A 57032-nucleotide genomic window follows, 5' to 3' on the forward strand; every position below is an offset into this window, starting at 1 on the left:
ACGGGTTTGCCGGTCGGCTCGGTCCTGTAGGAGCCAGCTTGCTGGCGAACCAGGCACCGCGGAGGTTGGCACCGGCGATGCCGGTGTTCGCCGGCAAGCCGGCTCCTACGGGTTTGCCGGTCGGCTCGGTCCTGTAGGAGCCAGCTTGCTGGCGAACCAGGCACCGCGATATCACCATCGACGGCACCGCCTATCGGCTCGATTTGCTGTCCAGATGCCCTAGCGGCACCCGCCGCTGCACCGCGCTCGACAGGATGATCGAGGTCTTGCTGAAGCCCAGTTGCGACACGCGGTTGATCAAGGCTTCCAGCTCGCCCATCGACGCCACCGCCGCCTGCATGATCACACAGGGGTCGCCGGTGACCCGGTGGCACTCGGTGAGCTCGGGGATCTTCTCCAATGCCTCGTAGGCCTGCTGGTTGCCATGGCTGGTCAGGCGCAGTTCGATCACGCACTGGATCGGCAGGCCGATCTTCTCCAGGTCGACCTTGGCCGTGTAGCCGCTGATCACCCCGCTGGCCTCAAGCTTGGCCACCCGCTCGGCCACCGCCGGGGCAGACAGGTTGACCTGGCGCGCCAGCTGCGCGTAGGTGGCCCGGCCGTTTTCCAACAGGGCGGCGAGGAGCATGCGGTCGTATTTGTCCATGGCGATTCCTGGTGACTTTGCAATCGATGGGAAAGCGTGCGCACAACCATCCATTACAAAGTGTTTCGGTGTTTTAAAGCTGTTTTGTAACTTAAGTTTGGCGGCGACCCTTTCTAAACTAAGTCACCCGTAAACGGATTTCGAGCCCTTCGTCATGCCAGCCTCTCGTCGCTTCCCGCTGTTGCTCATCGGTGCCTTCCTAGCCCTGTACCTGGTCTGGGGCTCGACCTACCTGTTCATTCGCATCGGCGTGGAGTCCTGGCCGCCGATGCTGATGGCCGGGGTGCGTTTCGTCATTGCCGGCAGCCTGCTCTATGGCTTTTTGCGCTGGCGCGGGGCGCCGGCACCGACCTGGCCGCAATGGCGTGCGGCCGGGGCCATTGGCTTCTTGCTGCTCAGTTGCGGCAACGGTGGCGTGACCCTGGCCGAGCACGCCGGGGTGGCCTCGGGCGTGGCCGCCCTGGCGGTGGCCACCGTGCCGCTGTTCACCCTGGTGTTCGGGCTGTTCTTCGGCCATCGCAACTCACGCCTGGAGTGGGCGGGGATCGTCCTCGGCCTGGTCGGCATCGGCATGCTCAACATGGGCTCCAACCTGCAGGCCAGCCCCATGGGCGCGGCGCTGATCCTGTTCGCCGCGGCGGCCTGGGCCTTTGGTTCGGTGTGGAGCAAGAGCCTGCCACTGCCCCAGGGCGCCATGGCCAGCGCCGCAGAAATGCTGGTGGGTGGCGCCACATTGCTGATCGGCAGCGCGGTGAGCGGCGAGCGCCTGACCCAGATGCCCACCGCCGCCGGTTGGGGCGCGCTGGCCTACCTGGTGTTGTTCGGCTCGATCCTGGCGTTCAGCTCGTACATGTACCTGCTCAAGCACGTACGCCCGGCGGCGGCCACCAGCTACGCCTACGTCAACCCGGCGGTGGCGGTGCTGCTGGGGATTCTGTTCGCCGGCGAGCAGATCGGCGCCGAAGAGTGCGTGGCCATGGCGGTGATCATCGGCGCGGTGGTGCTGATCGGCCTGCCGCAATGGCGCAAGGCGCCGCAGCCGCCGGCAGCGTTGAAAGGCGAAATGTGCAAGTAGGCAGGGACGTTGCGGTAAACTTGCCGCCTTCGCTGAACCCCTGACGGTATTGCCATGAACTTCGCCCAACTCGGCCTGATCGAACCGCTGCTGCGCACCCTGCAGACGCTGGACTACACCACCCCCACCCCGGTCCAGGCCAAGGCCATTCCCGCCGTGCTCGCCGGCCGCGACCTGATGGCCGCGGCCCAGACCGGTACCGGCAAGACCGCCGGCTTCGCCCTGCCGGTGTTGCAGCGCCTGGCCCTGGAAGGGGAGAAGGTGGCCAGCAATTCGATCCGCGCGCTGGTGCTGGTGCCGACCCGCGAGCTGGCCGAACAGGTGCACGCCAATGTGCGCGAGTATGCCGAGAACCTGCCGCTGTCCACCTATGCGGTGTACGGCGGGGTCAGCATCAACCCGCAGATGATGCGCCTGCGCCGTGGTGTCGACCTGCTGGTGGCCACCCCAGGGCGGTTGCTCGACCTGTTCCGGCAGAACGCCATCAAGTTCGGCCAGGTGCAGACCCTGGTGCTCGACGAAGCCGACCGCATGCTCGACCTGGGCTTCGCCGAAGAGTTGCAGGCGGTGTACGCCGCGCTGCCGCGCAAGCGCCAGACGCTGCTGTTTTCCGCCACCTTCTCCGAGCAGATCCGCCTGCTCGCCGGCCTGGCCCTGAACGACCCGCTGAGCATCGAGGTCAGCCCGCGCAACACCACCGCCAGCACGGTCAAGCAGTGGCTGGTGCCTGTGGATAAAAAACGCAAGGCCGACCTGTTCTGCCACCTGCTGCGCAAGCAGCGCTGGAAGCAGGTGCTGGTGTTCGCCAAGACCCGCAATGGCGTGGACCAACTGGTCGAGCGCCTGCTGGCCGAGGGCGTGAATGCCGACGGCATCCACGGCGATCGCCCGCAAGCGACCCGCCAGCGTGCGCTGGACAGCTTCAAGGCCCGTGAAGTCCAGGTACTGGTGGCCACCGATGTCGCTGCCCGCGGCCTGGACATCGACGACCTGCCTCTGGTGGTCAACCTCGACCTGCCGATTGTCGCCGAGGACTATGTGCACCGTATCGGCCGCACTGGCCGTGCCGGCAACAAGGGCGAGGCGATCTCGCTGGTGTGCGCCGATGAGGTGAACCTGCTGGCCTCGATCGAGACGCTGATTCGCCAGCAGTTGCCACGCCATGAAGAGCCGGACTTCATCCCCGACCACCGGGTGCCGCAGATCGACGCCAGCGGCCAGGTGGTGAAGAAACCGAAGAAGCCGAAAAAGCCCAAGGAGAACAGCGCCAAGCGCGGCCTGGGGCGTTGGATGGACAGCGCCGAGGCTGGCGCCGCGCAGCCGCCGGTGAAGGCCGTGCGCAAGGTCCCGAGCTTCGGCGCGAAGCCGGGCAAGCGCAAGCCCTGAAGCGCTTCGCCGGCAAGGCCGGCTCCTGCAGGTGACTGCGTAGGAGCCAGCCTTGCTGGCGAACAGGGACTTACGCCGGGCGCATCAGCCAATCCGCCGCGGCATTTCCCGCGCGCAAACCACTGGCGAAACACGCCGTCAGCAGGTACCCGCCGGTTGGCGCCTCCCAGTCCAGCATCTCGCCGGCGCAGAACACCCCGGGCAAGCCCGTCAGCATCAAGCCCGGGTCCAACTCTTCGAAACGCACGCCCCCGGCGCTGCTGATCGCTTCGTCCAGCGGCCGCGCGCGCACCAGGGTGATCGGCAATGCCTTGAGCGCCGCCGCCAGCCGCTGCGGCTCGGCAAAGGTCGCGGGGTCGGTGAGTTCGCGCAACAGCGCAGCCTTCACCCCGTCGATACCCAGCTGACCGTGCAGGTGCTTGGCCATCGATCGCGAACCCCGGGGCTTGGCCAGGGCCTGGGCGATCTTGTCCACAGGCCGGTCCGGTAGCAGGTCGAGTAGCAGGGTGGCCTGTCCGTCACGATTGATCGCCTCGCGCAGGGGCGCGGACCATGCATACACCAGGCTGCCTTCCACGCCCTGGGCGGTGAGGATGAATTCACCCTTGCGCGGCGCGACGCCTGGCATGGCCAGGGCAATGTTCTTCAGCGGCGCGCCGGCGAACTTACTCTTGAGCAGGTCGCTCCAGCCCGCCACCTCGAAGCCGCAGTTGCTCGCCTGCAACGGCGAGATATCCACACCGCGCTCGGCCAGCAGCGCCACCCAGGCGCCGTCCGAACCCAGGCGCGCCCAGCTGCCACCGCCCATGGCCAACACCACGGCGTCGGCGCGCAGTTGCAACTCACCCTGTGGATAAGCGATCCGCAAGGTGCCATCGGCGTTCCAGCCCAACCAGCGGTGACGGGTGTGGATAACCACCCCGGCCTCGCGCAGGCGCTTGAGCCAGGCGCGCAGCAGCGGCGCGGCCTTCATGTCGCGGGGGAACACCCGGCCCGAGGTACCGACGAAGGTTTCGATGCCCAGGCCGTGAATCCACTGGCGCAGGGCCTCGGCGTCGAAGCCGCGCAGCAGCGCGTCGATGTCGCCCTGGCGTTCGGCGTAGCGGCCGACGAAGGCGGGGTAGGGCTCGGAATGGGTGATGTTCATGCCGCCGACCCCGGCCAGCAGGAACTTGCGACCCACCGAGGGCATGGCGTCGAACACCTCGACCGCCACCCCGCGTCGGGCCAGGGCCTCGGCGGCCATCAGGCCGGCAGGGCCGCCACCGATCACGGCGACAAGGGGACGGGAACTGGGGCGGGGATCGTTCATGGTGGGCGACAGGCTGTGGAAAAGAGCGCGCATTCTACCCCAGCGCGCCCTGCCCAGGTACTGCTCAAAAAATGAGCAACCCTTTGCAGCTCACGCAGTTAAAGGGCTGGCGCGGCTTTCCCGCAGGTTATCCACAGGCGGTTCCACAGTCATTGTGAACAACCGATGACCCGCGCGGCGCTGTGATGGAGGATGCCGTGGCGCCGGGCCAGGGCGAGGCGGTCCTTGCTGTAGCCACCGCCGATCACCCCCACCACCGGGATGTCGCGGCCCAGGCACTGGCGCAGCACGTGCTCGTCGCGGGCGGCCAGGCCCGCGTCGGTCAGCTGCAGGTAACCCAGGGCGTCGTCCTGGTGCACGTCGACCCCGGCGTCGTACAGCACCAGGTCGGGCTGGTACAGCGGCAGCAGGTAGTTCAGCGCGTCTTCCACCACCTTGAGGTAGGCCTGGTCGTTCATGCCGCGCGGCAGGGGGATGTCCCAGTCGCTCTGGGCCTTGCGCGCCGGGAAGTTTTGCTCGCAGTGCAGCGACACGGTGATCGCCTCGGGGGTGTCATGGAGGATGCGCGCGGTGCCGTCGCCCTGGTGCACGTCGCAGTCGAAGATCAGCACCCGCTGCACCCGCCCGGCCTGCAGCAGGTACTGGCTGATCACCGCCAGGTCGTTGAAGATGCAAAAACCGGCGGGGTGATCGTAATGGGCATGGTGGGTGCCGCCGGCCAGGTGGCAGGCGATGCCGTGCTGCAACGCCTGCTCGGCGGCCAGCAGCGAGCCGCCGACCGCGCGCACGGTGCGTCGGGCCAGGGCTTCGCTCCAGGGCAGGCCCAGGCGGCGCTGGTCCTCGCGGGACAGCTCGCCATTCATGTAGCGCTCGATGTAGTCGCGGTCATGGGCCAGGGCGAGGATGTCATTGGGGCAGATTTCAGGACGCAGCAGGGCCTCGTCGCTGGTCAGGCCACTATCCACCAGGTGATCGCGCAGCAGGCGGAACTTGTCCATCGGGAAGCGATGGTCAGGGGGGAATTCAGGGCTGTAGTCGTCGTGGTAGATCAGCGGCAGGGGCATGGTGTCGGCGCGGTGGGGGCGAGTGCCGATCTTGCCAGTATTGCTGGCGCCGATGCCAATGCAATCGAGCGTCGCAGGCGTCGGCTTGCCGGCGAACAGTGGCATAGCCGGTGCCACCCGACGCGTCGACGGGTTCGCCAGCAAGCTGGCTCCTACAGGGGGTGTGGGCTCAGCGGCCGCTGGAGGCCAGCACCCGTTGCCAGTCTGGTTCGTTCAGGCGCCCGAGGATGCGCGCCTTGCCGCTACCATCCACCGAGACGAACAGCGCGCTGGCATAGCCGCTGGCACGCTCGCCACCAGGAACATGCTGCACGCGGGCGAAATGGTCGATGCAGCCGTTGTGGGTCACCAGCAGCAAATTGTGCCCAGGCCGCTTGCGGGCCATGGCTTCGGCGGGGAACTGCGGGCCGCAGGTACCCAGCCAGTCTTCGCTGGCCACCGCCTGGCCGAGAATGAAATGCGCGGTCTGACGGGTGCGCAGCTTGGGGCTGCTGAGCAGGTCGGCGCCGTTGAGCCCCAGTTCCTGCAGCCCCTGGCCAACCCGCCGCGCCGCCTGGCTGCCGGCCACGGTGATCCCGCCATGCGCGTCCAGGCACGGCCCGGGAGCCGCATCGCAGCGTTCGGCGTGACGGATCATCACGATCACCGCGCCGTCCTTCCAGTCTTGCAGCAGGCCGCTGTCGCTCAATTGTTGCTCATTGCCAAGGTTCACGATGGATGTCCTCGTCGCTAGCCACGCCCCGCCGCCGACCAGGGCCAGAAGCAGGCCGCAGGCGGCGCCGAGGGCCATGGGCGAACAGCGGCGCCGGGGGCGGGCCAGGATGGCCGGGTTGGGCAAGGTGTTGCTGGGCAGCATGCGTCACTCCGATGGCAGTGCGGCGTCGACGGTGGCCGCTGTGTCTGCCAGCATTCTGCGCAGCCGGCTGTCGGAGGGCGGTGAAGCCGATGTGAAAAAAGCATCGCACTGGGTACGGGCGCGCGGATCGGCCTACGCTGTACACTGGCGCACTGCGATTCTGGAGCCCCGCGATGCCCCCCATCCTCGAACTGGAAAGCCCGCGCCTGGTGTTGCGCCAATGGCAGGACGACGACCTGCGCGAATTCGCCGCGCTGTGCGCCGACCCACAGGTGATGCGCTACTTCCCGGCACCGATGAGCCGGGTAGAGGCCGCCGCGCTGATCGGCCGCATCCGCGGCCACTTCAACGAATACGGCTTCGGCCTGTGGGCCCTGGAGCGCAAGGACAGCGGCGCCTTCATCGGCATGACCGGGCTGCTCAACGTCAACTTCGACGCCGCCTTCGCCCCAGCGGTGGAGATCGGCTGGCGCCTGGCCCGTCGCCATTGGGGCCTGGGCTTTGCCAGCGAGGCGGCGTGGGCCTGCCTGCGCTGCGCCTTCGCCCAGTTGCAGTTGGACGAGGTGGTGTCCTTCACCACCGCCAGCAACGTGCCCTCGCAGAAAGTCATGCAAGCCATCGGCATGCGCCAGGACCCGGCCGGCAGCTTCGAACACCCACGCCTGCCAGTGGGGGACCCGTTGCGCCCGCATGTGCTGTACCGCATTGACCGCGCCCGCTGGCAAGAGAACCAGCGCGGTTGAGGGCAGGGCCATCCAATCGACGGGTTGTATGACAAACCTTGTATCATTTGCCGACATAACAGCACCGTGACGCCTTGCCAGGAGATGCCCATGAGCCATGTACTCGACGATCTGGTCGATTTGCTGAGCCTCGAGTCCATCGAGGAGAACCTGTTCCGCGGACGCAGCCAGGACCTGGGCTTTCGCCAGCTGTACGGTGGCCAGGTGCTCGGCCAGTCGTTGTCGGCGGCCAGCCAGACGGTCGAGGACGCGCGCCATGTACATTCGCTGCATGGCTATTTCCTGCGCCCAGGCGATGCCAGCATGCCGGTGGTCTACTCGGTGGACCGCGTGCGCGATGGCGGCAGTTTCAGCACCCGGCGGGTGACGGCGATCCAGAAGGGCCAGCCGATCTTCACCTGCAGCGCGTCGTTCCAGTACGACGAGGAGGGTTTCGAGCACCAGGCGCAAATGCCCGACGTGGTCGGCCCGGAGAACCTGCCCAGCGAGGTCGAGCTGGCCCACAAGCTGGCCGACAAGCTGCCCGAACGCATCCGCGAGAAAGTGCTGTGCGCCAAGCCCATCGAGATCCGCCCGGTGACCGAGCGCGACCCGTTCGACCCCAAGCCGGGCGACCCGGTCAAGTACGCCTGGTTCCGTGCCGACGGCACGCTTCCGGACATCCCCGCGCTGCACAAGTACCTGCTGGCCTACGCCTCGGACTTCGGCTTGCTGACCACCTCGCTGCTGCCCCATGGTCGCTCGGTGTGGCAGAAGGACATGCAGATCGCCAGCCTCGACCACTCGCTGTGGTTCCACCGCGACCTGCGCGCCGACGAATGGTTGCTGTACGCCACCGACAGCCCCTGGGCAGGCAATGCCCGTGGCTTCTGCCGTGGCAGCATCTTCAACCGCGCCGGCCAGTTGGTGGCCTCGTCGACCCAGGAAGGCTTGATCCGCCATCGCCAGGACTGGGCATGAGCCTGGGCGAGATCCGCCACTGGGTGTTCGACATGGACGGCACCCTGACCGTGGCCGTGCATGATTTCGCGGCCATTCGCGAGGCGCTGGGCATCCCGGCCACGCACGATATCCTCACCCATCTGGCCGCGTTGCCGGCAGATGAAGCGGCGGCCAAGCACGCTTGGCTGTTGGAGCACGAGCGCGACCTGGCGCTGGCCTCGCAGGCCGCGGTCGGGGCGGTGGAGCTGGTGCGTGAGTTGGCCGCGCGCGATTGCCGGCTGGCGATCCTCACCCGTAACGCCCGCGAGTTGGCCCATGTGACCCTGCAAGCCATCGGCCTGGCCGACTGCTTCCCGGTCGAGCAGATTCTTGGGCGTGACGAGGCCGCGCCCAAGCCCAGCCCGGATGGGCTGCTGCAGATCGCCCGGGCCTGGGGCGTGGCGCCTGGCGAGATGGTGATGGTCGGCGACTACCGCTTCGACCTCGATTGCGGCCGCGCCGCTGGCACCCGCACCGTGCTGGTGAACCTGCCGGACAACCCCTGGCCGCAGTTGGTCGATTGGCATGCGCCGGATTGCCGGGCGTTGCAGGCGTTGCTGCGGGAAGCTCAGTGACGCTGGATTTTTCCTGGCGCCGGTGTTCGCGGCTAAAGCCGCTCCTACAGGGACCGTGCCGGTTCGCCATTGGCGATGGGCGCACACCAGGCTGGAGACCTGTCTAAGCTGCACTGCACCTTTCCCCCGATGGAGACGCCTCTCATGAGCAGCAAAGCCATCTACATCCAACCCGGCGGCGGCTACGACAAGGTCCAGGTTGGCAACTGCGAGGCCGCAGCGCCCAAGGCCGGCGAAATCACCGTGCGCCTGCACGCCAGTTCCCTCAATTACCATGACTTTGCCGTGGTCAGCGGCATGTGGGGGCCGAGCGAGCGCCGTATCCCCATGGCCGATGGTGCCGGCGAGGTCATCGCGGTGGGCGCCGGTGTCAGCGAGTTCCAGGTCGGCGATGCGGTGGTCAGCACCTTTTTCCCCGACTGGCTCGACGGCCAGGCCCAGGTCGAAGGCTTCGCCAGCGTGCCGGGCGATGGCATCGACGGCTACGCCCGCGAGCAGGTGACCGCCCGCGCCACCTCGTTCACCCATGCGCCCAAGGGCTACAGCCATGCCGAGTCGGCGACCCTGACCACCGCCGGGCTCACGGCCTGGCGCGCGCTGATGAGCGATGATCACCTCAAGCCGGGTGACAGCGTGCTGGTGCAGGGCACTGGTGGCGTGTCTATCTTCGCCTTGCAGTTCGCCAAGCTGGCCGGCGCCACGGTGATCGCCACTTCGTCCAGCGATGCCAAGCTCGAGCGCCTCAAGGCTCTTGGCGCGGACCACCTGATCAACTACAAGACCACGCCGGCATGGGGCGAGAAAGTACGTGAGCTCACTGCTGGACGTGGCGTGGACCATGTGATCGAAGTCGGCGGCCCGGCCACTCTGGAGCAATCGATGATCGCCGCGCGCATCGGTGGGCATGTGTCGTTGATCGGCATCCTTACCGGTGTCGCCGGACAGTTGCCGTTGGTCCAGGCGCTGGTGCGGCAGATCCGCCTGCAAGGGGTACTGGTGGGCAGCCGCGCGCAACAGCAGGCGATGGTCCGCGCCATCGACGCCAATGGCCTGCGGCCGGTGGTGGACAAGCACTTTGAACTGGAGCAGATCGTCGAGGCGTTCCGCTACCAGGAGAGCAACCGGCATTTCGGCAAGATCTGCCTGACCTGGTGATGCAGCAGATGGCTTGCGGGTGATCTCATGGACCTCGCTGGCGCAATCCCTGCAGGAGCGGGCCGCGAACACCGGCGCGGCGGGTGGCAGACACCGCGGCGCCTGGTTCGCCAGCAAGGCTGGCTCCTACAAGAGGAGCGCGTCAGGTATGTGAGAGCAGTGGGAACATCAGCGGCTGCGCTTCCAGGGCGGTGGCGGTCGAACCCCAGACGAACAACGCATCGTCGTTATCCACAAGCCGAGTGGCGAACCCGTCGCCCTGCAACGGCGTGAAGCCCAGCACCACCTCGCGGGTCTCGCCGCGGACCAACTCCCCGACAATCTCCAGCAACGCGACCGGCCGTGCGCAGTACACCTCGGCCAGCAGCATCCGGCCTTGCTCGTGCTCCACCACCACATAGGCGTCATGCGCCGTCGAATAGTGCAGCGCCTCGCGGTACGGGCCCTGGCAATAGAACATGGTCTGCGACACATGCGGCTGCAGGCTCAAACGTGCCTGTGGACAACTGCTGGCGACCGTTGCCATGAAATGGCGGCGTTGATCGCTGGCATCGAGGTCAACCGGTTTGAAGCTGCTGGCACGCGGGGAGGCCGACCACGGCAGGTAATGCTCGTGTTCGAGCACCCGACGAAAGCCGAACTTGGGGTACAGGTCCAGCACCGTGCTGTTGGCAAACAGGTACAGCAGGTCGCAGCGCTTGGCCCAGCGCGACACCAGGCGCTCCATCAGGTAGCGGCTGTAGCCATTGCCTTGGGCCTCGGGCGCGGTCATCACCGTGCCGATCTGCACGGTGCGCAGGTGCTGGCCGTCGAGGCTGAAGTCGAGTCGGTTGCTCGAGGCGTTGGCCAGCATCTGGCCCTGGCGCACCAGCGAGCAAGGCTGGTGGTCGTCCGGCCAGAAGCCGGCCTGGTACCAGGCTTCGAAATCGAAGCCGTAGGTCTGTTGGGTCAGGGCATTGAGTGCGCCGCGCAGGTGCGGGTCGTCGCGGTAGTGCTCGACCAGGCGCAGGCTGGGGTCATCGAGAATGACAGTCATGGCATCCCTTGCTGTTGGTGAAGTGGGATGAACGTTACCTGCCGCGCGTTTGCAAAACTGTAAGGCTTTGTGCGGCGGGCTTGCTCCGAGACAGTGCCGGCAGCGTGCTCATCGCCAGCCATTCTTGACGGGGGAATCCCTGGCGCGACGCGGATTGACGCAAATGGACAAGCCGAACGCGACATCTGCCGCGATCGGGCATGGGGTGTCGTGATCGCGCACCTACGGGACGTTCTCGAACAATTTTCCCACCGCCCAGGGGGCTTAAATGAACCCCGAAATCGCCGGTGCGTTGCTCTGTGAAAGCGTGAACAAGGTCAACAACAGAGCGTGAGCGACGTGTCATTCTTATTGCTTTTCAAGGAGATACTGTTTCGCCTACGCCTGCCCATCCCGTCCTTGTGTCCGCAAAAAGAGAACAATATCAATGAACACCGTGGGAACTGATGGCAACCTTGCACAAGGTTTCAAGCCACGTCATGTAACGATGCTGTCGATCGCCGGCATCATCGGTGCCGGACTTTTCGTCGGCTCCGGCCACGCTATCGCGGCCGCCGGGCCCGCCACCATTCTTTCCTATTTCGTGGCCGGCACCCTGGTGGTGCTGGTGATGCGCATGCTCGGCGAAATGGCCGTGGCCCACCCCGATACCGGTTCGTTTTCCACCTATGCCGACCAGGCCATCGGCCGCTGGGCCGGCTACACCATCGGCTGGTTGTACTGGTGGTTCTGGGTGCTGGTGATCCCCATCGAGGCTCTGGCCGCCGGGCATGTGCTCAATGCCTGGTTCCCCCAGGTGGACAGCTGGATCTTCGCCCTGGGCTCGGTGTTGCTGCTGGCCTGCACCAACCTGTTCAGCGTGGCCAAGTACGGCGAGTTCGAGTTCTGGTTCGCCATCCTCAAGGTCACCGCGATCCTCGGCTTCATCGGCCTGGGCTTCGCCGCCTTGATGGGCTGGTTGCCCGCGCGCGAGGTCAGCGGCCTGAGCAGCCTGATGGAGGAGCACGGCGGCTTCGCGCCCAAGGGCTGGTCGGCGGTGGTGGGGGCGTTCATCACCGTGATGTTCAGCTTCATCGGCACCGAGGCGGTGACCATCGCGGCGTCCGAGTCCAGCGACCCGGCGCGCAACATCGCCAAGGCCACCCGCTCGGTGATCTGGCGCATCAGCACCTTCTACATCCTGTCGATCTTCGTGATCATTTCGGTGGTGCCGTGGAACGATCCGCAGTTGGCCATGGTGGGGTCGTACCAGCGGGCGCTGGAAATCATGAACATTCCCAACGCCGCGTTGATGGTCGACTTCGTGGTGCTGATCGCGGTGACCAGCTGCATGAACTCATCGATCTACATCGCCTCGCGGATGATGTATTCGCTGGCCAAGCGCGGTGACGCCCCGGCCATGCTCAAGCACACCTCAAAGGTCGGCGTACCGCGCGCGGCGGTGTTCGGCAGCACGCTGATCGGCGCGGCCATCGCCATCCTCAACTACTTCGCGCCCAAGGGCGTGTTCGAGTTTTTGCTGGCCAGTTCCGGCGCCATCGCCTTGCTGGTGTACCTGGTGATCGCCATTTCGCAGTTGCGCATGCGTGGGCGCCTGGAGCGCGAGAACGCCAACCTGAAGTTTCGCATGTGGCTGTTCCCCTACCTGACCTGGGCGGTGATCCTGTTCATCAGCGGCGCCTTGGCGGTGATGATGTTCACCGAGGAGCACCGCGCCGAGGTGACCGCCACCTTGAGCCTGGCGATTTTGATTTCGTTCCTCGGCATCGTCACCAGCCGCGGCCACGGCCGTAGCGTGGCAGCCCAAGCATGACCCCGTAGGCGCCGGTGCCATCCACCGCGTTGCCTGCTACAGGGCAAAGTAGGCTGCACTCTGCGTAGGAGCCGGCTTGCCGGCGAACACCGGCACAGCCGGTGCTATCCACCGTGTTGCATGGTTCGCCAGCAAGCTGGCTCCTACAGGGCACGGGCAGTTGCTCTGCGTAGGAGCCGGCTTTGCCGGCGAACACCGGCGTAGCCGGTGCCAGGCACTGCGTCGCCAGCAAGCTGGCTCCTGCGGACCGGGGCCGCAGGTGGGGCCTGCTATCTGGCCCCTAACGCTCGCTGGGAAACAGCCAGCGAGCCACCTGCGGGCTGGCCAGCAGCTGCGCGGCATTGTGCCCGACCCCGGGCACCACGAACTGCCGATGAGCGATGTCGACAGCCCAGGCGCGCGACACAAACCTCTCGTAACGCAGATAGCCGAGCTGGCGCTCGACGCGGTCGCGCCCCTGCGCCTCGGCGCCACAGCTGTGGTCCATGATGCGGCTGGTGGCATGGGTATCGCGTTCGCCCACCAGGTAGGTCACGTTGCGCGCCGCATAGCGGCGAAACAACTGTTTGGCGTCCAGGCCTTGGCTGACCAGGTAGGCGGGAGGCTGCTCGAGGCCATAGCGATACTGGTTGTAGCCCGGGCAATGCTTGCCCGGCAGCGGCGCGAAGCCCGTGGGCGTTGGCCGATTGGCGTCCAGGTACAGGTACGAGGATGGGCTGGAAATCACGTAGCGCACCGGCAGGCCCGCGACCGCCTTGCCCAGCACGGCGTAGCGCTGCATGAGCTGGGCACCGGCCGAGTGGCCGATCAGCACGACTTCCTTGAGACGCGGGAAGCGCCTGCTGTCGGCCAGGTAGGCCAGCAGGTCGTCGAGCACGCTGAAGGTGGCGATGCCGCGGCGACCGGCGCTCGATTCGCTGCCTTGCATCCACCGGTCCTTGGGCCATAGCGGCATGGCGTCGGTGGCAGGCGAATCGTCGGCGCTGAGGAAGTTGGGCGCGATCAGCAAGACGGCGGGGCCGCCAAGCCCGGCGTTGGCCAACAGCTGCTGCGCGCCAGCGTAGTAGTCCTGGGCATTACGGCGCACGCCGTGGACGATCACCACGGCACGTTCGGCCAGCTCGGGCCGGAGCTGGTCGGCATTGCTGTAGGCAAGCAAATCGTAGGGCTGGGCCCGGCCAAGCTGCAGCACTTGCACCGCCGCCAGGGTGACGTTGCTGAACAAGGTCAGTAGCAGAGCCATGCTCCAGGTTTTTACGGTGCAACTGACGCGCATCCTGGCGGACTCCTTTGCAAGGGCCAAGCATCACGGCCAGGCCATAGTGGCGAACTGATGCTTTTGCCGCTGGCGTGATGTCATCTGAATGTTACATGAGCGCTTTAGCTAATCAATGGTGTGCTTCGCAAGCGCAATGTTATTCATTCGGGTGGTTACGCCTGTGCACTGAACGTGAACTTTTCATTTAATCGATGAAATGCGACTTTGCACGTATTGACAGCTGCCGCGGGCTCCTCAAAAATCGGTGGCCTGAGCGTCGCTTCGGTTGGAACCGAAGAAAATATAACAAGGGATAATGATAATGCTTGGATGTCTTTGGCAGCACCTGAAAATAAAAACAACTGCTTCCAGTATGGATTTCCTTGCACGGATAGCCGCTCACCACGCCTCCTTTTCGCCACACCCTGCCTTTTAGTTAATCCTGCCCCTTTATCGCGCGACCACTGACTTTTCACAAAAAGACGTGGGGCCGCATTGCGCCTGAAACTTAGTATGCCGTGCCCGTTGGGGTAGGGTTGCCAAGTGCTGGGTGCTCGAAAAAAGTAGATTGATACTTTGACGGCTATTGTTTGCCCGCAATAAATGCAACGCCGTTAATGGAATGAATTGTAATCCAATGGAGTGGCTTGACCATGTTCAAGAGTCGCAAACCCGTTGCGCTTGATGATCCTTCGCTCGAGCGCGTAAAACTCACGCCGCAGATGCTCGATTACGACCGCTTCGCCAATCGCGGCCGTTCGCAATACCTGCCCTATGTCATGAGCTTCAATGCCGCAGGCTATCAATCGGCGTCGATCAACACCGACCGCCTGGGCTTTCGCTTCGCCCACGACAAGCAAGGCCGGGCGATCAGCGCCGGCCAGCTCCAAGACTGTGCCGACGGCCCGGTAAACATTCTTGTCGGCGCGTCGCCGGCCTTGGGCTACGGGGCTTCCAGCGATGCTGCCTCGGTGGTCAGCCGGCTGGCGGCGCATGACCCGCAAGGCACCCCCTGGCTGAATTTTGCCGGCCACTGCTTCAACGCCACCCAAGAGCTGACGCTGTTCATGCTGCATATGCACCGGCTGCCGAAAATCCGCCGGATCGTGGTCATGGGGGGCTTCAACACCCTGGTGATGGCGCGGCTGCCAGAGTTCGTTCGCGGTGAACTGCCAGCGTTTTATTTCTGCGGCGAATATTACGAGAAGTTCGACGAGATCGCCGAGGAGCACGGGGCGAAACTGCCACCGGCAAAACTTCCCAAGTGGCCCAATGAAACCACCGCGGTGCCGCCTGTGGCGCAGACCCTGGCGCGGGCCACGGCCGATACGCTGAACTGCCTGAAAACCTGGAAGTGCCTGGCGCAGTCGCTGGGTGCGGAACTTTCCTTCGTCATGCAACCCTTGGCGACTTGGGTGCGTTCGCCTTGCGCCGAAGAACAGAAGTTGTTTGACGAACTGGACCGTATTTCCCGGCTGGGGACCTGGCAACACTTGTACGGTGATATTTCCGATCCGGCGGTGGCTGCCCAGTACGCGGACAAACTCGCCAGCGGCTGCCATGCCCTGGGCATCCCGTTTAGCAACTTGGTCGACGCGCTGCAAGCGCGCCCGGCGAATGAATGGTTCTTTGTCGATCGCGCGCACTTTACCGACCTTGGAAACGATGTAGTGGCGCAGGCCATTCATCACCATCTGCAATGACATGTGAGGAAAAGACCATGTTCAAACGTATTCGCCAGGCCCTCGGATCGCTCTTCAAACGCAAGAAGAAGTCCAAGAAAAAGAACAATTCCTCTATTTATCCAATGCACTGATGAACAACCATCGGCAGTTATTTTCCAGCCTGCTCGGCGCCGAGTCGGGGGACCAGGCCCGGCGGATGTTTTCATCCGCCAGCCTGCGCGCCTGCCTTGCCGCCGCGCCCGGCGCCGTGCAGGTCGAGGCCGACTTCGCCTGCCCGCAGCAGCTGGCCGGCCTGGCCGCCGACGCCGCGCAGCGCTTGCAGGCCATCGGCCAGGGCTGGCGGCAGCTGCAGCAGCGTCTCGGCGAGCACGAGGGCCAGGCGCTGCGCGCCAAGGCCGTGCGTGAGGCCGCGCCGCTGTTGCTTGGCAGCCAGCACCTGATCCACGCCGTCTGCGCCAGTTGGAACAACGAAGCGCGCTATGCCATGGCCATGTTGCAGGTCCATGCGCTGGATGTTGGCGGTGGCCGGCCCGGCGCCAGCCGTATCCAGCGTTATCGCGAGCTGATGCGTGAGCTGGCGCCGTCGGATGCCGGCGAGGATCCCCAGTCCATCGGTGACGATTCCAGTGTCTGCGACGGTGCGTTCAACCTGGCGGCGATGCTGGTGCTGCTCGGGCATTTTCCCGAGTCGCTGTTGCCGCAGATCCTCGGGGCCAACCTCTACCTGCGCCATTGTGGCGTGTTGCCGATGTTCGCCTTCATCGCCGATGGGCAGCCTGGGCGCGAGCGCCTGCTCGACCTGCGCCGCGACCCGTGCGGTTCGGCGCAAGACCTGGCAACGCTGGCCGAGGCCGCGGTACGCGAGTACCTCGCCCAGGCCGCGCCCGAGGCCCAGCAAGGCATGCGCCAGGGGTATGGCTGGGCGCGCGGGCAGGTCGAGTTGGCGAACACCGCGCTGCTCGCCGTGCTGGAACGCTGGCTCGACCCGCGCGAGGCCGCCCGTGACCTGATCAGCCGGCGACGCCCGGATGCCTGCCAGTACCACGAGAAAACCCGCTTGAACAAAGTGCCGATGCGCTCGCTGCTGGAGGAGGATGACTCGCTGCGGTTTCTCGAGCATCTGGCCGCCAGTGCCTATGTCCGCGCCGGCAACCCGCAAGGCAGCCCGTTGCTGACCACCCTGGTATCGCCGCGGGGCAAGATGTTCCGCATCTTCAGCCGCGACGACCTGGCCATCCTCGAGCGCTGGATCGCCGGGCTGCCTTACGCCGAACAGCCTCAGCCACAGCCGGCTCGCGCGTTGTGGAAAGACGACGGCCTGCTGGCCGGGCTGCTGGGCGAGGAGGTCGAGGCGCCGATCCTGGCGACTCGCCTGGCACCGCGCCAGGCCTACCCGCGCTTGCTGCACGTCGAGCTGACCCCAGCCGAGCAGAACCATGCCCGGCACTACGTCAACCGCTGGCTGGTCAAGGCCGCCCGCGGGGTGGCCAAGGGCCGCTGCCCGCTACCCGAACGCTGGGCCCCAGGCGTGCTGCGCGAGTGGCTGCAACAGCAGCACGCGCTGTCCAACCAGGCGCTGGAGCAGCCGCAGGACCTGCCCAGCCGCGAAGAGGTGATTGCCGACATCGTCGCCTTGGCGCCGCTGACCATGATCGACGGCGCCTGGCTGGCCGGTTTCGCCCATCCGTCCCTGGCGGCCTCGACCTTTGGCAGCCGCCTGTTCGAGACCCTGTACGACGAGCTGGGCAACGGCCTCGAGGCACAGAACCACCCGGTGATCTACCGCCAGTTGCTGCGGGCGGTGCATGGCGAACTACCGGCCACCGCCGCGCCAGGCTATGCCGGCGCGGAGTGTTTCACCGACGAGGACTTCGAGCTGCCAGTGTTCTGGCTGGCCATCGGCCGCTATCCACAGAGCTACTGCCCGGAAATCCTCGGGCTCAACCTGGCGATGGAGTTGTCCGGCGTGGGCGGTGGCTACCGGCGCACCCACAAGGCCTTGGTCGCCTATGGCTACCCGACCCTGTTCGTCGACCTGCACAACGCCATCGACAACATTTCCACCGGCCACAGCGCCTGGGCTGCCGCCAGCCTGGACGCTTACCTCAGCGCATTTTCCACACGCGACCGCGACGAACTATGGGCGCGTATCCGTACCGGATACGTCGCGCTCAATCCACCCAGGGAGGACACCATGCTGGACAAGTTCAAGGAAACCATGAGGTCGCTGCTATGACCTGCACTCTCGGCATCTCCGCCTTCTACCACGACAGCGCGGCCACGCTGGTGATCGATGGGCGCATCGTCGCCGCGGCCCAGGAAGAACGCTTCAGCCGCATCCGCCACGACCCAGGGTTCCCGCGCCAGGCCATTGCCTACGTGCTGGCCGAGGCGGGCTTGCGCCTGGACCAGGTCGACCACGTGGCCTACTACGAGGACCCGGCCCTGAAGTTTCGCCGGGTGCTGTCCACCGCGGCGGTCGCTGGCCTGTCGGCGGTGCGCACCTACGCCCCGGTATTGGCCGACTGGCTCAGCACCAAGCGGCGCATGGACCGAGAAGTGCTGCGCCACCTCAAGGAGATGGGCGACCGCGCCGACCGACGCATCGAGGTGCATGGCCACCATGCCTCCCATGCCGCCTCGGCCTTCTTCCCCAGCCCCTTTGAACGGGCAGCGATCCTGTGCATCGACAGCGTCGGCGAATGGGCCACCACCACGCTCTGGCACGGCAAGCCCGAAGGCCTGGAGAAAGTCGCGGAGCTATCGTTCCCGCATTCGCTTGGCCTGCTCTATTCGGCGTTCACCTACTTCTGCGGCTTCAAGGTCGACTCCGGCGAGTACAAGCTCATGGGCCTGGCGCCCTATGGCAAGCCGGTATACGCCGAGCGCATCCTCGCCGAGCTGATCGATGTGAAGCCCGACGGCAGCTTCCGCCTGGACTGGACCAAGTTCGAGTTCATCCGCGGTGAAGTGATGACCGGCGAAGCCTTCGTGCGCTTGTTCGGCGGCCCGCGGCGTTTGCCCGAGGCGCCGCTGACCGAGCGTGAGTTCGACCTCGCGGCCTCGGTGCAGAAAGTCACCGAGTTGATCGTTTCGCGCCTGGCCAAGACCGCCCGCGAGCTTACCGGCGAGCGCAACCTGTGCATGGCCGGTGGCGTGGCCCTGAACTGCGTGGCCAACGGCGTGGTGTCCCGCGAGCGGACCTTCGAGCGCCTGTGGATTCAACCAGCCGCCGGTGATGCCGGAGGCTCGCTGGGAGCGGCGTTGCTCACCGATCGCCGGCAGCGCCAGGTCAGCCAGCGCGAGCTGCCCGAGGCGGTCGATGGCATGAGCGGCTCGCTGCTCGGGCCACAGTACAGCGCCGAGCAGATCCGCGCCGAGCTGGATGAATGCGGCGCCGTGTACCAGCAGCTGAGCCAGGAGGAATTCGACCACCGGGTGATCCTGAGCATGGAGGAAGGCGGCGTGGTGGGCTGGTTCCAGGGGCGCATGGAGTTTGGCCCGCGCTCGCTGGGCAACCGCTCGATCCTCGGTGACCCACGACGCTCCGACACCCAGTCGACGATGAACCTGCGCATCAAGTTCCGCGAGTCGTTCCGCCCGTTCGCCCCGGTGGTGCTGGCCGAGCGCGCGGCCGACTGCTTCGACATCGTCGAGGAGAGCCCCTACATGCTGGTGGTGTCGCCGGTGGCCCAGGCGATTCGCAAGAGCGTGCCGGGGCACCAGGCGCAGTTGACCGGCATCGACCTGCTCAAGGTGGTGCGCAGCGACCTGCCGGCGATCACCCATGTCGACTTCTCGGCGCGGGTGCAAACCGTCGACAGCGAGCGCAACCCGCGTTTTCGCGCCTTGCTCGAACGCTTCCACCAGCGCACCGGCTGCCCGGCGCTGGTCAACACCTCGTTCAACGTGCGTGGCGAGCCCATCGTCAACACGCCGTTCGAGGCCTACCGCTGCTTCATGCGCACCAACATGGACGTATTGGCCATCGGCGATTTCTACCTCGAGAAAGCCCAGCAGCCACAGTTCGAGGAAGCGGTCGACTGGCGCGAGACCGTGCCGCTGGACTGAACATTTCATCTACTAGGGAAGGTGCAACATGGAATACGTTCTGCTCTACCTGATCTTGCCTCTCGGTGTGTTGCTGCGGCGCGGCGCGCGGTTTGCCCATCGTCCGGATCCCAAGGTCACGTCCTACCTGAAGCGCCAATCATGAGCCTCATGGCGCTGGATGTGCACCAGGCCTCGGTGGTCCAGGTGCTGACCGTGAGCGATGCCGACCTGTCCGGGCTGGCAGCCTGCCGCGAACGCCTGGCCAGCATGCCGCACCGCGCCGACAACGTCGGCGCGGTGGGCGCCGACTGGCTGCGCTCGCTGCTTGGCCCAGCCCTGGTCGAGAGCATCCGCGGGTTTGCCGGGTGCAGCCACAAGGCCCTGCTGTTGCGCGGCATCGGCCTGTCCACCGCGGTGCCGTCGCCAAGCAACGGGTTTTTGCCCGATGCCCAGTGCGTGCTGGATTTCGACCTGCTGCATTTCGGCATGCTCAACCTGCTGGGGGTGCGCTCCCACGCCGTGGAGTACGAGAACCACGGCAAGCTGGTGCGCAATGTGGTGCCGGTGGCGCAAGCGGCGGGCACCACCAGTTCCTGGGGCGCGGATGTGGATTTCTCGTGGCATACCGACAACCCCAACTGGCCATTCGATGACCAGGCCAGCGATGTCGCCCGCAGCGTGCCCAACTACCTGGCGTTCATCGCCGTGCGTAACCACGAGCAGGCCTCCACCGACATCGTCTGTGTCGACCATGTGCTGTCACGCCTGCCGGCCTGGGCCATCGAGCACCTCAGCCAGCCGGCCTTCGCCTTCGGCGCGCCGGCCTCCAACGAAGGCCATGACGGCGAGCAACGGGTGATGCCGATTCTCGAGCGTGGCGCCAACGGCTATCGGCTGCGCTTCGACGACGGCATCGTCAGCGCCAGCGCCGAGCCCGCCCGGGCCGCGCTCAGCCTGCTGCGCCAGGTGCTCAAGGACATCCAGGGCATAGAGCTGGTGCTGCAGCCCGGTGACTTCTTCATTTTCAAGAACGCCCGCGTGCTGCATCGGCGCAAGGCGTTCAAACCCCTGCCCGATGGCCAGGCGCGCTGGTTGCGCCGGGTCTACGGCAGCTGATGCTTTGCTGACAAATCTCACGACGAACAAGGAGTTTCCATGAACAAGCGTATTGCAGTTATCGGTGGTCGTCCGGCGCCTATCCACGGTGCCAAGGAAATGGGCATCGATGTCGTGCTGGTGCACCAGGAAGGTGACTACGAGCAGGAGATCGTCAGCCATTGCGAGCGCGTGGTGCATGCCCGCATCGACGATGCCGAGGCGATCATCAAGGTGCTCGAGCCGCTGCACCGCGAGCGCCCGTTCGAGCGCATCATCACCACCACCGAGGTGGCGGGCGAGTCCACCGGCAAGGTGGTCGACCACTTCAAGCTGACCGGTGTCTCCTACAAGACCGCGCACCTGCTCAAGGACAAGGTGGCCATGCGCGAGCTGCTGGCCAAGCACGACCTGAGCCCGGTGGCCTTCCGTCACGTCACCTGCGCCGAGGACGCCATCGCGTTCGTCGCCGAGCATGGCCGCTCGGTGCTCAAGCCGGCCGAAGGCGTCGCCAGCCTGCACATCCACCCCTGCGAGGATGCCGCCAGCGCCACCCGTGCCTGGCAAGCGCTCAAGGACGCCGAGGTGCGCCACATCATCATCGAAGAGTACCTGGACGGCCCGGTGGTCAGCGTCGACTCGTTCTCCTTCAAGCGCCGCCACCTGCCGATCGGCTACTCGCAGTACCGCATGAACGACAAGTACGTCGAGTGGGAAGTCAGCACCCCCAGCACCGACGCCAAGCAGTGGCTCACCGAGCTCAAGGACATGACCTGCCGCCTGCTCGACGCGGTGGAGCTGGAAGAGGGCCCGTCGCACAGCGAGTTCGTCCTCACCGCCAAGGGCCCGCGCGTGCTCGAGTCCCATGCCCGCCTGGCCGGCTCCGGCGCCCCGGAACTGGTGCGCCGCGCCTTCGGCCTGGACCTGAACCGCATGTTCCTCACCGTGCCGCTGGGCATCGACGAACTGCCGCTGGAGTCGCCAGAGCCCAAGGCCGGTGCCGCGATCCAGTTCTTCGTGCCGACCCCGGGCAAGGTGCGCAAGGTCGAGCTCGACCTCAAGCCTGACGTCGACGTGCGCCACACCCGCCCAGGCGAGACGCCGCTGGTGTTCCTGCCGTTCCTGTTCGAGCTGGGCGAGGCCGAGCGCGCGGTGGTCATCCAGAAACACGAAGGCGATGTGATCCCGCCGCTGGACACCGTGGCCGACTGCGTTTCCGGTTATGTACTGGCCACCGGCACCTCGCGCGAGGACGCGGTGCGCATCGGCGATGAACTGGTCGCCGCCGTGCACTTCATCCAGGAGCCCCAGGCATGAGCTACGTGCTCTGCCTGCATCGCTGGGTAGGGCGCCAGGCACTCTACGACGAGTATGAGCTGCCCGCTGGCAGGGTGATTCGGGCGATCTGCACGCCCGAGTCACTCGGCTCGCTGCCGGCAGCGCGGCTGGCGTCGAGCTCGACACTGGCCTCGCTGGACGATGCCGACGCGGTCATGGCCGAGGCTGGGCGGGTGATCGCCCAGTACGGCGTGCCCGAGCGCGTGGTGGCGTTGAACGAAGGCGACCTGCTCAATGCCGCCGCGATCCGCGAGCGCTGGGCCATCCACGGCGACGCGCCGGCCTGGGTCGAGCGCTTTCGCGACAAGCTCAGCATGCTCGCGGTGGCCAACCGGCAGACGGCCATCGCCGTGCTGCCGGCGGTGGCCGCCGACGACGCGCAGGGGCTGCGCCAGTTGCTGCAAAGCCACGGCTACCCGCTGGTGCTCAAGCCGCGTTTCGGCACCGCCAGCCGCGGCGTCAGGATCCTGCGCCAGGCGCAGGACCTGGCGCTGCTGCAGGACGAGCAGCCAGAACCGATGATGGTCCAGGTGTTCTGCGCCGCGCCGATTTTGCATGTGGATGGTTGGTGGGATGGCGAGCAGGTGGTGGTGCTGACCGCATCGCGCTATGTGAACAGCTGCGCCGACTTCGGCCCGGACAGCCCGCTGGGCAGCATCGAGCTTGCCGAAGGCGATGACGAGCGCCGCATCGCCAGCCGCGTCGCCGAGCTGTTGGCGGCCTTCGCGCCAGGGCGCGAGATTGTCTTCCACCTGGAACTGTTCGATGACGGCGACACCTTGCGCTTTCTCGAGATCGGCGCCCGCGTCGGCGGCGCGGAAATCCCGTTCCTTTGGCGCGAGGTGCGCGACATCGACCTGGTGGGCATCGCCTGGGAGTTGCAGACCGAAGCCTCCAGCCGCTACCGCGAGCAGGCGCGCAGCCGCAGCCGCGACGGCCGCCCGCTGCATGGCGAGCGTGGCGCCTGGGTGATTGGCCGGCGTGCCAGCACGCCCGACGCAGGCCTGGGCACGTTGTACTGGTCGCAGCCCCAGGAGCTACAGCGCACTGCCAGCGGTGTTTATGAAGGGGCGAAGACCCGCCTGCGCCTGCGCAGCTTCGACCGCCAGGCGCTGGAGCGCGATGTCGAGTCGATCTTCGCGCAGTTGTCCCACGCCTGGAGCGTGCAAGCATGAGGGCCGCGCCGCGCGCCCCGGTTACATTGAACGATGCCGGCCGCGGCGCTGCCTTGCAGCGCCGTTGGGCCACCCAGCCATGCGAAGGAGCATGTTGAGATGCCGTTGGAGAATTTGATAGGTGTGGCGATCATCGCCCTGGGCATGGTCTTGACCCCCGGCCCGAACATGGTCTACCTGACATCCCGGGCGATTTCCCAGGGCCGCCTGGCCGGGATGATCTCCCTGGCCGGCGTTGCGCTGGGGTTCATCTGCTACCTGGTGGCCTCCGGGCTTGGCCTGTCGGCGCTGTTCAAGGCCGTGCCGGTGGCATATGACGTGGTGCGCATCGCCGGCGCCTTCTACCTGGGTTACCTGGCCTGGAACATGGTACGCGGCGCCTCGCCTTTCGAGGCGCGGGAACTGCCGCCGCATTCGCCGCGCAAATTGTTCACCATGGGGCTGGTGACCAACCTGCTGAACCCAAAGATCGCGTTGATGTACTCGGCGTTGATTCCGCAGTTCATCGACCCGACGGTGGGGTCGACCTTGCAGCAGTACATGCAACTGGGGTTGGTGCAGATTGTCATTGCGGTGACGGTGAATGGGTTGATCGTGCTGGCGGCGGCGCGGGTGAGCCGCTTCCTGACTGCCAGGCCCGCGGCGATGCGGACCCAGCGGTGGGTGTCCGGGGCGGTGTTGGGGGTGTTTGCGGTGGATATTTTGTTGAGGAAGCCGTTGGATTGAGGGGGAGTTGGGAAGACGCCGTTTGGCGTCTTTTTATTGGGTCGGGGTGATCAGAATTGATTTGCTAAGCCCCTATTTTGGTTGAGAAACCGCTGTTCAAAAAGTGGTTATGCAATACTGAGAGCCCGATTTCACGATGCGCGGGCTCATCTAGGACTGTGACGGTGACAGTTTACTCTGAGGCTTTAATTCTCAGGTACTGCACCACCAGAAGCTGACGGTCAGGATCAAAGCAGAAGACACCTGATGCTAAGTACTGGTGAAGGTGGAGGCACACACTGCGAAATTCGTATGAGCTGCCTCAACCTAAGCGGACCTCTTCCTGCCGCGCAACGTAACCCACCTACAATAGACACGCTCGGTTCGAATCGAGTAATGTCGCAGGTGAATTTGCTCCCACGTTTGGTCGAGCAAGCATGGCTGCTCATGCGTGGTGTATAGCTCCCTTATACGCTCATCTGCACGCTGAAAGCCTCAGCCTAGACACGGATAGCTAAAGGAACAAGGAATGTTATACATCAGGCCCGTCCTGTGAGTTATCCGAAATTTTGTGTCTATTTATAGTTATACGCAACCCATTAGGAGTGCGGTGCCATGGAAGCTGTTTCTTTCTATCTGACAGTAACTTCAATTTTTCTTGGGTTGATTTCCGCAGCAGGCTGGCTGCGCGCCAGTGTTATAAAAGTCAGCCATGAAAAAGCGATGAGCATTCGTGCGCGTGAGGCTAAGAAACGGGGAGAAAAACCAAACTATGCATCGGTAACTTTGGATGGGTGGGATATGTCAGCCACTTTCTCGGCACAATCAAAATGGAATGCCATCGGTGCTTTCTTTGCCGCAGTTTCAATTTTGCTCCAAGCTACAGTGCAAGTTCTCGGCAGTGTATAGCAAGTCGCTCAAAGCGCTCACTTCGTTCGCTGGGGTGGCGTTCCGCCACCTGAGGCTTAATCGTTAGGTTACTTATGCCTCTTGCACGCTTTATTTCGACTGATGGCCCTTATCTCGAAGTAAAAATTAAGATTGATAGCACATGTTTTTGTGTAGAGGATGAGTTCAGGGTCGACGAGAGAAACATACCAAGTCCCGATGCTGATTTCGAGCGTGCATTTAGCCCGTTCCTTGATGATGAGGAGTCTTGTGACGAAATCTTTTCGGGTAATCCAAGCCAGAAAATTGGAGTCGAGCAGTTGGGTGGATGGCGATATCGGATATTTGGAAGAATTGCTTCCATAAATCCCGTCATCGTCGATTGTGGCCTCTTAACGGTCGAGGGCGTAATTTCTACAGACGATCCGAGAACTGTTGGAGATTTCGTAGCTTTCACAATTACCCGGCTCGGTGGTTATGCCTATGCAACCTAACCCTTCGATCGAGCGGACGCCCAGCCGGCTGTGCCGATTGGGTATCCTTCGCGCTGGCTACCTCCAACGTTAGACTACAACAGGGAAAGTCCATGGCATTCGATGCAGAAATTCAGAAAACCATTAATGCATATGTTTCAGCGCACGTTGCCGACGAGGCTTGGCATACCGCGTACTTCGACTTCATTGGTGACGCGACTCTTGCACAACGCCTTGGTGAGGAGTTTATCTCTACGCGCTATATCTACAAAATCCTGGAAGGGCTTGAAGCCGATGACTGGATGCTGCGATCACAGATACGACTGCAAGTAATGTCATATGCTTCCATTTACGAAGCAGTACTTCATTACTTGCTCTTTGATTGTCTTGGTACAGAACCACGAGTTGTCGCTCTTACGGAATTCCGCACGAAGAAGAAGATTTCAATTCCGCCGGCTAGCCTCGCGTTGCTTGAGAAGCATCTTGAGCACGATGGAAAGAAGATCATCCCCACGTATGAGGCCATTGGGAGGACTGATGACACCAAGGTCCGATTCGACAAGAAAGCCGAATGTGCTGCCGCGCTTGGAATGATTGAGCCTTGGCTCAAGGATGAGCTGATCGAGTTCTATGAAGCGCGCAATGCGATACACATTCACGCAGAGATTAGAAAGAGCTTGAAGTACCAATTGGACTTGTCAAAGCGGGCATACCTCCGGATGCAGCCATTCAAGGAACAACTCTCGGCTTGGTGGTCCGCGTATGTGGTCTAACCGGTTCTGTATGAAAACCTTTGAAACCTCACCGGAGCCTCTGGAAACCCGTTTTTCTGTAGAATTCTCGCTTTTTAGGCGAAGGGTTCTGCCATGTCCAAGCGATACGGACTTTCCGATGCAGAATAGGAAATAGTCGCAGACCTCTTCACCGCACATCGTCGTACAGGACGCCCAAGAGTCGACGATCGCTTGATGCTCAATGGCGTGTTGTGGGTGCTGCGCTTAGGCGCAACCTGACGGGACTGTAGTGGTCTACTAACCCCGGACACCCATTTAGGCGAGAATGCTCGCCACAGAGAGGTGTCCGATGACCAAGCAACGCCGTACCTTTACCCCTGAGTTCAAGCGCGAAGCTGCCTGCCTGATGGCCATGGTGCTCTTCGCTTGTCGATACGATTGGCCAGACAAAAATGCGCGGCCTGCAAGCATGCGGCCTTAAATGCCAGGCACAAAAAAGACGCCCAAGGGCGTCTTCTTTTTAGGATTTGGTGGGCCGGGGTGATCTGAATTGGTTACTTCTATCGCTGAAATATATAAGAAAAACCCGGTTTGATATTTGATTGGAATACCATTTGGAATGCTGAGTCGCTGGATTTGGATTCAGGAGCCTGTGGCGCTCGTTTGGCTGGCCTTGTGATCTTCGCAGGTTCAAAAAATCGTGAGGTATACGCCAGCCTCAGCCTGCATCCCCACCAGGTTCTCGATCATTTGAGCGCACTTCAGATCGTGCGTCTCCGATAGCGCATAAGACTGGGCGATCACCGTTTTTGAGAGGATGAAGTTGACCTGTTTCTTATCGCGGTGTGTTTGTCAATTGCTTACGGCTTCACCGTCTCTTGATCTGTCGAAGCATGGCCGTCCGTTCGTGACGGCGCACACTTCCAATCGGAGTACATCAGCAACTCATGGTAGTTGCTGATCGGCGTTTGCCTAGATAGCGGTGACAGATGATTTTTTAAGCGTAAGCGTCCGGTGAACTAAACTTCCGAACTTCAGTTTTAAGGGCGATGGTGTCCGCGTATTTTTTAAATGGACGCGATCGTCCTTATCGCCAGGATTCCCATGCTCCAACGAAGCTCTTATCCGACGCCTTTCAAAGCCCAGGTTGTGCAGGAATGCCTGCAGCCCGAAGCCTCAGTTTCCAGTGTCGCCATCAGCCATGGCATCAGCGACAACGTCATCCGCAAGTGGCTGCCGATTTACTGAGGCAGGCCCTTTTTGTCGCTGCCAATGTTAGTGCGGCTCCAAACAACGCTCAGGCGGCAGACTGAGGAAACGCTGGTTATCACAATGCCGCTGGCAGGTGTTTGGACGTTTCTATTGAAAGGCTGTGAATATGCTTTGATGGCCCACCTCAGTCCTCCCGCAGAGTCACTCAGCGCGTTTGCCGACGGGCGAACGAGCATGCCAGTCGGATGCATGAGTGTGCGCGAATGGGTAGTTTCTTGACGGGTGAAAACATATCAATTTTTCGTCGTGAAAATAGCTTTAAGGCGTTAATATACCCGTCAAGTTTTCAATGTCCTGGTTACGTCCATGAATCAACGTATAGGGTACGCTCGCGTATCAACTGACGATCAGCACCTAGACCTGCAGCGCGACGCGCTTCAGCAGGCTGGATGCCGCGTTATCTACGAAGAAGCGGCCAGCGGCAAGAACACGGCTCGACCAGAGCTTGAACAGTGTCGCAAGGCACTTCGGGCAGGGGATACCCTGGTGGTTTGGCGGCTAGATCGTCTCGGACGCAGCCTACCCGACCTGGTGCAGGTCGTGACCGAGCTTGAGCAGTATGGCGTCGGGTTTGAAAGTTTGACGGAAAGGATCGAAACCAGCAGCGCGGCGGGCAAGCTGATCTTCCATGTGTTTTCAGCGCTGGCTGACTTCGAGCGTGGCTTGATCCGTGAACGGACTCAGGCCGGTTTGGCTGCAGCGCGTGCCCGAGGTCGAACGGGAGGTCGCAAGCCCAAGTTGACTGATAAAGATCTACGCGAGATCAAAGCGCTTTTACGTGATCCAGATATTCAAGTGGCAGAGGTCGCTCGGCGTTATGGAGTATCGCGGACTACCTTGTATAAGCATGTTGGCGTTATTTCTCCAAATGCGTAAGCGCCATTAAGATATCTAATGCGATCAATAAATGAATATTCTCCATATTCAATTGGGCGCTGATTGTTATCAGGCGGAAATTGCGTCATCGCAATTTTAGTCATGCAACAGTAAACGAATATTAATAGAGAATCCCTGAATGTCTAAGTTAGCAGACCTCATCTGGAAAAACGCCGAGCTGCTGCGCGGCGCGTACAAGGAAAACGAATACCGCAAGGTCATCCTGCCCTTCACCATCCTGCGCCGCCTCGATTGCGTGCTGCAACCCACCCGCGAAGTGGTACGGGCACGGCATGCCGCGGTCCACGGCAAGGGCTACGACCTGGACAAGATGCTGACCCCCTTCAGCGGCTACCCGTTTTTCAACACGTCCAAATTCACGCTTCCTAACATCGCGGAGACTCCCGACGATGTGCGCGACAACCTGGAAGCCATGATTAACGGCTTCTCGCAGAACGTGCGCGACATCTTCGACAAGTTCGGTTTTACCGCAACTCTGGACAAGCTGGCCGAGAAAAACCGCCTGTACCTGGTGGTACAACGCTTTGCGGAAACCGACCTCGACCCCCAGAAGGTAACCAACCACGACATGGGGCAGGCGTTTGAAGAGCTTCTTCGGAAGTTCAACGACGTATCCCCAGCGGGTGAGCAGTACACCCCGCGCGACGTGATTGAACTCATGGTCACGCTGCTGTTCAACGGCGACGATGACATCCTGTCCGTGCCCGGCGTGGTGCGCACCATGTATGACCCCACCGCAGGCACCGGGGGCATTTTGAGCGTGGCCGAAGAGCACCTGCGCAAGTTCAACGACCGCGCTACCTTGAAGCTATTCGGGCAGGAGCTGGAAGACGAAACCTACGCCATTTGCAAGGCCGACATGCTCATTCGTGGGCAGGACCCGGCCAACATCGAGAACGGCGACACCCTCGAACTCGACCGTCACCCCGGCAAAACCTTCGAGTACCAAGCCGCCAACCCCCCCTACGGCGTGGAGTGGAAACCCGCCGAAGCCGCCGTCAAGAAAGAGCACGGCAAGGGGGCAGTGGGGCGCTTCGGGCCGGGCCTGCCCGCTATTCGCGATGGGCAGATGCTGTTTTCCTTGCACCTGTTGTCCAAGATGCAACCGGTGGTCGCGGGCAAAGGCGGCGGGCGCATCGGCGTGGTGCACAACGGTTCCCCGCTCTTCACCGGCGACGCGGGCAGCGGCGAGAGTGAAATCCGCCGCCACATCTTGGAGCACGACTACCTCGATTGCATCGTGGCGCTGCCCACGGACATGTTCTACAACACCAACATCACCACCTACCTGTGGTTCATGACGAACCGCAAGCCCGTCGAACGCAAGGGCAAGGTGCTCCTGATCGACGCCAGCGCCATGAGCACGCTGATAAAAAAGAACCTGGGCAAGAAGCGCCGCGAATTCACGCCCGATTGCGTGGAGCGCATCGCCAAGGCGTATGCCGACTTCCAGTCCATGGAGTGGGAGGAGAACCCCGACGCCAAGGATCGTAAGACCGGGCGCGTGCTCAAAGCTAAGGTGTTTGACCGCGACCATTTCTTCTACCGCCGCATCACCATTGAGCGCCCCTTGCGCATGCGCTTCCAGGCCAGCGAACAGGGATTGAAGGTGCTTGGCTGCGACACCGCCTTTGGCAAACTGCGGCAGGAGCAAAAAGACCTGCTGATCCAAAGCATTCAAGGCATGGACGCTCAGGCCACGTACATGGATGCCGACTCGTTCCGGGCAGCACTGCACGCATCCGCCACATTGGTGGCCGATGCCAGCGGCCTGAGCGGCAAGGCCGCCAAACTGGCTGCCAAATCGTTGGAGCTGGCTCGCAAGTACCTGGGCACCAAGGACAAAAATGCCGAGCCCACCACCAACGAAAAGGGAGACATCCTGAGCGATTCCGAATTGCGCGATGCCGAGTACGTGCCGTTCAATGACGACATTGAGGCGTACTTCGAAAGCGAGGTGTGCCCGCACTGGCCGGATGCGTGGGTTAACTACGAAGTGAAGGACGCCAAGGACGGAAAGATCGGTGTGGTGGGCACCGAAATTAACTTCAACCGCGAGTTCTATGTGTATACGCCCCCGCGCAGCCGCGAGGCCATTGCGGCGGACATCGAGGCCAAGGAGCACAAGTTCATGGAGCTGCTGCGCGGCATCAAGGACGAGGTACGCCCATGAAGCCGTATGCGAGTTACAAGCCTTCGGGCGTGCCGTGGTTGGGGGCGGTTCCGGCGCATTGGGCTGGAAAACGGCTGCGTGATTGTGTGGAGGGTTGTTCCAACGGCGTCTGGGGCGATGACCCCGATGGGGGCGATGACGACATTCCAGTCATTCGCGTGGCTGACTTTGACCGGACCGGTAGGCAAGTCGTTGAGTATGAAACTCTCCGCAAAGTAGATAGCGGTCAGCGGGGAAGTCGGGCATTGGTCCCTGGTGACATGCTGATGGAAAAGTCGGGTGGCGGGGAGCAGCAGCCCGTTGGTATGGTCGTTTCTTACTTTGGCCCAGAGGGCGCGGTTTGCTCCAATTTTGTCGCCCGCATGCGTAGTCGTGAGGGAATCGTATCCAGGTTCATGGTGTACCTCCATGCTTATCTGTATGCATCGCGGGTTACCAATATTAGTGTCAAGCAGACCACCGGAATCCAAAATCTGGATTCAACGGCTTACCTGTCCGAAGCCTGTTTTGTGCCCCCACCCGACGAACAGCAAGTCATTGCGGAATACCTCGATGGCGAAACTGCCCGCATCGACGCCCTGATTCATGAAAAGGATGAGCTGATCGGGTTGTTGCGGGAGGCTCAGGCATCAGCCTTTGCAGCCACCGTCCTGCGATTTGCTAACGCTACCGTTGGCGTGAACTGCAATCGGTTTACATGGCTGCAATCCTTGCCTGCCAACTGGCGCGTTGCCAAGGTCAAGCACATAACACTATCGGTTGACCAGGGAATTAGCCCTCAATGTGAATCCCGTCCTCCCGATGATGGTGAGTGGGGGGTTCTGAAAGTTGGGTGCGTGAACACGGGCGACTTCAACCCAATGGAGTCCAAGGCGCTTCCCTGTGACATTGAGCCGATTGAGAGCATCACGCTCTTGAAAGGTGACGTGCTGATTTCACGCGCAAATACCAAAAATCTTGTTGGGCGCGCCTCTATGGCAGACAAGGACTATCCAAGATTGATGCTGTCGGACAAACACTACCGCCTTCGGCTCGACCAGAACGAGTGCTTGTCCCAATATCTAGTGTTTGTTCTGACACATGGCGCTGTACGTGTCCACATTGAGGAACGGGCTACGGGCGCGAGTGCGTCCATGTTGAACATTGACCGTCGAACCATCATGGATTTGGATGTGCCACTTCCCCCGCCAGATGTTCAGGATGAAATTGTTCGAGAGGTTCAGCGCGACCGTGCAGCTTTGGAGCACCTCATCGTCCACACCCACGACGAAATCACGCTGCTGAAAGAACTGCGCGCCGCCACCATCGCGGATGCGGTGCTGGGGCGCATCGACGTTCGAGTTAGTTCGAAATCGATAGCTACTTGCGCTTGATGGATAACCGCCAACGGCCAATTTGATTCACAAAAATAGGAGAGGGACACCCATGGCAGCCATCCACACCGAAGAGCAGTTTGAAGACGAGATTTGCGAAGTCCTGAAAGCCCAGGGGTGGCTGCTCGATGGACCTTTGCCGTTCCAAAAAGGCTTTGCGTACGACAAAGGTTACGACCGCCGCACGGCGCTGTACCCCGAGGATGCGATTGCCTGGGTGAAAGACACCCAGCCCGATGCCTGGGAGAAGTTTGCCAAGAACCACGCGAAGAACCCCGAGGCGGTGTTCATCCAGCGGCTGGCGGAAGAGCTGGACAAAGACCGCCCGACCATCAAGAAGGAAACCCCGCAGCTCTGGGGTACGCTCTATGTGCTGCGCAAGGGCTTCAAGGACATCAACGCCACGTTCAAGATGGCGCAGTTCGCGCCCAGCAACCAGCAGAACCCCACGACCTGGGAGCACTACAAGAAGAACCGCCTGCGCGTGGTGCGTCAACTGCATTACTCGCTGCACAACCAGTTGTGCATCGACTTCGTGCTCTTCATCAATGGCCTGCCTTTGGCAACCATCGAGTTGAAAACCGACACCACCCAGAACATCGAAGACGCGGTGCGACAGTACAAGTACGACCGCAACCCGGTGGACGTGGCAACTAAGCAGCCCGAGCCTTTGCTATCGTTTGGCAAGCGGGCGTTGGTGCACTTCGCCGTGAGCACCGACGAGGTGCAGATGGCGACCAAGCTCGCGGGCGCGGCCACGCGTTTTTTGCCCTTCAACCGTGGCAACCCCGATGGCATGGGCGGCGCTGGGGCGGGTAACCCTCCCGATGATGCTTTGGGCTATTCCACCGGCTACCTGTGGCACGAGGTGTTCCAGCGCGATGCGTGGCTGGCGGTAGTCGGCAAGTTCTTGTCGGTGGAGGTGTCCGAGTCCAAGGACGCCAAGGGCAAGAAGGTATTCAACACGTCGCTATTGTTCCCGCGCTATCACCAGTGGGATGCGGTCAACAAGCTGCTGAATGCCACCCTGGCCGAAGGTGTGGGGCATACCTATCTGGTGCAGCATTCGGCGGGGTCGGGCAAGTCCAACACCATCGGATGGCTGGCGCACCGCCTTGCGTCTTTGCATGACGCTAAGGACCAGAAGGTGTACAGCAGCGTGATCGTGATTACCGACCGCCGGGTTTTGGACACGCAGTTGCAGGACACCATCTACCAGTTCGACCACCAGCAAGGCGTGGTTGAAAAAATTGACGAGAACAGCACGCAGTTGGCGGGCGCCTTGGACAAGGGCAAGCTCATCATCATCACGACGTTGCAGAAGTTTCCTTGGGTGCTGGACAAGGTGGGCGGTCTAGGCGACAAGCGCTTTGCGCTCATCCTGGACGAAGCCCACTCCAGCCAGGCGGGCAAGGGCGCGGTAAAGCTGCGCGAGGTGCTGACCAAGGGCAAGACGGGTGCTGCAGGCGCGGACGCGAAGGCCGATGGCGCGGTGGCGGTGGTGTCCGATGGCGATGACGACATCACCGATGAAGACGTGCTCAATACCATCATGGCATCGCGCCAGCGACCGCCCAATGTGTCGTACTACGCTTTTACGGCGACTCCCAAGCCCAAGACCATGGAACTGTTTGGGCGCACGGGCGGGGATGGAGCGCCCGAGCCCTTCCATGTGTATTCCATGCGCCAAGCCATCGAAGAGAAGTTCATCTTGGACGTGCTGCGTGGCTACACCACCTATGGCTTTGCCTTCAAGTTGGAGCAGGCGGGCGACGACAAGGATGTGAAGGCGGGCAAGGCCAAGGCCAAGCTGTTCCGCTACGCGCAGTTGCACCCGACCAGCATCGCTCAGAAGGTAACGGTCATCGTGGAGCACTTCCGCGAGCACGTCATGCACCAGTTGGGCGGGCAGGCCAAGGCCATGATGGTGTCGGACAGTCGCGTGGCGGCGGTTCGCTACAAAAAGGCGTTCGACGACTACATCAAAAAGATGAAGTACACCGACTGCAAGGCGTTGGTGGCGTATTCGGGGGAGGTAACGGACGAGGAATCCAAAGTACTTAAAGCCAAGGAAGGCGACCTCAACGACCACAAGGAACACGACGACGGCATCAAGGAGGCGTTCAAGACCGAGACCTATCAGGTGCTGATCGTCGCATCGAAGTTTCAGACGGGCTTTGACCAGCCTAAGCTGTGCGCCATGTATGTGGACAAGCGCCTCGACGGCGTGTTGGCGGTGCAAACCCTGTCGCGTCTAAACCGCATGTACGCCGGTAAGGAAACCACTTTCGTGCTGGACTTCCGCAACGACGCGGATGGCATCCTCAATGCCTTCCTTCCGTTCTACCGTACCGCCAAGATGTCGGCTGTTACCGACCCGAACTTGGTCCACACCCTGCGCCAGAAGCTGGACGACGCGGGCATCTACCTGTGGGAAGAGGTGTTGGCCTTTGCCAAAGGCTACTTCGACCCCAAGGGTAAGCAGGCCACGATTCAAGCGCCGCTGAAGAAGGCGCACGAGCGGTTTAAAGCTCAGACCAAGGAGGTGCAAGACCTGTTTCGTGGCGATGTCTCCTCGTACATCAGCGCCTACGACTTCCTGTCGCAACTGCGCTCCTACGACGATGCCGACCTGGAACGCCTGCATGCGTTTTGCCGAATGCTGTTGCCCCGCTTGCAGGGGAAGGCCGGAGGCGATGAGGCGCTGGATGAATCTGTGCGGCTGGCGGGCTACAAGGTGGTCAACGAGCAAAAGCACAAGCTGGACATGGAGGCGGGCACCGCCGAACCGATGAAGCCCATGGGTACAGGCGGCGGGCAAGCCTGGGACGACCCGGAAGACCGGCTGTCGGCCATCATCAAGAAGATGAACGAGGTGTTCTCAGGCAATCTGTCGGATGCCGATTTCAAGGGCTACGCCACTACGTTGATTGGCAAGATGGTGAGCGACCCCACCTTGCAGGAGCAGGCGCAGGCCAACGACACGGTGGATGCCTTTGCCAACGGCGCCTACGAAACGAAGCTCAACAATGCCGTGGTGGACGCCTTGGAGAACCATAGCGCCATGGCCGACCAGGCGCTACGGCATGAGAAAGTATTCAAAGGGCTGGCGAGTCTGCTGGTGGAGGAGGTGTATAAGCAGATAAGGGAATCAAGTCAGCCTGCTGCCTAAGTACTGAATTACATCGGATATCTCGGGTTACTAGCATCAAACCGAGCAGGCTCCTGAGAGTCCAAGAAAGTTGGATAGCTGTGTCTTAGTGTGGTGTTTCAGAAATGCCGCTGAAACACCACACTAGCATTGCCTGTGCTGACTTTTTCGACGTTGGTGATGTAGCGGTTTGCCGCTGCACCGTTTTGAAAGTGTCCTGAGCCGGCACGGTATTCCACGACAGACACTGGCACGCTGGATTATCCAATGCAGCGAACATGTGTAACTGAGACTTCTTCTTCGCGGTAGGTGGGGTTCATGGATTGCTTACATTTTTACGGGATTCCATGAAGAACCTAATAAAATCCGTCTCCATTCCCGTCAAGGCGCTCGCTGTAAAACGTAAACAAAACCAACTCTTCCTCTGGCTCGTAAAACATCATGATCAGATCTGCGCCCCAGCTTTGGTAATGATGCGCAGGCACACTGGCTACATGATAAAACGGACGGCCAGCGGGACTGATGGGGTATCCAGCAGTGATATTGCCGTTTTCAACCGGCGCATAGCCTAGCTTAAGGCTGGAAATGGGGAGTTTCGAGAAATCAGCCACGCCACCGATTTGCTCAACAAACGCCATTCGCTTGAGGTTGTACAGAGGGTAATTCTCTGCCAGTTCTGATGGTGAGAAAAGCCACCCCGACTCTTCATACATTTTTTTGGCCGCCGTGTAAGCAGCTTTTTGATCCGCATACAGCGACTCCAGACGCTCGCGAGCCTCTACATAAGGATCCTCCAGATGCTCGTTGTCCCTATGAAGGAAAAAATAGCGTGGGTCACCCATCAGGCGGTATCGCCCTTCCTCTACCTTGAAGCCAATCCAATTGGTGTGCAAAAGAATGGAGTGGTAATCAGTATCTTCGGTCGCTTCGCCAACTTTCTCATGCTCTGTCGGCTCCAGCGGACCCAGCATGGTCAAATATCCATGCCAATCTGGGTTTGCCGCGTTGAGATCGATACCAAAAAAGGGTTGGAAATGCTCGCTCAGCTCGGCCTGATCTGGCACGAAGATGGTGTCAGGATCCGGAAACGGGTATATACCGTAAGGAGCATTCATATAGTCCGGCCAGTGCTTTTTGATTTCGGTAATCACCCCCTTAGTGTCCCAGTTCCTTTCAAAGTCGGCTTTGAATACGGCTATTAAGGCTTGTGCTGCTTCAAAGTGTTCTTGGCTGAGCTCGCTGAGGTCGGCTGCCGTCACCGCATACCTATCAGGGCTGACCATCGACAAAACGATTGACCGCAGGCATTTGGCGGAGGCACTGTGGTCGTTGACGAGCATGTCTTTATATCTGAGGAAGGGGGATTCGCTCATATCTGATCTTCCGTGGGCTTGATTCAGGAAGCACTGCGTATTGTAAGTAGTGCTTATGGAGGGGCTTTACGTCTTTTGAGATTGCAGCGGCAATCACGAGCATCTTGGCGGGTCATTCTTGCTGTGTCCAGATGGCACTGGGGTACGGTCCTGGATGCCCTGCTCCTCCGGAATGAGGCCACAGGCTATAGGGGGAGCGCTTTAATACGGCTGCGTTCAACAGAGTAGTGAGTCAAGTTGCTGATCACAACGCTCTTGCTTCCCATATTCATACCCATGACTTTTCTAAGCGACGAACGAGCAGTCGCAAGGTTAGGAGGTAGTAATACCGCGTTGCATTGCTGCGTCGGGCTAGGCGATTCTCGAGAAACCAAATCACATGCTTCCGCTGCCAAGTCCAAGGCGTTTCTCGCTGCCACCGCTCTGCAATCTCAGCCTGGATGATTTTCGCCTGCCGTACATGGCGTCGCCGGGTTGCGTGTGAGCCGGTCAGCACTCCAGCCAAGAACAGCTCCATGTCGAATGGCTTACTCATGCCCGCCCACCAATGTAGGCCGCGACCACGTCGATCCGACCGTGTCCCAGCTCATAGCTGATTTGCCTTCTGGCCTCACGATCTAGGTGTCTATCTACCTGGCAACATTGGCCGCCACTGATTGGCGCGGGGTGTTGGGTGATCTGCTCATAGCGCTCACATGCGTACGCCGCTCGTAGCTCATGGAAGCCTTTGAGGTTCTGTGCATGCAGGATGTCCCGTGCCGGGCGGATGATGTCCTGTAGAACGTCAAAGTAGCTTTCATCTGGCGCAATCAGGTTGTGGCTGCCTGCAGGCGACACCCGCTCTGCAAATCTAAGCGCGCCAAGAGCATGCTCATCCATCGAAATCCAACGTGGTGCCGAGGCGCCGGCGCGGCCGCCCTTGGTGCCATCCTGTATGTTAATCCTGCCTAGGTGGTTAGCCTCACGGCTTAGCCGTGGCAGGTCAGCCAAGATGGCTTCACGTAAACGCATGCCAGTGGCTCGTGCCAACAAAACGATCGCAGCTGCTCGTAGCTGATGATGGCGGCAAAGCGCATTGACGATCTCTTTAACCTGATCGCGGTGTTGGCCTTGTGGCACCGAGTGTCGAACCCCTGTGCGCTGCATACCCAGCGCCTTGCTCGGGCTGGGCAACTTCACGTACTGATCACCGCGAAGCGCCGCCATAGTCCTGTTAACGCTGGATAGGCGGTTTTGTGCGGTGCTGACAGCAAGGTCACCGCACCTAACCACGTCGCGCAAATACGCCGCATAGTCGGCCAATATCTTCCGATCAATCTGGCGAGCATCATTGATACCGGGCCCCAGTTCGGAGCGGCACCATTTGACGAATGCCTGCCACCGATCACAGTGTGCTTTGACCGTGCCGTAGTAGCCGTCGCCGAACATGTCTTTCAGCGCCTGCGGCCCTGCATAGCTCAACTGCCTGCCGTAACCGAAATTACGGCCATCGCTTCTACCCACCAATGCCATGTCGAATCACCTCATCGCCTGGTCTCCGATCCTCGCCCCACGTCATCCCGCCAAGAATGTTGAGTGTTATCAGGGATCAAGGCCCCTGCGACCTGTGGGGATGTCCTCTAGCGCGGGACTGGCGGCTCCTTACGTCCGGGAGCAAGGGCATCTCATGATCTGGCCTCCTGAGCACCGTTACCGGTGGGCGGGTGGAGGCAGCGCTGGCTGACGAGACCTGCGCCTGAAGATCCTGAGCCATGTGCAAGCAGCAATGCGATGACCGGGGCATGCCTGACTGTCAGTCAGGTGCAGTCCATTCCTTGGTCTGCGGCACCATCATCTACATGGCTGTTGCTGGTGAAATCGGCGTTTGTCACGCCGATTGTCACGAGGGGGATTGCCGCAAAGCCATGTGCAATCAGGGCTGCAGCAGTGTTAGAAGTGCCCGTCTCTTTCCAGAAGAAAGAGACGGGCACAGGTTGGCGCAAGTTTTGGCCAAGCGGATAGGTTGCTGCTGGGCAGCGAGGTACGGTGTATCTGGCGCACGAGCGCAATACGTGTAAGAGCATCCATCACATGGGTAGTGACCGGGCGAGCTGCCGAATGCTAATCGCCCTTGGGGAGAACCACCGCGGGGGCGGCGTGACCTTTAAGGTTCGGGTCACCTAGGGTGCTGTCAACGACAGCCTTCGCACTGTCTTTTCTACGCCCGCAATCAGAGGGGTCAAGCGACTCGCCCGCTGGATTTTGTGGTTGAAAATGGCATTGGGCGTGTACGGGACACCGTAGCACTCAGCGGCAGATGTGGTGCTTTTGATCTTTTTAGGTGAGGTCCATCCAAACAGGGCGGCTTTGCAGCCCTGTTTGGATGGACCCGCGGGTGAGCATGAGGCTACGAAAATTCAAATTAGGCCATTCGTAGGGTTTGTGATGCTCTGATTAAATAAAAAATATTGAAGCCGAAATGCCCTGCAGAATCTCGTTGTTGGCCACTGATTCGAAGTTTAAATTGATTGAACTATACATCCCAGTCTTTGGCTCTTTTGCTTCGTTGATTTTCCAGGGCGTCCATAAATGAAAGATTTATACGTATTGTGCTTATCAACGCGCAGATTTGCAGTCCGGAAATAAATACAAGCCCAAACTGGCAGGACTTTAGTATTGCTAATTGGGTTGTGAAACCAAACTTTTGATGTATTGACATTACTACCATAATGATAATCGATAATATCATCGTGGTTGCTGATTGCACGATAACACTTATTATTTCTTTCAGTCGTAACGTCTCCTCCCCGCCAGCAGAGAAGTCTATATTGACTAAATTTTCACCTTTGAGCGTTTTCAAGACATTGGGGTATAAAAAGGCCACCCAGATACTCATGATTGTGAAAATTGCGCCTGCAATTCCCACAAGTAGGCTAAGTATGGTGGGGCTAAGTTCTTTGTTAATGTCAATCCCGAAGATAAGCAAAATTATCGGAATTATGAAGCAAGCGACAATGGCTTTCATCCGTTAGTACCGAAAGCTAGCTCTTGAGGTTCAACTGCAGTTGCGGGTATGTCTGCTAAAGGTAAATAGGAGGCCCGCGCCTCGGAGACTACTTTGTAGAGCTGGTCGCAGCTGTAAGCATCAATGGTCGGTGGTAGGATAACGCGTTCCACGATACGGTGATGTTTAATAGAGGTGCTATTTTCATTTTCGTCAATAAAAATTATGTCAGCCCAGCTTCCTTCGCTGAAGCTTGAAGAATATGTCATCAGCTCTTTAATTTGAGATAACGATGGTGTGGCCTCAAGCTTAATTTCCACTTTCCTGACGTTGTCGTCTGATCCCTTTTGGCTAGGGAAGAACTTTTCCATAAATGTCTGGAAAAAGCCAAACATTTCAATGTTGGCTTTGTCAAGTCCGTCGCGTGTGGAAATTGCAGTATTCATTTCTAGATTTTTCGCTCCGTCGCTAACTACTACTTCGTTACGCAACAGCATGTATCTAGTGGATTCGCATATTTGTTCGAGGTATTCTTCGCTGGTTTTAAATATTTTGATGTTGGTGTTGAATCGGTATAGAAGGTTGTATGTTTCCGGGTTCTGAGGAGTGCTAAAAGTAATTCGGGTTTCTGATTCGCCCGGTTGGCGTGAATTGTACCCAGGGAATTTTAGGCGGTACCTGACGCAGTAATTAACCCATTTTTGCATTAGCTCGGAATCGCATTTAGAGTCGTCGAACTTTATGGAGACTACTGAGTTCTTACTTGGTACGATCCAGTAATAGCATGGGTGGCCCCATACATAGTTCTCGCCGGTGCTTGAGGCGCCATTGGTAATGTAGTTCCCTGTCGGATTACCATCGCTGCCTAATTCTAATCCTCTGAACCCTTTAGTGTCGGTAGGGTCGTGCTTCCACAGTACTACCATGAAGTCGCCGTTCGGAAACTCTTTGATTTCTCGGCAGTAACACATCACTGGATCGTTTCCAGAGTCACCTTGACTTGGCCAGGGCGCTGTTTCCTTAAATCCTCTTCCTTTGACCCAGGCTGCAAGGGCGCGAAACACCTCGGTGGTCCCTAGTCCAAAATTCTTGGAGATTATCTCCTCACCTGTTGACTTTCTCTGGACTCGATAAAGCCCACTCTTCTCAATCTCGAAAAAATTCAGATAGCCATAGTTATGTTCGCGTTTGAATTTTGACATCGACAGCCTACTTCCTTGAGCCAGAGTGAGAAATGCGACAGGTGATCAGGCGTTCCGGATATGGCTGATTGCCATCCTGCCTGGGAGACGGATTGTAGGCTGAGTCGGCGCAGCTATAAAGCCTAGTTACTAACCGCCCAGCAGATTCTCCTGATTGCGTTTCAGTGCATTTTCAGGGAGGGCATTACCGCAATTGCATCTCCCTGGTCCTAGCGGACTCGGCCGTAAGCAGACGCGAGAAGGCTACCGGTCGCGGCTTTCTGGATGAACTCACTCCACCAAGCCATCATGGGTCGCCGGCGCTCGATGTAGTCGGCTCGGTTGTAGGCGCTCCGCACCTCATCCTTATCGACGTGCGCCAGTGCCACCTCGATGAGCTCCGGGTCCCACCCATGTTCATTCAAGATGGTGCTGGCCATCGAGCGCATGCCGTGGCTGACCAACCGATCTTGGAAGCCCATGCGTTTCAACGCCATGTTGGCGGTTTGGCTATTGGCGTGGGTGCGCGGATTTCTATCGGCCGGGAAGACGTATTCGCGATGGCCGCTGTGTGTCGTCAATGACTCCAACAACGCGACAGCGTGATCACTCAAAGGAATGCTGTGTGGGCGGCGCTTCTTCATCCGCTCTGCTGGGATGGTCCAAACGCGCCTTTCAAAGTCAATGTCTGCCCAGCGAGTAGTCGCCGCCTCGGCGGGGCGAGTCATCGTGTGCAACTGCCATTCGATCAGGCAACGGGTCGTGCGTTTGATGCTGGCGTTCGCGATCTCCAGCATGAGCTCGGGGAGTTCTTCGGGCGGAAGCGCAGCCATGTTCTCTTTTTTGGGCTTCTTGAAGACTGCCCTGATGCCGCTGAGCGGGTTGGCGAAGATCAGGCCGGAGTTTACGCCGTAGGTCATGATCTCGTTTAGCCGCTGGCTGAGACGCTTGACCGTCTCCAGGCTGCCTTTCGCTTCTATTGGGCGAAGCAATGCGATCACCATCGGCGCGGTGATTTTGGTCAGCGGTGTTGTTCTCAAGTCGGGGAATACATGCAGCGTGAGCGACCGCCAAATGTCCTCGGCATAGGCCGGGGTCATCGAGTCTTTCTTGAGCTCGAACCAGGCGGTGGCCACGTTCTCGAAGGTGTGTTCCGTTTCTGCGCGCTTGGCTTCATTCAGCGTATTGCGCTGCACCTTCGGGTCGATGCCTTGGGCGAGCAACTCGCGTGCTTCTACTGCCTTCTTTCGTGCATTCGCCAGTGACAGTTCGGGATAGGTCTCGAAGCCGATGTTGATGCGCTTCTTGGTCACCGGTTCGCGGTAGTTGAAATTCCACAGCAACGAGCCGTTGCTGCGTACGCGGAGCTGCAAACCGTCACCGTCGGTAAGGACGTAATCCTTGGACGCCGGTTTGACTCCCTTGAGCTGTCGATCGGAGAGGCGGAGGTTTTGAGCAGGCATGAGATTGTCCTCAAGCACTGATTCGGTATTCCAAAGATTAGCACCGGATGGGCTGGAATACCGTCTGGAATACCCGAATGGCTGGAACTCAAAAACTCTCCAAAGACCAGCAAAAGCGCTGGAAGCCGCGTTTTTACTGGCTCGCAGGCACAAAAAAAGACGTCCGTGGACGTCTTTGTTTGATCATTTGGTGGAGCCGGGGGGATTTGAACCCCCGTCCGCCAGTACTCCGCTGTCGGTACTACATGCTTAGCCGTGTCTACTGAGTTAATCCGCAGCCGCCCGACGGGCAGGGTGCTTTGGACGAGTTGGGTAAGTTTTAGTCGCTTCGCCCCCAACGTGCTGCACGACGATCCTGTTCTGTATGACAATCATTTCGGGTTTACAGGCATCCCCTGATGATTGCTGGAGCCGAAGCTACCAGGAGAGCGGGCTCAGCTGCTTACGCAGCGAGAGCGTAGCCCTCGTAGTTTTCGTCATTGGCAACTATAGAAAGTTGCAACAGTGGATTTACGAGTTCTGTTACCAACTCGGCATGCACCTAGAGTTTCGCTACCGGCGTCGAATCCTAATCGGCCCCACACTCAGCTCTAGCTGGCGTCCCTTTTACAGGATGCGAGGTGGAGTATACGCCTTTGCGCGGGCGGCGTCGACAGGCGGGCCGCCCGGCGCTGCATCAGCTGCCGCTGCCACCGGCCGAGCCGCTGCCTTTCTCGGTTTTTTCCAGGCGTTCGAGCACCTTGCTGGTGATGGCGATGCACTCCTTGTTGTCACCGGCGGCCTGGGCGGCCTTGGCTTTGTCGACGTGCTCGGTGATGGCCTTGTCCAGGCCTTCGGAGGTGGCGCCGACGGTGGCCATGCTGTCGTCGATCTTCTGCAGGTTGATGGCGCACAGGTCATCGGCGGCGAACACAGGCGAGGCCAGCAGGGTCGCGGCCGCGAACAGGGCGGATAGCGCAGTGCCTTTCATGGGAATCTCCTTGTGCAGGCCTCTGGAGGTGGGCCTGAACGGTGGACGGTCGACAGTGGGTGAGGGTTCAATCGGCGTGAGGGGGCGCTGGTGCGGGACGGCGATGCAAGGGCTGTATCGCGGGGCAAGCCCGCTCCTACGTTTGCGCCTTGGACGTCGTTACTCGTCATCTTCACGAAAATAGCGCGATCGTTTGAAAAGCAGCCGTTGACCTACGAGCAAGCACAGGCTTGCCCACTGCCCGCCATGCAGATGCAGCACTTCCTGTTGGCCAAGCTGCGTACAGGCGGTGATACCTGTGGCCGTGAGCGCGAAGCAGAGTACGCATCTGATGGTGCTTGATTTGACGGCCCAGTCGAGAAAGACGCCCACGATCATCAAGCAAGCGAGGAAATAGAGGTCGTTCATGGTGTCGTCAGAGTATGAGGAGTACGGAGGATGTTTGTGGGCCTATGCCACCGTTCACCCGGGCAAAGAGTAAAACCAGTACATCACTGGCATGAAACGTTGGTAGCCGGCTTCTGGCCAATTGGTTTGCCGCGGTTTTTGTTACGCCGCCGGCAATTAAACCGGCGGTGAGCCCCATAGGTCCCCCCACTAGTGTGCTCACCGCTTGTCCCATTGCTGTGCTGAACAGGTCCGAGATGTCGTGGCGCTGCTCATTCAACCGATCCCCCTGCAAACGACTAAGTGGCCGCGACACGGCGACCCGCATATGGCACGGCAACTTGCCGGGCAGCATCCTGTCGTACAGCTGCGCCACTTTTTCGACGACCTGGTAATGCCCCTTGTGCACGAACGGCAAGCTCAAGGTACGCAGGTGACAGCATTGCTCCGGCGCAATCGCCAACTCGCTCACGTCGAAGACAACGCCGTGCGGGGTAATGACTCGATAGGTCTTGTCGACTTGCATGCGTGCTTCCCTTGCCGGGCCCCGTGGAGCCAGGAGCCGAGGCATCGAACGATGCCACTGGGAGGAACGCGCGGCTATTCAGCCGGGGCTGAATGACCGGTACGAAAGGTCTGCAGGCGGTTCGCCGGCAAGCCGGCTCCTACAGTCTGCCGTGAGCAGGTAGGAGCCAGCTTTGCTGGCGAAGCGGTTGGCGCGATGTCAGGCCTTGCGCGCTCGGGTCACCCGGTCCACCAGGTACACCAGCCCGTGGTAGTCGATGCCGCTATGGCTCGACAAGCCGATCTCGCAGGTGCGGCTGGTGGAGATCCCTTCCTCGCAATACTGCACCGCGTCCTTGAGCGTGCGCAGCGAGTGGGCGTTGAGCTCGGGTGTGGTGAAGCCCTTGTCGCCGGCGAAGCCGCAGCAGTGGATGCCTTCGGGGATCACCACCTGCTTGCTGCAGCGCCGCGCCAGGTCGATCAGCGCCTGGCTTTCGCCCAGGTGCTGGGTGCTGCAGGTCACGTGCACGGCCACCGGGGCGTCCTGGGGGGTGAACTCCAGCTTGTCCAGCAGATGGGTGCGGATGAAACGCACCGGGTCGTATAGGTCGAGCCGGGTTTCGCCCAGGTCCTGCACCAGGCGCAGGGTGCAGGGGCTGGTGTCGCAGTAGATCGGGTCGAGGCCGCCGCGGCTGGCGTGCAGCAGCGCGGTGATCAGTTCCTGGCGCTTGTGCTCGGCTTGCTCGGGGTAGCCCTTGGAGGCGAACGGCTGGCCGCAGCACAGGCTGTCGGCGTTGTCGGGGAACACCACCTGGTAGCCGGCCTTTTCCAGCAGGGCGCGGGTCTTGTCGAGCAGCGAGCTCTGCTCGCGGTCGGCATAGGCGGGGCCCATCACGCGCGAAACACAGGCGGCGAGGTAGACCACGCGGGGCCGGGCGTCGTTGCTCGCTGGGCCGAAGTCCATCGTGCGCAACGGCTGGGGCATGGCCGGGGTCCACTGGGGCAGGCGGCCTTTGCTGGCCTTGCTCAGTGATGCACTGAAACGCCCGAGGCGTGGGGCGCCGAGCAGCTTGCGGGCGGTGTTGGCGGCGGTGAGGGTGAAGCGCGCGCCGCTCAGGGCTGTGTGGAAATGCTCGGCCAGCCAGTCGGCGGCCTTGGTGTGGTCGGCGGCCTGGGCGCGCAGCTTCTTCACCAGTTCGCCGGTGTTGATGCCCACCGGGCAGCGCTGGGCGCACAGGCCGGTGGCGGCGCAGGTGTCGAGGCCTTGGTACTGGTAGGTTTGCAGCAGTTCGCGGGTGTCCAGGCCGGCGCGTTGCTTGGCCTGGATGTCGCGCCACATGACGATGCGCTGGCGTGGGCTGAGGGTCAGGCCCTTGGATGGGCACACCGGTTCGCAAAAACCGCACTCGATGCACTTGTCGACGATCTCGTCGGCGGCGGGCAGCGGCTTGAGGTTCTTCAGGTGGATGTCGGGGTCTTCGCTCAGCACCACGTCGGGGTTGAGGATGCCGTTGGGGTCGAGCAGGCGCTTGAGCTGCCACATCAGCTGGTAGGCATCGTGGCCCCACTCCAGCTCCACGAACGGCGCCATGTTGCGCCCGGTGCCGTGCTCGGCCTTGAGCGAGCCACCGAACTCCACCGCCACCAGTTGCGCCACGTCGTCCATGAAGGCCTGGTAGCGGGCCACCTCCTCGGCGCTGTTGAAGCCCTGGGTGAAGACAAAGTGCAGGTTGCCTTCCAGGGCGTGGCCGAAAATGATCGCCTCGTCGTAGCGGTGCTTGTCGAACAGCTGGATCAGGCGGTTGACGCCTTCGGCCAGTTGCTCGATGGGGAAGGTGACGTCCTCGATGATCACCGTGGTGCCGGTCTGGCGCACGGCGCCGACGGCGGGGAAGGTGTCCTTGCGGATTTTCCATAGCTGGTTGTACACCGCTGGGTCTTCGCTGAACGCGACCTTCTGTTCCAGCGGGTAGTCGGCGATGGACGCCATCACCTGCTCGAGCTGTTCGTGCAGCAGGCTCTGGCTGGCGGCGCGGCACTCGATCAGCAGGGCGCAGGCGTTGGCCGACAGGTCCTTGACCCAGCCGGGCATGCCCGGCATGGCCTGCACCGAGCGCAGGCTGCGGCGGTCGAGCAGTTCCACCGCCGACACCGGCTGGCGCTTGAGCACGGTCACGGCGCGGCAGCAGCTTTCGACGCTGGGGAACACCAGCAGCGCGCTGGCCTTGTGCGGGTGGTCGGGCACGGTGTCGTAGGTGACCGCGCTGATGAAGCCGAGGGTGCCTTCGGAGCCGACCAGCAGGTGCTGGAGGATATCGAGGGGCTGGTCGTAGTCCACCAGTGCATTGAGTGACAGACCGGTTGTGTTCTTGAGGCGGTATTTGTGCCGGATGCGGTCGGCCAGTTCGGTATTGGCGCGGGTCTCGCGACCAAGGCGGGCGAGCGCTGCCAGCAGATCGGCATGGCTGTTTTCGAAGGCGGCGACATTGGCCGGGTCTTCGCTGTCCAGGCGGGTGCCGTCGGCCAGCACCAGGCGCAGGCCAGCCAGGGTGTGGTAGGTGTTCTGCGCGGTGCCGCAGCACATGCCGCTGGCGTTGTTGGCGACGATGCCGCCGATCTTGCAGGCGTTGATCGAGGCTGGGTCCGGGCCGATCTTGCGGCCATAGGGCGCCAGCCAGGCATTGGCCTGGGCGCCGATCACCCCAGGCTGCAGGCGGATCTGTTCGCCCTGGCCGCGAATCTCCTTACCGTTCCAGTTATCGCCGAGCACGATCAGCACCGAGTCGCTGATGGCCTGGCCAGACAGGCTGGTGCCGGCGGCGCGGAAGGTCACCGGCACCCGGTCGCGCTGGGCCAGCTTGATCAGTTCGACCACTTCGTCCTCGGACTCGACACGCACCACCAGCTTGGGAATCAGCCGGTAGAAGCTGGCGTCGGTGCCGAAGGCCAGGGTCGAGGTGGGGTCGTCGAAGCGGCGTTCGGCGGGGATCAGGCGCTCGGCATCACGCAGGAACGCGGCGGGCAGGCTCATGCAGTCTCCTCGTGGGGCCGCGGCGTCTGGCGCGCGGCGTGCCCCGGGCAATCAGGCGTTGGCGGGCGCTCAGGCGCCCAGTTCGCGGACCAGCGAGTCGCGGGTGATCTCGCTGATGGACTTGGCGCCGGTCAGCACCATGGCCACGCGCATTTCTTTCTCGAACAGCTCCAGCAGGTTCTTCACCCCGGCCTCGCCATGGGTGGCCAGGGCATAGAGGAAGGCGCGGCCGATCAGCACGGTGTCGGCGCCCAGGGCGATCATGCGCACCACGTCGAGGCCGCTGCGGATGCCGGAGTCGGCGAGGATCTTGATGTCGCCCTTCACCGCGTCGGCGATCGCCGGCAGGGCGCGGGCGCTGGACAGCACGCCGTCGAGCTGGCGGCCGCCGTGGTTGGAGACGACGATGCCGTCGGCGCCGAACTTGACCGCGTCGCGGGCGTCGTCGGCGTCGAGGATGCCCTTGATGATCATCGGGCCGTCCCAGAATTCGCGAATCCACTCCAGGTCCTTCCAGGAGATGGACGGGTCGAAGTTGTTGCCCAGCCAGCCGATGTAGTCGGCCAGGCCCGTGGGGTTGCCACGGTACTTGGAGATGTTGCCCAGGTCGTGCGGGCGGCCGAGCAGGCCGACGTCCAGGGCCCATTGCGGGTGGGTCATGGCCTGCCACACGCGGCGCAGTGGCGCGTTCGGGCCGCTCATGCCCGAGTGGGCATCGCGGTAGCGCGCGCCGGGCACCGGCATGTCGACGGTGAACACCAGGGTCTTCACCCCGGCGGCCTTGGCCCGCTCCAGGGCGTTGCGCATGAAGCCACGGTCCTTGAGCACGTACAGCTGGAACCACATCGGCCGGTCGATGGCCGGGGCCACTTCTTCGATCGGGCACACCGACACGGTGGACATGGTGAAGGGGATGCCGTGGGCGGCGGCGGCGCGGGCGGCCTGCACTTCGCCGCGACGAGCGTACATGCCGGTGAGGCCGACCGGGGCCAGGGCCACGGGCATGCTCAGGGTCTCGTCGAACAGCTTGGTCTCGAGGCTGAGCTCGGACATGTTGTTCAGCACCCGCTGGCGCAGGGCGATGCTGGCCAGGTCCGAGACGTTGTGGCGCAGGGTGTGCTCGGCGTAGGCGCCGCCGTCGGCGTAGTGGAACAGGAAAGGAGGCAGCTTGCGTTGGGCCGCGGCGCGATAGTCGGTGGAGGCGGAAATGATCATGGATTCTCGCAGCGTGGGTTGAAGGAAGATCCCGGGCGCTGGTCGCGCCCGGGCCCTTTCACTTTAGTGATGAACCAGCATGCCGGTCAGCCAATAGGCCTGAACCAGGGTGATCAGGCCGACGATGGTGGCGAAGAACAGGCTGTGCTTGACGGTGAAACGGAACAGGTCGGATTCCTTGCCGACCAGGCCGGTGGCGGCGCAGGCCACGGCGATCGACTGCGGCGAGATCATCTTGCCGGTCACGCCGCCGCTGGTGTTGGCGGCCACCAGCAGGGTGTCGTTGACCCCGATCTGGTGCGCGGTGGTGGCCTGCAGCGAGCTGAACAGGGCGTTGGACGAGGTGTCGGAGCCGGTCAGGAACACGCCCAGCCAGCCCAGGAACGGCGAGAAGAACGGGAACGCCGCACCGGTGCCGGCCAGTACCAGGGCCATGGTCGAGGACATGCCCGAGTAGTTGGTGACGAAGGCGAAAGCCAGCACCATGCCGATCGACAGGATCGGCCAGCGCAGTTCCCAGAAGGTCTCTTTCAAAGTGGTCAGACCAGTTTTGAAGTTGATTTTCAGCACCGCCATGGAGATCAGCGCCGAGAGGAAGATCGCGGTGCCGGTGGCGGAGACCGGGTCGAGCTTGAACACCGCCGGCATGGCGGTTGGCGCGGTGACGATCGGCGCGGTCTTGATCACCAGTTGGTCGAGGTGCGGGATGGCGAAGTTGAACACCAAGTTGTACATCGCCCCGCCTGGGGCGAAGGCTGCCTTGAATGGCTTGAGGGTCCAGATGGTCACCAGCACGGTGAGGATCAAAAACGGCGACCAGGCCTTGAAGATCTCGCCGAAGCTGTACGGCGAAGGCTGGCTGCCACTCGCTTGCGCCACCGCGGCGCCGACGCTGCCCTTGGCTTCGCTGAACGCGCGCTTGGGCTGCCAGACCTTCAGGAACAGGGTCAGGGCGATCAGGCTGGCCAGGGCCGAGGTGATGTCCGGCAGTTCCGGGCCGATGAAGTTGGAGGTGAAGTACTGGGTGACGGCGAAGCTCAGGCCGGCCACCAGCGCGGCGGGCCAGGTTTCTTTCACGCCGCGCAGGCCATCCATCATGAACACCAGCCAGAACGGCACGAACAGCGACAGCAGCGGCAGCTGGCGGCCGGTCATGGCGCCGATGTGGAAGGCGTCGATGCCAGTGACTTGCCCAGCGACGATGATCGGGATGCCCAGGGCACCGAAGGCCACCGGCGCGGTGTTGGCGATCAGGCACAGGCCGGCGGCGTACAGCGGGTTGAAGCCCAGGCCCACGAGCAGCGCGGCGGTGATCGCCACCGGCGCGCCGAAGCCGGCCGCGCCTTCGAGGAAGGCACCGAAGCAGAAGCCGATCAGCAGCACTTGCAGGCGCTGGTCGTCGGTGATGGACAGCACCGAGCTGCGGATCACTTCGAACTGGCCGCTCTTGACCGTGAGTTTGTAGAGGAACACCGCCGCGACGATGATCCAGGCAATCGGCCACAGGCCGTAGAGGAAGCCGTAGCCGGCGGCGGCCAGGGCCATGTCGACAGGCATCTGGAAGGCGAAGATGGCCACCAGGATCGACAGCGCCAGGGTGATGCTGCCAGCGACGTGGCCTTTGAGGCGGAACACGGCGAGGGCGAGGAAGAAGAACACGATGGGGATGACCGCCGCCAGTGCGGACAGGCCAAGACTACCAAGCGGGCTATAGAGTTGTTGCCAGGTTTGCATATGGGGTGGCCCCTAATTGTTGTTGGTCAGGCACTGGCATTGGATAATTGGTAAGACCAATTTACAATGACTGGTCGCTAGGTTAAGAGCGCCATTGCGGGTGTGTCAATTTGTCCTGGGGAAAACTTTGGTCGGATGCCGATGAGCGGGCATCTGCGCGGTGCTGAAAATCGCTATCTGATGGGTGTCGGCCTGGGCGCGATAGGCGCAGAATAGGCGGCCCCCGGATCCGCACCCCGGGGTTCGTGGAGAGCATGTGATGGTTTTTGATCAGGTCCGCCAGCGGCGCCTGTCCGACGACATCGTCGATCGGTTGGAAGGGATGATTCTCGAGGGCACCCTCACCTCAGGCCAGCGCCTGCCGGCCGAGCGTGCCTTGGCCGAGCAGTTCGGCGTGTCCCGCCCATCGCTGCGCGAGGCGATCCAGAAGCTGGTGGCCAAGGGGTTGCTGGTCAGTCGCCAGGGCGGTGGCAACTATGTGGCCGAGTCGCTGGGCTCGACCTTCAGCGACCCGCTGCTCAAGTTGCTCGAAGGCAGCCCCGAGGCGCAGCGCGACCTGCTGGAGTTTCGTCATACCCTGGAGGCGTCCTGCGCCTATTACGCCGCGCAGCGCGCCACCGAGCCTGATCGGCAGCGCTTGAAGACGGCGTTCGACGCCCTGCAGGACTGTTACAACCGCGTTGGCGAGGTCGACCGGGCAGAGGAGGGCGCCGCCGATGCGCGTTTCCACCTGGCCATTGCCGAGGCCAGCCACAACGCGGTGCTGCTGCACACTATCCGCGGGCTGTTCGACCTGCTCAAGCGCAACGTGGTGACCAACATCGGCGGCATGTACCAGCAACGCAGCGAGACCCGCGACATGCTGATCAGCCAGCATCGCGAGCTGTATCTGGCGATTGTCGAGGGGCGGGCGGACGATGCGCGGGAGGTGTCGAGCCGGCACATCCTGTATGTGCAGGAGGTGCTGCAGGAGGCGCAGCAGGAGGCCCAACGGGTAGCGCGGGCGGAGCGGCGCAGCGGGCGCTGAGACGCGGCAGGCGCGGGTCTTGTAGGAGTGGCCTTGTGCCGCGAAAAGGGCGCGCAGCGGCCTCGGGATCTTTGTACCACTCAAGATCGTCGGGGGGCTGCTTCGCAGCCCTATCGCGACACGAGGCCGCTCCTACAGTGACCGAGCTGGGCGGGAATTACTCTTCCTTGCCCTTGTTGCGCATGGTGCGCTGCAGCTCGCGGTTGGAGTCGCGCTCGCGCACGGTATCGCGCTTGTCGAACTCCTTCTTGCCCTTGCCCAGCGCGATTTCGCACTTGATCAGGTGCTTGCTCCAGTACAGCGACATCGCCACGCAGGTGTAGCCCTTCTGCGCCACGGCCGCTTCCAGGCGCTCGAGCTCGCGCTTGTTCAGCAGCAGCTTGCGGGTGCGGATGGGGTCGGCGATGACGTGGGTGCTGGCGGTGGTCAGCGGGGTGATGTGGCTGCCGAACAGCCAGGCTTCGCCATCCTTGAGCAGCACGTAGCTGTCGGTCAGGTGCGCCTTGCCGGCCCGCAGGCTCTTTACTTCCCAACCGGACAGGACCAGCCCGGCCTCGAACTTGTGTTCGATGAAGTAATCGTGTCGCGCCTTTTTGTTCTGCGCGATGGTCCCGGTCGGATGTTTCTTTTGCTTAGCCATAGGGGCGGCATTATAGGCAGTCAGTGCGTGCTCGGCTATGGGGTTTAGGTGCGCTTGAGCCTGTTCGGTGAATCCCGGACAATACAGGCCTCGTTCCGCCGCGCGGAACGGTTTTTCATGGCGCTGTCGTGCGCCGCCGCCCCGTTTGGAAGTGACGCCTGGATGACTACCCATATTCAACGCTCCGCCCTGCTGCCATACCCTGCCCAGGCGCTCTACGACCTGGTCAACGATGTGGCCGGCTACCCGGACTTCCTGCCCTGGTGTTCGGCCTCGACGGTGATCGAGGCCAGCGACACGCACATGCGCGCGAAGCTCGAGGTGGCCAAGGGGGGCATGAGCCAGCAGTTCGTCACGCGCAACGTGCTGGTGCCGGGGCAGTCGATCGAGATGAACCTCGAAGAAGGGCCCTTCACCCAGCTGCACGGGCTGTGGGTGTTCAAGCCATTGGGCGAGAAGGCCTGCAAGATCAGCCTGGACCTGTCGTTCGACTACGCCGGCGCGTTGGTGCGCGCGACCCTGGGGCCGCTGTTCAACCAGGCGGCCAACACCATGGTCGATGCCTTCTGCCAGCGCGCCAAGCAGCTTTATGGCTGAGACGGCCATCGCCATCGAGGTGGTCTATGCCACGGCCGAGCGTCAGTGGCTGCTGGCCTGCGAAGTGCCTGCGGGGACCTCGGTGAGCGCGGCGCTGCGCCTGTCGGGCCTGGCCGAACAGGTGCCGGGGCTGGACCTGGCGCATTGCCCGGTGGGGATTTTCGGCAAGCTGGTCAGTGATCCGGCGGCTCGCCAGGTGCAGGCGGGGGAGCGGCTGGAGGTCTATCGGCCCTTGCTGGTCGACCCGCTGGAGGCGCGCAAGCGGCGCGCAGCCAAGGCCAGGGCCGCGCGCGAAGGCTGACGCTTGTTGCAGGCAATAAAAAGCCCGGACCTGGTCCGGGCTTTTTCGTCGCGCCGCGTTTACTGCGGGGCGGTTTCCAACGGTGCTGGGGTCGGCACCGGGGTGGTCTCGACGTTGTCGATTTCTTTTTGCAGGGTATCTTCCAACGAACCTGCCTTGGCCGGTTTTTCCTGGCTCGGCTGCTGGCTCGGGCTGACGGTGGTGTCGCTGCTGCCACCGAGGATTTCCTGGTCGCGGCTGACGCCCGGCATGAAGTCGCCGGACAGGTTGACCAGTTGGTCGCTGTCGTTGAAGAACACGCTCATGCGTTCCTGCTGACGCTCGCCGCCGCCTGGCTGCAGGCTGTACAGGTAGTCCCAGCGATTGGTGTGGAAGGTGTCCTGCAGCAGTGGGTTGCCCATGATAAACCTTACTTGCCGGCGGGTCATTCCCGGGCGCAATTGGTCTATCATGTCCTGCGTGACGACATTGCCCTGCTGGATGTCGATTTTGTAAACCCCGGGAAACGAGCAACCGGCGAGTGCGAGCAGTCCCACGAGGGTGAGGCTGGTTAGCAAGAGCTTGGTGTTTTGCATCGGTGGGCGACTTCCACTATCTTGGCTGGACAACGTAAACCCCGATCATACCCGTATTAAGAGAAGCTGCGAAGCAGCATCGGCGAGAAAGCTGACCATGGTTGAAAATAGCGAATTGCGCAAAGCGGGCCTGAAGGTAACCCTGCCTCGGGTCAAGATTCTTCAGATGCTCGACTCCACCGAGCAGCGTCACATGAGTGCCGAGGATGTCTACAAGGCACTGATGGAGGCTGGCGAGGACGTTGGTCTGGCAACCGTGTATCGCGTCCTGACCCAGTTCGAAGCGGCGGGTCTGGTGGTTCGCCACAACTTCGACGGCGGCCACGCGGTATTCGAATTGGCGGACGGTGGCCACCACGACCACATGGTCAACGTGGATACCAGCGAAGTCATCGAATTCATGGATGCCGAGATCGAGCGGCGCCAGAAGGAGATCGTGGCCGAACACGGTTTCGAGCTGGTGGACCACAATCTGGTCCTGTATGTGCGTAAAAAGAAGTAACGTTTTCGCTCGTGCTTGACGACAAAGGCGACCCTCGGGTCGCCTTTGTGCCGTGTGGCCGCTGCGTATGCCTCAGGGCTGGCGATTCTGCGCCTTGAGCAGGTCGCGAATTTCCGTCAGCAGGGTTTCTTCGGCGCTCGGCACCGGCGGCGCGCTCGGGGCCACGGCCTCTTCGCGCTTGAGGCGGTTGATCGCCTTCACGCCCATGAAGATGGCGAAGGCGACGATGATGAAGTCGAGGATGGTCTGGATGAACTTGCCATAGGCCAGGACCACGGCCGGCACATCACCCTGGGCGGCCTTGAGGGTGATGGCCAGGTCGCTGAAGTCGACCCCGCCGATGAGCATGCCGATCGGTGGCATGATCACGTCGCCGACGAACGACGAGACGATCTTGCCGAAGGCCGCGCCGATGATGATACCCACCGCCATGTCGACGACATTTCCCTTGACCGCGAAGGCCTTGAATTCACTGAGCATGCCCATGCTGTATTCCTTTGTTACGAATGGAGAGGTAAACGCAGTGTAAGCCACTAAAACGCTTCATGCGTGACATTCGCAGCTACAGACTGCACTTAGATCGAATAGTTTTGTCGCTCGGTAACGGCTCCGGGACACGTCCGCGTTCGGCTATCATGGCGGTTTTTTCCAGGAGACCCCGCCCATGGCCAAGGCCAAGCGTTTGTATGGCTGCACCGAGTGTGGCGCGACCTTTCCCAAATGGGCTGGCCAGTGCGGCGAGTGCGGGGCCTGGAACACCCTGGTCGAGACCATGATCGAAAGCGGCGGCGCCGCGGCGCCCAGCGGGCGTGCCGGCTGGACCGGGCAGCAGGCGCAGATCAAGACCCTGGCCGAGGTCAGCGTCGAGGAGATCCCGCGCTTCACCACCAGCAGCACCGAACTCGACCGCGTGCTCGGCGGCGGCCTGGTGGATGGCTCGGTGGTGCTGATCGGCGGCGACCCCGGCATCGGCAAGTCGACCATCCTGCTGCAGACCTTGTGCAACATCGCCGTGCACATGCCGGCGCTGTACGTCACCGGCGAGGAATCGCAGCAGCAGGTGGCCATGCGCTCGCGCCGCCTGGGCCTGCCCCAGGACCAGCTCAAGGTCATGACCGAAACCTGCATCGAGACCATCATCGCCACCGCCCGCCAGGAAAAACCGCGGGTGATGGTGATCGACTCGATCCAGACCATCTTCACCGAGCAACTGCAATCGGCGCCGGGCGGGGTGGCCCAGGTGCGCGAGAGCACCGCGCTGCTGGTGCGCTACGCCAAGCAGAGCGGCACGGCGATCTTCCTGGTTGGCCATGTCACCAAGGAAGGCTCGCTGGCCGGCCCGCGGGTGCTCGAGCACATGGTCGACACCGTGCTGTATTTCGAGGGCGAGTCCGATGGCCGCCTGCGCCTGCTGCGGGCGGTGAAGAACCGCTTCGGCGCGGTCAACGAACTGGGCGTCTTCGGCATGACCGACCGTGGCCTGAAGGAGGTGTCCAACCCCTCGGCGATCTTCCTCAACCGCACCCAGGAAGAAGTGCCCGGCAGCGTGGTCATGGCCACCTGGGAAGGCACCCGGCCAATGCTGGTGGAGGTCCAGGCGCTGGTCGACGACAGCCACCTGGCCAACCCGCGGCGGGTCACCCTGGGCCTGGACCAGAACCGCCTGGCCATGCTGCTGGCGGTGCTGCACCGCCACGGCGGCATCCCCACCCACGACCAGGACGTGTTCCTCAACGTGGTCGGCGGGGTCAAGGTGCTGGAGACCGCCTCCGACCTGGCGCTGCTGGCGGCGGTGATGTCGAGCCTGCGCAACCGCCCGCTGGCCCACGGCCTGCTGGTGTTCGGCGAGATCGGCCTGTCGGGCGAGGTGCGCCCGGTGCCCAGCGGCCAGGAGCGCCTGAAGGAAGCCGCCAAGCATGGCTTCAAGCGCGCCATCGTGCCCAAGGGCAACGCGCCCAAGGAGTCGCCCGCCGGCTTGCAGGTGATCGCCGTTACCCGCCTGGAACAGGCGCTGGATGCCTTGTTCGAGTAATTTGGATTCTTGCAACTGATTCTCAACAACAAGTAGCATACCGCCACCTTGCGACCACCCCATGGAGTGCGTGTGGCGGAGTTAGACCTCAAGCGGCTGTTTCTCAAGCACGCGAAAAATCTTCAGGGCCTGCTCTCGCGCAAGGTGCGCGACCCGCAGTTGGCCGCCGACCTGGTGCAGGACAGCTTCCTGCGCCTGGCCGAGCAGCAGCGCGTCGACCCGATCGACAATGCCCAGGCCTACCTGTACCGCACCGCGCACAACCTGATGGTGGACCACGTGCGCCAGCAACAGCGGCGCAAGACCGACCTGGTGCCCCACGAAGCCCTGGAGGGCATCGTCGAGGAGCGCCCCGGGCTCGAGGAGCAGGCCGCCCGCGAGCAGCACCTGCGCCGCTTGCAGGCGATCCTTGGCGAACTGCCCGAGCGTACCCGTCAGGTATTTCGGCTCAACCGCCTGGAGGGCATGACCCACGCCGAGGTCGCGCGCCACCTGGGGATCTCCGACAGTTCCGTGCAAAAGCATCTGGCCAAGGCCCTGGCCTATGTGATGCAGTGCCTGCAGGAAACCGAATGACCAACGGTTTACTGACAAATGCCGCCTCAGACGTCAGCCCAGACATAACCAGATCGCGAGAGACCCCTGTGAGCAGCCAGAACGAGCAAGCCATCCGCGAGCAGGCCGCCGAGTGGGTGGTGCGGGAGGGCGCCGGCCCCTTGAGCCCGGAGCAGCAGCGGGCCTTGGCGCAGTGGTGCGGCAGTGATCCACGCCATGCCCGGGCCTATGCGTTGGCCCAGGCGACCTGGGCCGACCTCGGGCAACTGGCGGGCTTGCCTGCCGCCGCGCCGTCCTTGGCGCTCGCGCCCCCCGCCCGTGCCCTGGACAGGCGCCGTCGCCCGCGCTTGCGGCAAGGCTTGGCCAGCGCCGCCGCGCTGTTGCTGGCGGTACTGACGTTGCACTGGGCGCCCCAGGCCTGGCAGGGCTGGCGCGCCGACTACAGCACCCGCGCCGGTGAAGTGCGCCAGGTGACCTTGGCCGATGGTAGCCGGGTCGACCTGGACAGCCACAGCGCCATCGAGCTGGCTTTCAACGATCAGGAACGCCGGGTGCGGTTGTTGTCGGGCGAGGCGGTGTTCAGCGCCGCGCCAGTCACGGCGCAGGAAACCCGGCCGTTCGTGGTCGAGTACGCTGGCGCCAGCAGCCGCGCCCTGGGCACCCGTTTCGTGGTCGGGGCGGCGGGCGAGGGCGGCTGGGTCGGCATGCTCGAGCACAGTGTCGCGGTCGAGCTGCAATCACCGCCGCAGCAAGGCCGGGCCAGCCAGGTGCTGAAGGAGGGCGACAGCCTGCGCTACGACCAGCGCTTGGGGCTGCGCCCCTGGCCGCAGCATGACTTGCAGCGGGCCACCGACTGGCAGCGCGGCGTGCTGGTGTTCGAGCGCCAGCCGCTGGGCGAGGTGGTGGCGCGGCTCAACCAATATCGCCCCGGGCGTATCGTGGTGGCCAGCGAGCAACTGGCGCAGCGCCAGGTCAGTGGGGTGTTCCGCCTGGGCAACCTGGACAGCGTGCCCGCGGTCCTCGGCAATGAGCTCCAGGCCAATCTGGTCG

General features: G+C 62.1%; 50 protein-coding genes, 1 other RNA gene and 1 pseudogene (1 of these 52 running past the window's edge). 30 read left to right on the forward strand and 22 right to left on the reverse strand.

The annotated features are described in order from the left end of the window. Positions 1-190: 190 nt before the first annotated feature. A complete protein-coding gene (locus ACODS5_RS16315) occupies positions 191-646 on the reverse strand; it encodes an Lrp/AsnC family transcriptional regulator (protein ID WP_489109150.1) in 456 nt (151 codons plus the stop codon). Between the two features lie 154 nt (positions 647-800). On the opposite strand from ACODS5_RS16315, the gene yedA reads away from it, so the two are divergent. Together yedA and rhlE1 are read left to right on the forward strand one after the other, a co-directional pair. After that, positions 801-1721, forward strand: coding sequence for a drug/metabolite exporter YedA (yedA, locus tag ACODS5_RS16320; protein WP_489109151.1), 921 nt, complete (start codon positions 801-803; stop codon positions 1719-1721). A 54-nt stretch (positions 1722-1775) separates the two neighbouring features. Next, positions 1776-3107 (forward strand): RNA helicase RhlE1, encoded by a 1332-nt coding sequence (rhlE1, locus tag ACODS5_RS16325; RefSeq protein ID WP_134692327.1) that lies wholly within the window; start codon positions 1776-1778, stop codon positions 3105-3107. A 70-nt stretch (positions 3108-3177) separates the two neighbouring features. Here the strand turns inward: rhlE1 and ACODS5_RS16330 are convergent, their stop codons facing one another. The 3 genes from ACODS5_RS16330 to pmrG form a co-directional block, all read right to left on the reverse strand. Further along, positions 3178-4419, reverse strand: coding sequence for a TIGR03862 family flavoprotein (locus ACODS5_RS16330; protein WP_134692329.1), 1242 nt, complete (start codon positions 4417-4419; stop codon positions 3178-3180). 149 nt (positions 4420-4568) lie between these two features. Continuing rightward, a complete protein-coding gene (locus ACODS5_RS16335; protein WP_489109194.1) occupies positions 4569-5483 on the reverse strand; it encodes a histone deacetylase family protein in 915 nt (304 codons plus the stop codon). Positions 5484-5652: 169 nt separating this feature from the next. Then, positions 5653-6339 carry a lipopolysaccharide core heptose(II)-phosphate phosphatase PmrG gene (gene pmrG, locus ACODS5_RS16340; protein ID WP_489109152.1) on the reverse strand — a complete coding sequence of 229 codons (687 nt, stop codon included), beginning with the start codon at positions 6337-6339 and terminating at the stop codon, positions 5653-5655. A gap of 173 nt (positions 6340-6512) precedes the next feature. Between pmrG and ACODS5_RS16345 the strand changes: the two genes are divergently transcribed. The 4 genes from ACODS5_RS16345 to ACODS5_RS16360 all read left to right on the forward strand — a co-directional run bounded on the left by ACODS5_RS16345 (position 6513) and on the right by ACODS5_RS16360 (position 9793). Beyond that, positions 6513-7082, forward strand: a complete 570-nt coding sequence (locus tag ACODS5_RS16345; protein ID WP_489109153.1) for a GNAT family N-acetyltransferase — start codon at positions 6513-6515, stop codon at positions 7080-7082. Positions 7083-7172: 90 nt separating this feature from the next. Beyond that, positions 7173-8042, forward strand: a complete 870-nt coding sequence (gene tesB / locus ACODS5_RS16350; RefSeq protein ID WP_217850411.1) for an acyl-CoA thioesterase II — start codon at positions 7173-7175, stop codon at positions 8040-8042. Then, positions 8039-8638, forward strand: a complete 600-nt coding sequence (locus ACODS5_RS16355) for an HAD family hydrolase (RefSeq protein ID WP_489109154.1) — start codon at positions 8039-8041, stop codon at positions 8636-8638. The genes tesB and ACODS5_RS16355 overlap by 4 nt, the downstream gene beginning before the upstream one ends. Positions 8639-8782: 144 nt before the next feature. Then, the gene (locus ACODS5_RS16360) at positions 8783-9793 is read left to right on the forward strand and encodes a zinc-dependent alcohol dehydrogenase family protein (RefSeq protein WP_489109155.1); all 1011 of its coding nucleotides are present in this window, start codon (positions 8783-8785) and stop codon (positions 9791-9793) included. Positions 9794-9935: 142 nt separating this feature from the next. On the opposite strand, the gene ACODS5_RS16365 is transcribed toward ACODS5_RS16360, so the two are convergent. Then, positions 9936-10829 (reverse strand): GNAT family N-acetyltransferase, encoded by an 894-nt coding sequence (locus tag ACODS5_RS16365; protein ID WP_489109156.1) that lies wholly within the window; start codon positions 10827-10829, stop codon positions 9936-9938. 427 nt (positions 10830-11256) lie between these two features. On the opposite strand from ACODS5_RS16365, the gene gabP reads away from it, so the two are divergent. Beyond that, positions 11257-12642, forward strand: a complete 1386-nt coding sequence (gabP, locus tag ACODS5_RS16370) for a GABA permease (protein WP_489109157.1) — start codon at positions 11257-11259, stop codon at positions 12640-12642. Between the two features lie 280 nt (positions 12643-12922). Here the strand turns inward: gabP and ACODS5_RS16375 are convergent, their stop codons facing one another. Next, complete coding sequence (locus ACODS5_RS16375; protein WP_489109158.1) at positions 12923-13918, reverse strand: alpha/beta fold hydrolase; 996 nt, start codon at positions 13916-13918, stop codon at positions 12923-12925. Positions 13919-14553: 635 nt separating this feature from the next. Here ACODS5_RS16375 and ACODS5_RS16380 point away from each other — a divergent pair. From ACODS5_RS16380 to ACODS5_RS16455, 16 genes and pseudogenes are all read left to right on the forward strand, one after another. Next, on the forward strand, positions 14554-15603 hold the full coding sequence (locus ACODS5_RS16380) for a hypothetical protein (RefSeq protein ID WP_489109159.1): 1050 nt from the start codon (positions 14554-14556) through the stop codon (positions 15601-15603). A gap of 112 nt (positions 15604-15715) precedes the next feature. Further along, the gene (locus ACODS5_RS16385) at positions 15716-17821 is read left to right on the forward strand and encodes an iron-containing redox enzyme family protein (protein ID WP_489109160.1); all 2106 of its coding nucleotides are present in this window, start codon (positions 15716-15718) and stop codon (positions 17819-17821) included. Further along, positions 17818-19656, forward strand: coding sequence for a carbamoyltransferase family protein (locus tag ACODS5_RS16390; protein WP_489109161.1), 1839 nt, complete (start codon positions 17818-17820; stop codon positions 19654-19656). Before ACODS5_RS16385 ends, ACODS5_RS16390 begins: the two co-directional genes overlap by 4 nt. 141 nt (positions 19657-19797) lie before the next feature. Next, positions 19798-20754: a TauD/TfdA family dioxygenase gene (locus ACODS5_RS16395; protein WP_489109162.1), complete on the forward strand. Its 957-nt coding sequence runs from the start codon at positions 19798-19800 to the stop codon at positions 20752-20754. A 39-nt stretch (positions 20755-20793) separates the two neighbouring features. Then, positions 20794-22050, forward strand: a complete 1257-nt coding sequence (locus ACODS5_RS16400; RefSeq protein WP_134692352.1) for an ATP-grasp domain-containing protein — start codon at positions 20794-20796, stop codon at positions 22048-22050. Further along, positions 22047-23246 (forward strand): ATP-grasp domain-containing protein, encoded by a 1200-nt coding sequence (locus tag ACODS5_RS16405; RefSeq protein ID WP_489109163.1) that lies wholly within the window; start codon positions 22047-22049, stop codon positions 23244-23246. Before ACODS5_RS16400 ends, ACODS5_RS16405 begins: the two co-directional genes overlap by 4 nt. Positions 23247-23345: 99 nt before the next feature. Further along, on the forward strand, positions 23346-23972 hold the full coding sequence (locus ACODS5_RS16410) for a LysE family translocator (protein ID WP_134692356.1): 627 nt from the start codon (positions 23346-23348) through the stop codon (positions 23970-23972). A gap of 594 nt (positions 23973-24566) precedes the next feature. After that, entirely contained in the window at positions 24567-24860 is a 294-nt protein-coding gene (locus ACODS5_RS16415; protein WP_489109164.1) for a hypothetical protein, read from the forward strand. Between the two features lie 74 nt (positions 24861-24934). Continuing rightward, entirely contained in the window at positions 24935-25333 is a 399-nt protein-coding gene (locus ACODS5_RS16420) for a hypothetical protein (protein ID WP_489109165.1), read from the forward strand. A 92-nt stretch (positions 25334-25425) separates the two neighbouring features. Then, positions 25426-26085 carry a hypothetical protein gene (locus ACODS5_RS16425; protein ID WP_489109166.1) on the forward strand — a complete coding sequence of 220 codons (660 nt, stop codon included), beginning with the start codon at positions 25426-25428 and terminating at the stop codon, positions 26083-26085. Positions 26086-26217: 132 nt separating this feature from the next. Continuing rightward, positions 26218-26322: pseudogene (locus ACODS5_RS16430) on the forward strand (IS5/IS1182 family transposase); the annotation flags it as partial. Between the two features lie 795 nt (positions 26323-27117). After that, a complete protein-coding gene (locus ACODS5_RS16435; protein ID WP_489109167.1) occupies positions 27118-27294 on the forward strand; it encodes a transposase in 177 nt (58 codons plus the stop codon). 330 nt (positions 27295-27624) lie between these two features. After that, positions 27625-28194 (forward strand): recombinase family protein, encoded by a 570-nt coding sequence (locus ACODS5_RS16440; RefSeq protein WP_489109168.1) that lies wholly within the window; start codon positions 27625-27627, stop codon positions 28192-28194. Between the two features lie 139 nt (positions 28195-28333). Then, positions 28334-30388: a type I restriction-modification system subunit M gene (locus ACODS5_RS16445; protein ID WP_489109169.1), complete on the forward strand. Its 2055-nt coding sequence runs from the start codon at positions 28334-28336 to the stop codon at positions 30386-30388. Next, positions 30385-31761: a restriction endonuclease subunit S gene (locus ACODS5_RS16450; RefSeq protein ID WP_489109170.1), complete on the forward strand. Its 1377-nt coding sequence runs from the start codon at positions 30385-30387 to the stop codon at positions 31759-31761. Before ACODS5_RS16445 ends, ACODS5_RS16450 begins: the two co-directional genes overlap by 4 nt. 52 nt (positions 31762-31813) lie before the next feature. Further along, the gene (locus tag ACODS5_RS16455; RefSeq protein WP_489109171.1) at positions 31814-34933 is read left to right on the forward strand and encodes a type I restriction endonuclease subunit R; all 3120 of its coding nucleotides are present in this window, start codon (positions 31814-31816) and stop codon (positions 34931-34933) included. 335 nt (positions 34934-35268) lie between these two features. Here ACODS5_RS16455 and ACODS5_RS16460 read toward each other — a convergent pair whose 3' ends face one another. The 13 genes from ACODS5_RS16460 to ACODS5_RS16520 form a co-directional block, all read right to left on the reverse strand. Continuing rightward, on the reverse strand, positions 35269-36285 hold the full coding sequence (locus tag ACODS5_RS16460) for a hypothetical protein (RefSeq protein ID WP_489109172.1): 1017 nt from the start codon (positions 36283-36285) through the stop codon (positions 35269-35271). Positions 36286-36553: 268 nt separating this feature from the next. Then, on the reverse strand, positions 36554-36820 hold the full coding sequence (locus ACODS5_RS16465; RefSeq protein WP_489109173.1) for a hypothetical protein: 267 nt from the start codon (positions 36818-36820) through the stop codon (positions 36554-36556). After that, a complete protein-coding gene (locus ACODS5_RS16470) occupies positions 36817-37797 on the reverse strand; it encodes an integrase domain-containing protein (protein ID WP_489109174.1) in 981 nt (326 codons plus the stop codon). Before ACODS5_RS16470 ends, ACODS5_RS16465 begins: the two co-directional genes overlap by 4 nt. Before the next feature lie 1000 nt (positions 37798-38797). Beyond that, on the reverse strand, positions 38798-39289 hold the full coding sequence (locus ACODS5_RS16475) for a hypothetical protein (RefSeq protein WP_489109175.1): 492 nt from the start codon (positions 39287-39289) through the stop codon (positions 38798-38800). Next, the gene (locus ACODS5_RS16480) at positions 39286-40470 is read right to left on the reverse strand and encodes a hypothetical protein (protein ID WP_489109176.1); all 1185 of its coding nucleotides are present in this window, start codon (positions 40468-40470) and stop codon (positions 39286-39288) included. The genes ACODS5_RS16475 and ACODS5_RS16480 overlap by 4 nt, the downstream gene beginning before the upstream one ends. Positions 40471-40679: 209 nt before the next feature. Next, positions 40680-41912: an integrase domain-containing protein gene (locus tag ACODS5_RS16485; RefSeq protein ID WP_489109177.1), complete on the reverse strand. Its 1233-nt coding sequence runs from the start codon at positions 41910-41912 to the stop codon at positions 40680-40682. 188 nt (positions 41913-42100) lie between these two features. Beyond that, positions 42101-42492, reverse strand: a transfer-messenger RNA (tmRNA) gene (gene ssrA, locus ACODS5_RS16490). Between the two features lie 96 nt (positions 42493-42588). Continuing rightward, positions 42589-42882, reverse strand: coding sequence for a hypothetical protein (locus ACODS5_RS16495; RefSeq protein ID WP_134692374.1), 294 nt, complete (start codon positions 42880-42882; stop codon positions 42589-42591). Positions 42883-43041: 159 nt separating this feature from the next. Then, on the reverse strand, positions 43042-43290 hold the full coding sequence (locus ACODS5_RS16500; RefSeq protein WP_489109178.1) for a hypothetical protein: 249 nt from the start codon (positions 43288-43290) through the stop codon (positions 43042-43044). Between the two features lie 7 nt (positions 43291-43297). Next, positions 43298-43795: a hypothetical protein gene (locus ACODS5_RS16505; RefSeq protein WP_489109179.1), complete on the reverse strand. Its 498-nt coding sequence runs from the start codon at positions 43793-43795 to the stop codon at positions 43298-43300. Positions 43796-43993: 198 nt separating this feature from the next. After that, positions 43994-46804 (reverse strand): FAD-binding and (Fe-S)-binding domain-containing protein, encoded by a 2811-nt coding sequence (locus tag ACODS5_RS16510; protein ID WP_489109180.1) that lies wholly within the window; start codon positions 46802-46804, stop codon positions 43994-43996. 69 nt (positions 46805-46873) lie between these two features. Then, positions 46874-48019: an FMN-dependent L-lactate dehydrogenase LldD gene (lldD, locus tag ACODS5_RS16515; RefSeq protein ID WP_489109181.1), complete on the reverse strand. Its 1146-nt coding sequence runs from the start codon at positions 48017-48019 to the stop codon at positions 46874-46876. A gap of 63 nt (positions 48020-48082) precedes the next feature. Then, entirely contained in the window at positions 48083-49753 is a 1671-nt protein-coding gene (locus tag ACODS5_RS16520; RefSeq protein WP_489109182.1) for a lactate permease LctP family transporter, read from the reverse strand. A gap of 259 nt (positions 49754-50012) precedes the next feature. Here ACODS5_RS16520 and ACODS5_RS16525 point away from each other — a divergent pair, with 259 nt between their 5' ends. After that, on the forward strand, positions 50013-50780 hold the full coding sequence (locus ACODS5_RS16525; RefSeq protein WP_134692386.1) for an FCD domain-containing protein: 768 nt from the start codon (positions 50013-50015) through the stop codon (positions 50778-50780). Between the two features lie 157 nt (positions 50781-50937). On the opposite strand, the gene smpB is transcribed toward ACODS5_RS16525, so the two are convergent. Then, positions 50938-51420, reverse strand: a complete 483-nt coding sequence (smpB, locus tag ACODS5_RS16530) for an SsrA-binding protein SmpB (RefSeq protein ID WP_011532120.1) — start codon at positions 51418-51420, stop codon at positions 50938-50940. A 162-nt stretch (positions 51421-51582) separates the two neighbouring features. On the opposite strand from smpB, the gene ACODS5_RS16535 reads away from it, so the two are divergent. Together ACODS5_RS16535 and ACODS5_RS16540 are read left to right on the forward strand one after the other, a co-directional pair. Continuing rightward, positions 51583-52017: a type II toxin-antitoxin system RatA family toxin gene (locus ACODS5_RS16535; protein ID WP_134692388.1), complete on the forward strand. Its 435-nt coding sequence runs from the start codon at positions 51583-51585 to the stop codon at positions 52015-52017. Further along, on the forward strand, positions 52010-52318 hold the full coding sequence (locus ACODS5_RS16540; protein WP_134692390.1) for an RnfH family protein: 309 nt from the start codon (positions 52010-52012) through the stop codon (positions 52316-52318). The genes ACODS5_RS16535 and ACODS5_RS16540 overlap by 8 nt, the downstream gene beginning before the upstream one ends. Before the next feature lie 59 nt (positions 52319-52377). Here ACODS5_RS16540 and ACODS5_RS16545 read toward each other — a convergent pair whose 3' ends face one another. Continuing rightward, positions 52378-52893 carry an outer membrane protein assembly factor BamE gene (locus ACODS5_RS16545; protein ID WP_489109183.1) on the reverse strand — a complete coding sequence of 172 codons (516 nt, stop codon included), beginning with the start codon at positions 52891-52893 and terminating at the stop codon, positions 52378-52380. A 97-nt stretch (positions 52894-52990) separates the two neighbouring features. Between ACODS5_RS16545 and fur the strand changes: the two genes are divergently transcribed. Then, the gene (gene fur, locus ACODS5_RS16550) at positions 52991-53395 is read left to right on the forward strand and encodes a ferric iron uptake transcriptional regulator (RefSeq protein WP_134692394.1); all 405 of its coding nucleotides are present in this window, start codon (positions 52991-52993) and stop codon (positions 53393-53395) included. Between the two features lie 72 nt (positions 53396-53467). On the opposite strand, the gene mscL is transcribed toward fur, so the two are convergent. After that, on the reverse strand, positions 53468-53881 hold the full coding sequence (gene mscL / locus ACODS5_RS16555) for a large-conductance mechanosensitive channel protein MscL (protein ID WP_134692396.1): 414 nt from the start codon (positions 53879-53881) through the stop codon (positions 53468-53470). A gap of 178 nt (positions 53882-54059) precedes the next feature. Between mscL and radA the strand changes: the two genes are divergently transcribed. The 3 genes from radA to ACODS5_RS16570 all read left to right on the forward strand — a co-directional run. Next, positions 54060-55427 carry a DNA repair protein RadA gene (radA, locus tag ACODS5_RS16560; protein WP_217850366.1) on the forward strand — a complete coding sequence of 456 codons (1368 nt, stop codon included), beginning with the start codon at positions 54060-54062 and terminating at the stop codon, positions 55425-55427. 72 nt (positions 55428-55499) lie between these two features. Beyond that, positions 55500-56003, forward strand: a complete 504-nt coding sequence (locus ACODS5_RS16565) for an RNA polymerase sigma factor (protein WP_134692402.1) — start codon at positions 55500-55502, stop codon at positions 56001-56003. A 68-nt stretch (positions 56004-56071) separates the two neighbouring features. After that, positions 56072-57032: the 5' portion of a FecR family protein gene (locus ACODS5_RS16570; RefSeq protein WP_489109184.1), read on the forward strand. Its footprint extends 29 nt past the window's final position; the window shows 961 of its 990 coding nt (coding positions 1-961); its start codon is at positions 56072-56074; its stop codon lies beyond the right edge, outside the window.

The organism is Pseudomonas sp. FG47 (assembly GCF_057809115.1).

Excerpts from the sequence above, each read along its gene's own strand:
- ACODS5_RS16415 (WP_489109164.1), top strand. The coding sequence starts at position 24,567 with ATGGAAGCTGTTTCTTTCTATCTGACAGTAACTTCAATTTTTCTTGGG.
- yedA (WP_489109151.1), top strand. The coding sequence starts at position 801 with ATGCCAGCCTCTCGTCGCTTCCCGCTGTTGCTCATCGGTGCCTTCCTA.
- ACODS5_RS16360 (WP_489109155.1), top strand. The coding sequence starts at position 8,783 with ATGAGCAGCAAAGCCATCTACATCCAACCCGGCGGCGGCTACGACAAG.
- ACODS5_RS16315 (WP_489109150.1), bottom strand. The coding sequence starts at position 646 with ATGGACAAATACGACCGCATGCTCCTCGCCGCCCTGTTGGAAAACGGC.
- radA (WP_217850366.1), top strand. The coding sequence starts at position 54,060 with ATGGCCAAGGCCAAGCGTTTGTATGGCTGCACCGAGTGTGGCGCGACC.
- ACODS5_RS16445 (WP_489109169.1), top strand. The coding sequence starts at position 28,334 with ATGTCTAAGTTAGCAGACCTCATCTGGAAAAACGCCGAGCTGCTGCGC.
- ACODS5_RS16330 (WP_134692329.1), bottom strand. The coding sequence starts at position 4,419 with ATGAACGATCCCCGCCCCAGTTCCCGTCCCCTTGTCGCCGTGATCGGT.
- ACODS5_RS16460 (WP_489109172.1), bottom strand. The coding sequence starts at position 36,285 with ATGAGCGAATCCCCCTTCCTCAGATATAAAGACATGCTCGTCAACGAC.
- ACODS5_RS16480 (WP_489109176.1), bottom strand. The coding sequence starts at position 40,470 with ATGTCAAAATTCAAACGCGAACATAACTATGGCTATCTGAATTTTTTC.
- ACODS5_RS16535 (WP_134692388.1), top strand. The coding sequence starts at position 51,583 with ATGACTACCCATATTCAACGCTCCGCCCTGCTGCCATACCCTGCCCAG.
- ACODS5_RS16365 (WP_489109156.1), bottom strand. The coding sequence starts at position 10,829 with ATGACTGTCATTCTCGATGACCCCAGCCTGCGCCTGGTCGAGCACTAC.
- ACODS5_RS16525 (WP_134692386.1), top strand. The coding sequence starts at position 50,013 with ATGGTTTTTGATCAGGTCCGCCAGCGGCGCCTGTCCGACGACATCGTC.
- ACODS5_RS16500 (WP_489109178.1), bottom strand. The coding sequence starts at position 43,290 with ATGAACGACCTCTATTTCCTCGCTTGCTTGATGATCGTGGGCGTCTTT.
- ACODS5_RS16395 (WP_489109162.1), top strand. The coding sequence starts at position 19,798 with ATGAGCCTCATGGCGCTGGATGTGCACCAGGCCTCGGTGGTCCAGGTG.
- ACODS5_RS16355 (WP_489109154.1), top strand. The coding sequence starts at position 8,039 with ATGAGCCTGGGCGAGATCCGCCACTGGGTGTTCGACATGGACGGCACC.
- fur (WP_134692394.1), top strand. The coding sequence starts at position 52,991 with ATGGTTGAAAATAGCGAATTGCGCAAAGCGGGCCTGAAGGTAACCCTG.
- ACODS5_RS16435 (WP_489109167.1), top strand. The coding sequence starts at position 27,118 with ATGGACGCGATCGTCCTTATCGCCAGGATTCCCATGCTCCAACGAAGC.
- lldD (WP_489109181.1), bottom strand. The coding sequence starts at position 48,019 with ATGATCATTTCCGCCTCCACCGACTATCGCGCCGCGGCCCAACGCAAG.
- ACODS5_RS16485 (WP_489109177.1), bottom strand. The coding sequence starts at position 41,912 with ATGCCTGCTCAAAACCTCCGCCTCTCCGATCGACAGCTCAAGGGAGTC.
- mscL (WP_134692396.1), bottom strand. The coding sequence starts at position 53,881 with ATGGGCATGCTCAGTGAATTCAAGGCCTTCGCGGTCAAGGGAAATGTC.
- ACODS5_RS16450 (WP_489109170.1), top strand. The coding sequence starts at position 30,385 with ATGAAGCCGTATGCGAGTTACAAGCCTTCGGGCGTGCCGTGGTTGGGG.
- ACODS5_RS16475 (WP_489109175.1), bottom strand. The coding sequence starts at position 39,289 with ATGAAAGCCATTGTCGCTTGCTTCATAATTCCGATAATTTTGCTTATC.
- ACODS5_RS16455 (WP_489109171.1), top strand. The coding sequence starts at position 31,814 with ATGGCAGCCATCCACACCGAAGAGCAGTTTGAAGACGAGATTTGCGAA.
- ACODS5_RS16375 (WP_489109158.1), bottom strand. The coding sequence starts at position 13,918 with ATGCGCGTCAGTTGCACCGTAAAAACCTGGAGCATGGCTCTGCTACTG.
- ACODS5_RS16545 (WP_489109183.1), bottom strand. The coding sequence starts at position 52,893 with ATGCAAAACACCAAGCTCTTGCTAACCAGCCTCACCCTCGTGGGACTG.
- ACODS5_RS16405 (WP_489109163.1), top strand. The coding sequence starts at position 22,047 with ATGAGCTACGTGCTCTGCCTGCATCGCTGGGTAGGGCGCCAGGCACTC.
- ACODS5_RS16440 (WP_489109168.1), top strand. The coding sequence starts at position 27,625 with ATGAATCAACGTATAGGGTACGCTCGCGTATCAACTGACGATCAGCAC.
- tesB (WP_217850411.1), top strand. The coding sequence starts at position 7,173 with ATGAGCCATGTACTCGACGATCTGGTCGATTTGCTGAGCCTCGAGTCC.
- ACODS5_RS16520 (WP_489109182.1), bottom strand. The coding sequence starts at position 49,753 with ATGCAAACCTGGCAACAACTCTATAGCCCGCTTGGTAGTCTTGGCCTG.
- ACODS5_RS16465 (WP_489109173.1), bottom strand. The coding sequence starts at position 36,820 with ATGAGTAAGCCATTCGACATGGAGCTGTTCTTGGCTGGAGTGCTGACC.
- ACODS5_RS16510 (WP_489109180.1), bottom strand. The coding sequence starts at position 46,804 with ATGAGCCTGCCCGCCGCGTTCCTGCGTGATGCCGAGCGCCTGATCCCC.
- ACODS5_RS16400 (WP_134692352.1), top strand. The coding sequence starts at position 20,794 with ATGAACAAGCGTATTGCAGTTATCGGTGGTCGTCCGGCGCCTATCCAC.
- ACODS5_RS16470 (WP_489109174.1), bottom strand. The coding sequence starts at position 37,797 with ATGGCATTGGTGGGTAGAAGCGATGGCCGTAATTTCGGTTACGGCAGG.
- ACODS5_RS16380 (WP_489109159.1), top strand. The coding sequence starts at position 14,554 with ATGTTCAAGAGTCGCAAACCCGTTGCGCTTGATGATCCTTCGCTCGAG.
- ACODS5_RS16345 (WP_489109153.1), top strand. The coding sequence starts at position 6,513 with ATGCCCCCCATCCTCGAACTGGAAAGCCCGCGCCTGGTGTTGCGCCAA.
- ACODS5_RS16390 (WP_489109161.1), top strand. The coding sequence starts at position 17,818 with ATGACCTGCACTCTCGGCATCTCCGCCTTCTACCACGACAGCGCGGCC.
- ACODS5_RS16385 (WP_489109160.1), top strand. The coding sequence starts at position 15,716 with ATGAACAACCATCGGCAGTTATTTTCCAGCCTGCTCGGCGCCGAGTCG.
- pmrG (WP_489109152.1), bottom strand. The coding sequence starts at position 6,339 with ATGCTGCCCAGCAACACCTTGCCCAACCCGGCCATCCTGGCCCGCCCC.
- smpB (WP_011532120.1), bottom strand. The coding sequence starts at position 51,420 with ATGGCTAAGCAAAAGAAACATCCGACCGGGACCATCGCGCAGAACAAA.
- ACODS5_RS16410 (WP_134692356.1), top strand. The coding sequence starts at position 23,346 with ATGCCGTTGGAGAATTTGATAGGTGTGGCGATCATCGCCCTGGGCATG.
- rhlE1 (WP_134692327.1), top strand. The coding sequence starts at position 1,776 with ATGAACTTCGCCCAACTCGGCCTGATCGAACCGCTGCTGCGCACCCTG.
- gabP (WP_489109157.1), top strand. The coding sequence starts at position 11,257 with ATGAACACCGTGGGAACTGATGGCAACCTTGCACAAGGTTTCAAGCCA.
- ACODS5_RS16420 (WP_489109165.1), top strand. The coding sequence starts at position 24,935 with ATGCCTCTTGCACGCTTTATTTCGACTGATGGCCCTTATCTCGAAGTA.
- ACODS5_RS16425 (WP_489109166.1), top strand. The coding sequence starts at position 25,426 with ATGGCATTCGATGCAGAAATTCAGAAAACCATTAATGCATATGTTTCA.
- ACODS5_RS16495 (WP_134692374.1), bottom strand. The coding sequence starts at position 42,882 with ATGAAAGGCACTGCGCTATCCGCCCTGTTCGCGGCCGCGACCCTGCTG.
- ACODS5_RS16540 (WP_134692390.1), top strand. The coding sequence starts at position 52,010 with ATGGCTGAGACGGCCATCGCCATCGAGGTGGTCTATGCCACGGCCGAG.
- ACODS5_RS16505 (WP_489109179.1), bottom strand. The coding sequence starts at position 43,795 with ATGCAAGTCGACAAGACCTATCGAGTCATTACCCCGCACGGCGTTGTC.
- ACODS5_RS16335 (WP_489109194.1), bottom strand. The coding sequence starts at position 5,483 with ATGCCCCTGCCGCTGATCTACCACGACGACTACAGCCCTGAATTCCCC.